Annotated in this window: 56 protein-coding genes (2 of these 56 running past the window's edge); 33 read left to right on the top strand and 23 right to left on the bottom strand. The window is 64.0% G+C overall.

The genetic code is table 11. From position 1 onward, the window contains the following. The 9 genes from rimM to JAB8_RS25835 all read left to right on the top strand — a co-directional run. Positions 1-516, top strand: the 3' portion of a protein-coding gene (gene rimM / locus JAB8_RS25875; protein WP_070221854.1) for a ribosome maturation factor RimM. 42 nt of this gene lie to the left of the window's left edge; only the last 516 of its 558 coding nucleotides appear in the window; its start codon lies beyond the left edge, outside the window; it ends in the stop codon at positions 514-516. A gap of 50 nt (positions 517-566) precedes the next feature. Continuing rightward, on the top strand, positions 567-1,313 hold the full coding sequence (gene trmD / locus JAB8_RS25870; protein WP_070221853.1) for a tRNA (guanosine(37)-N1)-methyltransferase TrmD: 747 nt from the start codon (positions 567-569) through the stop codon (positions 1,311-1,313). Between the two features lie 131 nt (positions 1,314-1,444). Further along, a complete protein-coding gene (gene rplS / locus JAB8_RS25865; RefSeq protein ID WP_010395528.1) occupies positions 1,445-1,828 on the top strand; it encodes a 50S ribosomal protein L19 in 384 nt (127 codons plus the stop codon). 80 nt (positions 1,829-1,908) lie between these two features. Then, positions 1,909-2,568 (top strand): CoA pyrophosphatase, encoded by a 660-nt coding sequence (locus tag JAB8_RS25860; protein ID WP_070221852.1) that lies wholly within the window; start codon positions 1,909-1,911, stop codon positions 2,566-2,568. 97 nt (positions 2,569-2,665) lie between these two features. Then, a complete protein-coding gene (locus tag JAB8_RS25855; RefSeq protein WP_070292174.1) occupies positions 2,666-3,631 on the top strand; it encodes a CobD/CbiB family protein in 966 nt (321 codons plus the stop codon). 224 nt (positions 3,632-3,855) lie between these two features. Beyond that, positions 3,856-4,191, top strand: coding sequence for a DUF3579 domain-containing protein (locus tag JAB8_RS25850; protein WP_070221850.1), 336 nt, complete (start codon positions 3,856-3,858; stop codon positions 4,189-4,191). Between the two features lie 81 nt (positions 4,192-4,272). Next, positions 4,273-4,722, top strand: coding sequence for a CBS domain-containing protein (locus tag JAB8_RS25845; protein ID WP_070221849.1), 450 nt, complete (start codon positions 4,273-4,275; stop codon positions 4,720-4,722). Positions 4,723-4,800: 78 nt separating this feature from the next. Then, entirely contained in the window at positions 4,801-5,619 is an 819-nt protein-coding gene (locus JAB8_RS25840) for an AraC family transcriptional regulator (protein WP_070292172.1), read from the top strand. After that, complete coding sequence (locus JAB8_RS25835; RefSeq protein WP_083287933.1) at positions 5,616-7,079, top strand: carbon-nitrogen hydrolase family protein; 1,464 nt, start codon at positions 5,616-5,618, stop codon at positions 7,077-7,079. The genes JAB8_RS25840 and JAB8_RS25835 overlap by 4 nt, the downstream gene beginning before the upstream one ends. 193 nt (positions 7,080-7,272) lie before the next feature. Here the strand turns inward: JAB8_RS25835 and JAB8_RS25830 are convergent, their stop codons facing one another. After that, positions 7,273-8,013 (bottom strand): GntR family transcriptional regulator, encoded by a 741-nt coding sequence (locus JAB8_RS25830; RefSeq protein WP_070221847.1) that lies wholly within the window; start codon positions 8,011-8,013, stop codon positions 7,273-7,275. A 459-nt stretch (positions 8,014-8,472) separates the two neighbouring features. Between JAB8_RS25830 and JAB8_RS25825 the strand changes: the two genes are divergently transcribed. The 3 genes from JAB8_RS25825 to JAB8_RS25815 all read left to right on the top strand — a co-directional run bounded on the left by JAB8_RS25825 (position 8,473) and on the right by JAB8_RS25815 (position 13,676). Continuing rightward, the gene (locus JAB8_RS25825; protein WP_175445257.1) at positions 8,473-11,130 is read left to right on the top strand and encodes a TonB-dependent receptor; all 2,658 of its coding nucleotides are present in this window, start codon (positions 8,473-8,475) and stop codon (positions 11,128-11,130) included. A gap of 123 nt (positions 11,131-11,253) precedes the next feature. Further along, on the top strand, positions 11,254-12,567 hold the full coding sequence (locus JAB8_RS25820; RefSeq protein ID WP_070292168.1) for a glycoside hydrolase family 18 protein: 1,314 nt from the start codon (positions 11,254-11,256) through the stop codon (positions 12,565-12,567). Beyond that, on the top strand, positions 12,564-13,676 hold the full coding sequence (locus JAB8_RS25815) for a heparan-alpha-glucosaminide N-acetyltransferase domain-containing protein (RefSeq protein ID WP_070292166.1): 1,113 nt from the start codon (positions 12,564-12,566) through the stop codon (positions 13,674-13,676). Before JAB8_RS25820 ends, JAB8_RS25815 begins: the two co-directional genes overlap by 4 nt. Here JAB8_RS25815 and JAB8_RS25810 read toward each other — a convergent pair. From JAB8_RS25810 to JAB8_RS25760, 11 genes are all read right to left on the bottom strand, one after another. Continuing rightward, a complete protein-coding gene (locus JAB8_RS25810) occupies positions 13,673-14,872 on the bottom strand; it encodes a DUF5009 domain-containing protein (RefSeq protein ID WP_175445256.1) in 1,200 nt (399 codons plus the stop codon). The genes JAB8_RS25815 and JAB8_RS25810 overlap by 4 nt on opposite strands. A gap of 83 nt (positions 14,873-14,955) precedes the next feature. Further along, positions 14,956-16,263: a hypothetical protein gene (locus tag JAB8_RS25805; protein ID WP_070292162.1), complete on the bottom strand. Its 1,308-nt coding sequence runs from the start codon at positions 16,261-16,263 to the stop codon at positions 14,956-14,958. A gap of 159 nt (positions 16,264-16,422) precedes the next feature. Continuing rightward, complete coding sequence (ugpC, locus tag JAB8_RS25800; protein ID WP_070292160.1) at positions 16,423-17,556, bottom strand: sn-glycerol-3-phosphate ABC transporter ATP-binding protein UgpC; 1,134 nt, start codon at positions 17,554-17,556, stop codon at positions 16,423-16,425. 14 nt (positions 17,557-17,570) lie between these two features. After that, a complete protein-coding gene (locus JAB8_RS25795) occupies positions 17,571-18,911 on the bottom strand; it encodes an MFS transporter (RefSeq protein WP_070292158.1) in 1,341 nt (446 codons plus the stop codon). A gap of 26 nt (positions 18,912-18,937) precedes the next feature. Beyond that, a complete protein-coding gene (locus JAB8_RS25790; RefSeq protein ID WP_070292204.1) occupies positions 18,938-19,774 on the bottom strand; it encodes a carbohydrate ABC transporter permease in 837 nt (278 codons plus the stop codon). A 13-nt stretch (positions 19,775-19,787) separates the two neighbouring features. Next, complete coding sequence (locus tag JAB8_RS25785) at positions 19,788-20,657, bottom strand: sugar ABC transporter permease (protein WP_070292156.1); 870 nt, start codon at positions 20,655-20,657, stop codon at positions 19,788-19,790. A gap of 7 nt (positions 20,658-20,664) precedes the next feature. After that, positions 20,665-21,921: an extracellular solute-binding protein gene (locus JAB8_RS25780; RefSeq protein WP_070292154.1), complete on the bottom strand. Its 1,257-nt coding sequence runs from the start codon at positions 21,919-21,921 to the stop codon at positions 20,665-20,667. Between the two features lie 88 nt (positions 21,922-22,009). Then, complete coding sequence (locus JAB8_RS25775) at positions 22,010-23,023, bottom strand: SIS domain-containing protein (RefSeq protein WP_070221837.1); 1,014 nt, start codon at positions 23,021-23,023, stop codon at positions 22,010-22,012. Next, positions 23,013-24,125 carry an N-acetylglucosamine-6-phosphate deacetylase gene (gene nagA, locus JAB8_RS25770; protein ID WP_070221836.1) on the bottom strand — a complete coding sequence of 371 codons (1,113 nt, stop codon included), beginning with the start codon at positions 24,123-24,125 and terminating at the stop codon, positions 23,013-23,015. Before nagA ends, JAB8_RS25775 begins: the two co-directional genes overlap by 11 nt. After that, a complete protein-coding gene (locus tag JAB8_RS25765) occupies positions 24,122-24,856 on the bottom strand; it encodes a GntR family transcriptional regulator (RefSeq protein WP_070221876.1) in 735 nt (244 codons plus the stop codon). Before JAB8_RS25765 ends, nagA begins: the two co-directional genes overlap by 4 nt. 2 nt (positions 24,857-24,858) lie before the next feature. Then, complete coding sequence (locus JAB8_RS25760; RefSeq protein WP_070292152.1) at positions 24,859-25,731, bottom strand: BadF/BadG/BcrA/BcrD ATPase family protein; 873 nt, start codon at positions 25,729-25,731, stop codon at positions 24,859-24,861. Between the two features lie 348 nt (positions 25,732-26,079). Between JAB8_RS25760 and JAB8_RS25755 the strand changes: the two genes are divergently transcribed. Then, on the top strand, positions 26,080-26,367 hold the full coding sequence (locus JAB8_RS25755; RefSeq protein WP_034759823.1) for a hypothetical protein: 288 nt from the start codon (positions 26,080-26,082) through the stop codon (positions 26,365-26,367). Between the two features lie 51 nt (positions 26,368-26,418). Here the strand turns inward: JAB8_RS25755 and JAB8_RS25750 are convergent, their stop codons facing one another. Then, on the bottom strand, positions 26,419-26,697 hold the full coding sequence (locus JAB8_RS25750) for a hypothetical protein (RefSeq protein WP_139143189.1): 279 nt from the start codon (positions 26,695-26,697) through the stop codon (positions 26,419-26,421). A gap of 417 nt (positions 26,698-27,114) precedes the next feature. Between JAB8_RS25750 and JAB8_RS25745 the strand changes: the two genes are divergently transcribed. The 8 genes from JAB8_RS25745 to JAB8_RS25710 all read left to right on the top strand — a co-directional run bounded on the left by JAB8_RS25745 (position 27,115) and on the right by JAB8_RS25710 (position 34,676). After that, positions 27,115-27,639, top strand: coding sequence for a hypothetical protein (locus JAB8_RS25745; protein WP_070292148.1), 525 nt, complete (start codon positions 27,115-27,117; stop codon positions 27,637-27,639). 51 nt (positions 27,640-27,690) lie between these two features. After that, on the top strand, positions 27,691-29,322 hold the full coding sequence (locus tag JAB8_RS25740) for an ExeA family protein (protein ID WP_070292146.1): 1,632 nt from the start codon (positions 27,691-27,693) through the stop codon (positions 29,320-29,322). A 2-nt stretch (positions 29,323-29,324) separates the two neighbouring features. Next, positions 29,325-30,023 (top strand): general secretion pathway protein GspB, encoded by a 699-nt coding sequence (locus tag JAB8_RS25735; protein WP_070292144.1) that lies wholly within the window; start codon positions 29,325-29,327, stop codon positions 30,021-30,023. 100 nt (positions 30,024-30,123) lie between these two features. Next, complete coding sequence (locus tag JAB8_RS25730; protein WP_070292142.1) at positions 30,124-31,620, top strand: alkaline phosphatase family protein; 1,497 nt, start codon at positions 30,124-30,126, stop codon at positions 31,618-31,620. A 94-nt stretch (positions 31,621-31,714) separates the two neighbouring features. Further along, on the top strand, positions 31,715-32,239 hold the full coding sequence (mobB, locus tag JAB8_RS25725) for a molybdopterin-guanine dinucleotide biosynthesis protein B (RefSeq protein WP_070292141.1): 525 nt from the start codon (positions 31,715-31,717) through the stop codon (positions 32,237-32,239). Between the two features lie 57 nt (positions 32,240-32,296). Continuing rightward, complete coding sequence (locus tag JAB8_RS25720) at positions 32,297-32,497, top strand: YjfB family protein (protein WP_034781856.1); 201 nt, start codon at positions 32,297-32,299, stop codon at positions 32,495-32,497. A gap of 233 nt (positions 32,498-32,730) precedes the next feature. Next, positions 32,731-33,033, top strand: a complete 303-nt coding sequence (locus tag JAB8_RS25715; protein ID WP_070292140.1) for a DUF2282 domain-containing protein — start codon at positions 32,731-32,733, stop codon at positions 33,031-33,033. A 17-nt stretch (positions 33,034-33,050) separates the two neighbouring features. Further along, a complete protein-coding gene (locus tag JAB8_RS25710; protein WP_070292139.1) occupies positions 33,051-34,676 on the top strand; it encodes a DUF692 family multinuclear iron-containing protein in 1,626 nt (541 codons plus the stop codon). A gap of 4 nt (positions 34,677-34,680) precedes the next feature. On the opposite strand, the gene JAB8_RS25705 is transcribed toward JAB8_RS25710, so the two are convergent. The 3 genes from JAB8_RS25705 to fumC form a co-directional block, all read right to left on the bottom strand. Further along, on the bottom strand, positions 34,681-34,965 hold the full coding sequence (locus JAB8_RS25705; RefSeq protein WP_070221826.1) for a hypothetical protein: 285 nt from the start codon (positions 34,963-34,965) through the stop codon (positions 34,681-34,683). A gap of 125 nt (positions 34,966-35,090) precedes the next feature. Next, complete coding sequence (locus tag JAB8_RS25700; RefSeq protein WP_035825476.1) at positions 35,091-35,312, bottom strand: RNA-binding S4 domain-containing protein; 222 nt, start codon at positions 35,310-35,312, stop codon at positions 35,091-35,093. Positions 35,313-35,407: 95 nt separating this feature from the next. Next, on the bottom strand, positions 35,408-36,802 hold the full coding sequence (fumC, locus tag JAB8_RS25695; protein WP_070292137.1) for a class II fumarate hydratase: 1,395 nt from the start codon (positions 36,800-36,802) through the stop codon (positions 35,408-35,410). Between the two features lie 172 nt (positions 36,803-36,974). Here fumC and JAB8_RS25690 point away from each other — a divergent pair, with 172 nt between their 5' ends. After that, positions 36,975-38,093 carry a hypothetical protein gene (locus JAB8_RS25690; protein ID WP_139143188.1) on the top strand — a complete coding sequence of 373 codons (1,119 nt, stop codon included), beginning with the start codon at positions 36,975-36,977 and terminating at the stop codon, positions 38,091-38,093. A 417-nt stretch (positions 38,094-38,510) separates the two neighbouring features. Here the strand turns inward: JAB8_RS25690 and JAB8_RS25685 are convergent, their stop codons facing one another. Together JAB8_RS25685 and JAB8_RS25680 are read right to left on the bottom strand one after the other, a co-directional pair. Beyond that, positions 38,511-38,762: a flagellar protein FliT gene (locus tag JAB8_RS25685; RefSeq protein WP_306532587.1), complete on the bottom strand. Its 252-nt coding sequence runs from the start codon at positions 38,760-38,762 to the stop codon at positions 38,511-38,513. Positions 38,763-38,983: 221 nt separating this feature from the next. Then, positions 38,984-39,811: an HDOD domain-containing protein gene (locus JAB8_RS25680; RefSeq protein WP_070292133.1), complete on the bottom strand. Its 828-nt coding sequence runs from the start codon at positions 39,809-39,811 to the stop codon at positions 38,984-38,986. Between the two features lie 155 nt (positions 39,812-39,966). Here JAB8_RS25680 and JAB8_RS25675 point away from each other — a divergent pair, with 155 nt between their 5' ends. From JAB8_RS25675 to JAB8_RS25665, 3 genes are all read left to right on the top strand, one after another. Then, the gene (locus tag JAB8_RS25675; protein WP_070292202.1) at positions 39,967-42,036 is read left to right on the top strand and encodes a M13 family metallopeptidase; all 2,070 of its coding nucleotides are present in this window, start codon (positions 39,967-39,969) and stop codon (positions 42,034-42,036) included. A 66-nt stretch (positions 42,037-42,102) separates the two neighbouring features. After that, the gene (locus JAB8_RS25670; RefSeq protein ID WP_070292131.1) at positions 42,103-42,738 is read left to right on the top strand and encodes a class I SAM-dependent methyltransferase; all 636 of its coding nucleotides are present in this window, start codon (positions 42,103-42,105) and stop codon (positions 42,736-42,738) included. Positions 42,739-42,912: 174 nt separating this feature from the next. Next, positions 42,913-43,098 (top strand): CsbD family protein, encoded by a 186-nt coding sequence (locus JAB8_RS25665; RefSeq protein WP_034759763.1) that lies wholly within the window; start codon positions 42,913-42,915, stop codon positions 43,096-43,098. Positions 43,099-43,329: 231 nt separating this feature from the next. Here JAB8_RS25665 and JAB8_RS25660 read toward each other — a convergent pair whose 3' ends face one another. From JAB8_RS25660 to JAB8_RS25650, 3 genes are all read right to left on the bottom strand, one after another. Beyond that, positions 43,330-45,540 carry a S9 family peptidase gene (locus JAB8_RS25660; protein ID WP_070292128.1) on the bottom strand — a complete coding sequence of 737 codons (2,211 nt, stop codon included), beginning with the start codon at positions 45,538-45,540 and terminating at the stop codon, positions 43,330-43,332. 190 nt (positions 45,541-45,730) lie between these two features. Next, on the bottom strand, positions 45,731-46,570 hold the full coding sequence (locus JAB8_RS25655) for a PhzF family phenazine biosynthesis protein (protein ID WP_070292199.1): 840 nt from the start codon (positions 46,568-46,570) through the stop codon (positions 45,731-45,733). Between the two features lie 33 nt (positions 46,571-46,603). Beyond that, a complete protein-coding gene (locus tag JAB8_RS25650; protein ID WP_070292125.1) occupies positions 46,604-47,995 on the bottom strand; it encodes an MATE family efflux transporter in 1,392 nt (463 codons plus the stop codon). Between the two features lie 192 nt (positions 47,996-48,187). Between JAB8_RS25650 and JAB8_RS25645 the strand changes: the two genes are divergently transcribed. The 6 genes from JAB8_RS25645 to JAB8_RS25620 all read left to right on the top strand — a co-directional run bounded on the left by JAB8_RS25645 (position 48,188) and on the right by JAB8_RS25620 (position 53,163). Further along, positions 48,188-48,859, top strand: a complete 672-nt coding sequence (locus tag JAB8_RS25645) for a beta/gamma crystallin family protein (RefSeq protein WP_083287931.1) — start codon at positions 48,188-48,190, stop codon at positions 48,857-48,859. A gap of 178 nt (positions 48,860-49,037) precedes the next feature. Continuing rightward, entirely contained in the window at positions 49,038-49,910 is an 873-nt protein-coding gene (locus JAB8_RS25640) for a beta/gamma crystallin-related protein (protein ID WP_070292123.1), read from the top strand. A 102-nt stretch (positions 49,911-50,012) separates the two neighbouring features. Further along, positions 50,013-51,005 (top strand): beta/gamma crystallin-related protein, encoded by a 993-nt coding sequence (locus tag JAB8_RS25635; RefSeq protein ID WP_070221817.1) that lies wholly within the window; start codon positions 50,013-50,015, stop codon positions 51,003-51,005. A gap of 160 nt (positions 51,006-51,165) precedes the next feature. Further along, positions 51,166-51,831 carry a beta/gamma crystallin-related protein gene (locus tag JAB8_RS25630; RefSeq protein ID WP_070221816.1) on the top strand — a complete coding sequence of 222 codons (666 nt, stop codon included), beginning with the start codon at positions 51,166-51,168 and terminating at the stop codon, positions 51,829-51,831. 96 nt (positions 51,832-51,927) lie between these two features. After that, positions 51,928-52,848: a DnaJ C-terminal domain-containing protein gene (locus JAB8_RS25625; protein ID WP_070292121.1), complete on the top strand. Its 921-nt coding sequence runs from the start codon at positions 51,928-51,930 to the stop codon at positions 52,846-52,848. Positions 52,849-52,851: 3 nt separating this feature from the next. Further along, positions 52,852-53,163: a MerR family transcriptional regulator gene (locus JAB8_RS25620; RefSeq protein ID WP_070292118.1), complete on the top strand. Its 312-nt coding sequence runs from the start codon at positions 52,852-52,854 to the stop codon at positions 53,161-53,163. Between the two features lie 7 nt (positions 53,164-53,170). On the opposite strand, the gene JAB8_RS25615 is transcribed toward JAB8_RS25620, so the two are convergent. Beyond that, positions 53,171-53,398 carry a hypothetical protein gene (locus JAB8_RS25615; RefSeq protein WP_070221813.1) on the bottom strand — a complete coding sequence of 76 codons (228 nt, stop codon included), beginning with the start codon at positions 53,396-53,398 and terminating at the stop codon, positions 53,171-53,173. A gap of 143 nt (positions 53,399-53,541) precedes the next feature. Next, positions 53,542-54,456 (bottom strand): LysR family transcriptional regulator, encoded by a 915-nt coding sequence (locus JAB8_RS25610; protein ID WP_083287166.1) that lies wholly within the window; start codon positions 54,454-54,456, stop codon positions 53,542-53,544. Positions 54,457-54,590: 134 nt separating this feature from the next. Between JAB8_RS25610 and JAB8_RS25605 the strand changes: the two genes are divergently transcribed. After that, positions 54,591-55,196 carry an FMN-dependent NADH-azoreductase gene (locus tag JAB8_RS25605; protein ID WP_070292116.1) on the top strand — a complete coding sequence of 202 codons (606 nt, stop codon included), beginning with the start codon at positions 54,591-54,593 and terminating at the stop codon, positions 55,194-55,196. A gap of 113 nt (positions 55,197-55,309) precedes the next feature. Next, on the top strand, positions 55,310-55,326 hold the 5' portion of the coding sequence (locus JAB8_RS25600; RefSeq protein WP_070292114.1) for a nuclear transport factor 2 family protein. The gene runs 538 nt beyond the window's last position; only the first 17 of its 555 coding nucleotides appear in the window; it begins with the start codon at positions 55,310-55,312; its stop codon lies beyond the right edge, outside the window.

The following is a 55,326-nucleotide window of genomic DNA, read 5'->3' as shown; positions in this document are numbered from 1 at the left end:
CTGGTACAGGTAGGCTATGTCTCCGGTGCTTATGGCATTGCTGGCGGGGTCAGGATCACTCCTTTCTCCGACGATGCGGATGCATTATTAAGCGTCAAAACCTGGTGGTTTGATAAACCGACCTTGCATGATGTTCAAGTCAGGCAAGCGAAGTTACACGGCGGCGACGTCGTGGCCCAGCTGGTGGGTGTGGTCGGGCGGGATGCCGCAGAAGCGCTGAAAGGCGTGTCTGTGCAAATTCCGCGTAGCCATTTCCCGACGCTGTCGGCCGATGAATTTTATTGGTCCGATCTGATCGGACTGACAGTCGAGAATTTGCAAGGCGAGTGCCTCGGCACAGTGCACGACATGATGAGCAATGGTCCGCAGTCGATCTTGCGCGTTACGCCCGTCGCCAGTGCCGATGAGACCGTTGAAAAGGCGCCTGAGCGCCTGATCCCGTTTGTTGGCCAGTTTGTCATTAACGTTGACAAGGCTGCCAGCAAGATCACGGTCGACTGGGGCCTCGATTATTAAACCGCCTGCGCATGACTTTGCGCCGGGCAAACGTTGCAGGATGGTGAACGATGCAATTTGATGTCGTGACCCTGTTCCCGGAAATGTTTGCCGCGCTGACGCAGTCGGGTGTGACCCGGCGCGCCTTCGAGCAGGGGAAATGTGGCTTGTCCTTGTGGAATCCCCGTGATTTCACGACCGACAATCACCGCACCGTGGATGACCGCCCGTATGGCGGCGGCCCCGGCATGGTGATGATGGCCCGTCCCCTCGAAGCGACAATTAATGCCGCCAAGCAACGCCAGGCCGAATTGGGACTGGCGGCGCCCCGCGTGGTGTTCATGTCGCCGCAAGGCCGTCCGCTGACGCACGCGCGCGTCACGCAGTTGAAAGCCGAGCCTGGCCTGGTGATCCTGTGTGGCCGCTATGAAGCCGTGGACCAGCGTTTGCTGGACCGGTGCGTCGACGAAGAGATCAGCATGGGCGACTTCGTCCTGTCGGGCGGTGAATTGCCCGCCATGGCGCTGATGGATGCGGTGATCCGCCTGTTGCCCGGTGTCTTGAACACGGAGGCATCGGCCATCGAGGACAGCTTCGTCAATGGCTTGCTCGATTCGCCGCACTACACGCGGCCGGAAACATACGAAGGCATGGCCGTGCCGCCCGTCTTGATGGGTGGCAATCATGCCGAGATCGTCAAGTGGCGCCGCCAGCGCATGCTGGAAGCGACCGCGACAAAGCGGCCTGACCTGCTGGTCAGTGCACGCGCCGCCGGCTTGCTCAGCAAGACCGACGAAAAATTCTTGGCCAGCCTGTAAGCCGTCTCCGGACGGCCGGCAGGGTGGCCAGTAGTGCCGGGCATGTTGCCCATATTGTGTTACCCATCCTCTACCGGGCGGATACTTGCTATCCACAGTGCGCCGGCATGATGGTTTTCGGAGTGTTAAAAATGGACTTGATTCAACAATTAGAGCAGGAAGAAATTGCTCGTCTGGGTAAAACCATTCCTGAATTCGCACCAGGCGATACCGTTATCGTCAGCGTCAACGTAGTCGAAGGCACGCGCAAGCGCGCCCAGGCTTACGAAGGCGTCGTTATCTCCCGTCGTAACCGTGGCCTGAACTCGAACTTCATCGTTCGCAAGATCTCGTCCGGCGAAGGCGTTGAGCGTACGTTCCAACTGTACTCGCCGCTGATCGCTTCGATCGAAGTGAAACGCCGTGGTGATGTTCGCCGCGCCAAGCTGTACTATCTGCGTGAGCGTTCGGGTAAATCGGCGCGTATCAAAGAAAAATTGCCAAACCGCCGCGTTGTGGCGAAAGCAAGCGCGTAATATCAGCGTCTGCGTTGGGAAAAGGGGTACCGTATTGGTGCCCCTTTTTTTATTTAGAATTGCTAATGGGACAAGCTGCCATGGCCACCATCGCATTTGATCCAAAACAACTCGCCATCGATTCGATCGCCGGCGAGGCGGCGCTGGACGCCGTGCGCCTGACGCCGGACTGGCTGCGCCAGCGCCTGGCCGAACAGCCTGACTGGCAGCCCGAGATCACCCAGGATTTCCTCTCCGCCCGCGCCGTGCCCGTGCGCGCCGCCGTCCTCATTCCCCTGGTGCAGCGGCCGCAGGGCTTGACCATTTTGCTGACCATGCGCACGGACCACCTGAGCAGCCATGCGGGCCAGGTCAGCTTTCCCGGCGGTCGCAGCGAGCCGTTCGATGGCTCGCCCGTGGCCACGGCCTTGCGCGAAACGGAAGAAGAAGTGGGCCTGGCGCGCGAGCACATCGAAGTGCTGGGCTGCCTGCCCGACTACCTGACGGGCACGGGCTACCAGGTCACGCCCGTGGTGGGTCTGGTGACGCCGCCGTTCGAACTGCGCGCCGACCCGTCCGAAGTGGCAGAAATCTTCGAAGTGCCGCTGGCCTTCCTCATGGATGGCCTCAACCATCAGCGCCTGTCGGTGGAATTGCCGGGCGGACGGCGCTCGTTCTACGCCATGCCGTACGAGCGCTTCTACATTTGGGGCGCCACGGCCGGCATGCTGCGCAATCTGTTTCACCTGCTGCGCGCGTAAAATGGCGCCGCGCACGTAATAAGTTTGATTCCAGCACGGCACTGCGCTATCGTAGCGGGCATTGCGGTATTGCTGAAAAAGACAAAAAGGACGTTTGATGACATTTCTCTCCATACTTTGCGCATTGCTGATCGAGCAGCTCAAACCTTTGCGCGCGGACAATCCGATCTACGCCGAAATCAAGAGCCTGGCGATGCGCATGGAGACCTGGTTCAATGCCGGCCACGCCAGCCACGGCCGCATGGGCTGGTTCCTCATGATCGGCGCGCTGATGGTGCCGACGGCGGGCGTGTACTGGATATTGCTCCACTACCAGCTGACCCTGCTGGCCTTTGCCTGGAACGTCCTCATCGTCTACCTGACCCTGGGCTTCCGTCATTACAGCCATTACTTCACCTCGATCCAGCTGGCCCTGAGCGCCGGCGACGAAGCGACCGCGCGCACCTTGCTGGCCGACTGGACCAAGCTCGACACGGTGGGCATGGAAGCGAGCGAGATCGCCCGCATCGCCGTGGAAAAAGCCCTGATCACCACGCACCGCAATGTGTTTGGCGTGTTCTTCTGGTTCCTGATGCCGCTGGGCCCTGCCTGCGCCGTGATGTACCGCGTGGCCGAATACCTGGCGCGCGCCTGGAACGAGCCCGAGCACATGCGCAATGAAGCGTTCGGCCAGTTCGCCGCGCGCGCCTTTTACTGGATCGACTGGATCCCCGTGCGCCTGACGGCCGTGGCGTTTGCCGTGGTCGGCAATTTCGAGGACGCCATCTACGCCTGGCGCAATTTCGCCCAGCGCTGGCAGGACGAGTCCATCGGCATCATCCTGACGGCCGGCGGCGGCGCCATGGGCGTACGCCTGGGCACGCCAGCGGAAACGGCCGCGCGCGTGCTCGTCACGCCCGACATGGCCGTTGACGACAGCGACAGCGAAAGCGAAAGCGATATCCTGCCGGGCGAAGAGCCGGGCGCGCGCGCCTTGCAGAGCACGGTGGGCCTCGTCTGGCGCGCCTTGCTGCTGTGGATGCTGTTGCTGCTGTTGATGTCGGGCGCCGTTTTCCTCGGCTGACGCGGGCGCACATGCGCCATCCATGCGCCTTGCGCGTGGAACAAGGTTAAAATAGGGGCTGGCGCGCAAGGCGTGCCGGCCCCTGTTTGCATCGCCAGGGCAGATGGAGGTAGAACCCAAGTCTTCTATAAGATATAATACTGGCTTACCGCAGCAAACGTAGTTGACTACCAGCCCGGCTTACCCGCCGGGGCCATTCACGCAATCCAGTCCCGACAAGCCACATGGCCGAGTTATCTCAAAAAACAGGGGAACTCTCAGACGAGTTCTTCATCCTTGGTCTCACCAGCAATGGCAAGCAATTCCGACCCAGCGATTGGGCCGAGCGCCTTTGCGGAGTGATGTCCTGTTTCAATCCCGACGGCGGCGGGCGCAATGCGCACCTCCAGTATTCGCCCTACGTGCGCCCGACCGTCGTCAATGGCGTCAAGTCGGTGGTGGTCAACACCAAGCTGCGCGAGATCGAGCCGATGGCGTTTCACTTCGTGCGCGAATTTGCCAAGGATAACGACCTGCAGATCGTCGAAGCCTGCTTCTTGCCGCCCCCAGAAGAAAAGTAAGACCGTTTCAATTGATTTGCCTCAAACCCGCCACGGCGGGCTGGCGTAGCGTGGACACTCTGCCTCAAACGGAGCGGCGACATGCGCATCGGCGACATCTGTACCCTGCATACCATCCATTGCCAGCGTGACACCAGCGTGCAAGACGCCGCGCTGCTGATGCGCCAGCACCACGTGGGCGACCTGATCGTGGCCGAACAGCCGAACGGCGAACGCGTCCCCATCGGCATCCTCACCGACCGCGACATCGTCATTTCCGTCATCGCCCTCGGTCTCGACCCCGCCAGCCTGCTGGTGGGCGACATCATGAGCGCGCAACTGCTCACCGCCAGCGAAGACGAAGACGTCTACGACATCATCGAACGCATGCGCGTCAACGGCATCCGCCGCCTGCCCGTGGTCAACAGCCTGGGCGCGCTTTCCGGCGTCGTCAGCATCGACGACTTGCTGGCCTTCCTGGCCCAGGAGATGGCCGAGCTGGCGCGCATCAGCAGCGGCCAGCTGGTCCACGAAAAGCGCACCAGAAAGTAAGCGCGTATTGCGCAATTCCGGTCAAGCCACGGCTTGCTGAAAATGCTACAGTCGCTGCTCGTTCAACGGGAAGCGTTCATGCACTATCTGGCCAAGGCACTCTGGTATATCGAATCGCATTATGCGGACGATCTCTCGCTCGGCGATATCGCCCACGTGGGCGGCGCTTCGCCATGTCATTTGACGCGCGCGTTCGGCCTGGCCACGGGCCACTCCGTGATGCGCTATGTGCGGGCGCGCCGGCTCAGCGAGGCGGCGCGCGCGCTGGCCCAGGGCGCGCAAGACATCCTCGCCGTCGCGCTGGAGGCCGGCTACAGTTCCCATGAAGCCTTTACGCGGGCCTTCCGCGAACAGTTCCACGTCACGCCGGAAACGGTACGGGCCCAGCGCCACGTCGCCAACCTGGCGCTGGTGGACGCCATCAAAATGGATGTGGCGCCGGGCGTGCCTTTGGCGCCGTCCCGTTTCGAGCAAGGGCCCGCCTTGCTGGTGGCGGGCCTCGTTGAGCGGTATTGCGCGGAATCGTCTGCCGGCATCCCCGCTCTGTGGCAGCGCTTCCTGCCCCATGTGGCGCCCGGCCAGCTCGTGTATGGCCTTTGCTGCAACAATGACGACGCGGGCAATTTCGACTACCTGTGCGCCATGCCGGTGGCCGACTTTTCCCAGGCTCCCGACGGCTGGGCGCGGCTGCGCATCGCGCCGCAGCGCTACGCCGTGTTTCATCACCGCGGCCACATTTCCACCATCCGCGGCACCTGGCATACGGTGTGGAACGAGTGGCTGCCGCAGTCGGGGCTGGAAGTGGCCGACGCGCCCGATTTTGAGCGCTACGACCGGCAATTCGATCCCGCCAGCGGCGTCGGTGGCGTGGAAATCTGGCTCCCCTTGAAAGCATGAGCATGTTCAATACCTTGTCTGCGCCGGCCCTGTTCGCCGGCACCACCACGCTGCGCCGTCGCCTGTCGCAAACCGCCGCCGCGCTGGCGGCGGGCCTGCCCCTGTACTGGGTGCTTGGGCCACAGCCGCTGGGCCCGCTGGCCTGGTGCGCGCCGCTGCCCGTGCTGTGGCTGGCCCTGCGCTCGTCGCGCCGCGACGCGGCCTGGATGACCTTCCTGGCGGCCGTGCTGGGTCTGTCATCCAACTTCAGTTATTTTCGCCTGCTCATGCCCTTGCCGGCCGTGCTGGCCGTGATCACCGTCAAGGCACTGCTGTGGCTGCTGGTAGTGCTGGCCACGCGGCGCCTCGTGCTGCGTTACCGGGCGTCGTGGACGGTGCTGGGGTACCCCGTGCTGTGGGTGGCTATCGATACCCTGATGGCGGCCTTGCTGCCCGATGGTAACTGGGGCAGCCTTGCGTATTCGCAAGCGGACAATGTTGCCATATTGCAGGTAGCGGCCCTGGCCGGCGTGCCTGGCCTGCTGTTTCTGCTGTGCCTGGCGCCGTCCGCGCTGGCCTTGCTGCTGGCCGGCGGACGTGCGTATGCACCAGCGGCGGGGGCAACGTTGCTGCTGCTGGCGGCTGCGTTTGGCGGTGGCGCCTGGCGCGTGCAGGGCGCACCGGCAGCAAGCGGGCCACTGGCGGGACTGGTGGCCATCGACGACTTCATCGGCCCGGCCACGCCGCCGGCACGCGCGCAAGCCGTCTGGGACCAGTACGCGCGCCACGTGGTGCAACTGGCCGGGCAGGGCGCCAGGCTGGTGCTGTTGCCGGAAAAGATAGCCGTGCTGGCGCCCGCGCAGGCGGATGCCGTGCGGCAGCGTTTCCAGGCGCTGGCGCGCGGCACGGGTGCGTGGATTACCCTGGGTATCGGCGTGCAGGATGCTGCCGGCCGGCGCAACCTGGCCTGGCTGTTCGCGCCCGATGGCGCCGCGCCCGTCAGCTATCAAAAACATCACCTGGCGCCGCCCGAGCGCGATTTTCTTGCCGGCAGCGCGTATGCCGTGCAGCCGGTGGCGGGGCAAGCCATGGGCCTGGCCATCTGCAAGGACATGCATTTCGCGCCCCTGGGGCAGGCGTATGGCGCGGCCGGGGTGCAGGCGATGCTGGTGCCGGCCTGGGATTTTCAGCTGGACGGCTGGATGGGCGCGCGCATGACGGTGGTGCGCGGCGTGGAAAACGGTTATGCCGTGCTGCGCGCGGCGCGCGAGGGGGTACTGACGGTCAGCGACGCGTATGGCCGCGTGCTGGCGGAACGGGCCAGCAGCGCCATGCCGGGCAGCACCTTGCTGGCGCCGCTGCCGGCGCACCCGTCCGTCGCCACCTGGGCTGGATGGCTGGGGCCGCTGTTCGGCTGGCTCTGCGTGACACTGGGCGTGATGCTGCTGTGTACGGGATGCCGCGCCATGCCTTCTTCCTGATGGGAAAAGTCAGATTTTGCTGCAATGCGCAAAAACGCATTGCGCAGCCCTTTTTATATTCTCCGTACGCAGGTCACATAATCGCCGCCGATTCATTCGCCATGGCTGTGCATATAATAGGCGTGATGGCGGCATATATATTGCACTGCAATAAATGGTGTTATCTGGTATTCGTGAAATGCGGCGATTGGTATTAATTGGTACTTAATTCAGCCACGAAGTCATACATATCGCCGCGGAAGTAGGAGCGGCAAAATTCCACGGCGCGGCCATCGCGCAAAAAGCCCAGCCTTTCCACCGACAAGCCCGCGTCGCCTTCCTCCGCCTGCAGCAGGCTGGCCTGCTCGCCCGTCAGCAACAGCGCGCTGAGGCGCTGCAGGGCGCGCACGGGCCGGTTGCCCGCCTGTTCCAGCGCGTCGTACATCGACACGTCGACGGCGTCGAGCGCCGGCAGGCAACTGGCGACGATGGTCGCGTATTCCAGGCACATCGGTATTTCGTCCGCATAGCGGATGCGGTGGAAGCGGTACACGGGCGCGCCCGGCGACAGCCGCAGGCGCAAGGCCTCTTCCGGCGTCACGGTGCCCTCTGCGCGCTTGAGCCACACACTGCGCGGCGTGCGTCCGCGCGCCCGCATGTCCTCGGAAAAAGAGGTCAGTTTGGCGAAGTTTTTTTCGATGCGCGTATTGATGAAATTGCCCGAGCCGGGGCGCCGCACCAGCAAGCCTTCGTTGACGAGGCCATCGATGGCCTTGCGCACGGTGATGCGCGACACGGCCAGGTCGCTGGCCAGCTGGCGCTCGGCCGGCAGGGCTTCGTCGGGGCCGAGGATGCGCTTGTCGATCGCTTCGCGCAGCGCGCGCTGCAGTTGCTGGTACAGGGGCAGGCTACTCGTCTGCCCCAGGCCTTGCATGATGTGAGCCAGGGTTGTCATACGCTGAAGGTCTCCGTTACGGCGCGTTGCAGACGCGCTCTGTATCTGTTTTATGTCGCTGGATAATACCAAAAAAGACCGTTATAAAACCAATTTGAATTATCAGGGCGGCAATTTATGCCTGCCCTCGCTGGTATTTATCCCGCTCATACGGGCTACAAATTGATTTCGCTGAAGTGGTCTGTGTGATTCAAACAACGTTATAAAAAAAAAGTTGCAACTGGTAGTGTTCTGGTATTGGATAGTAGTATATTGGCGTTGAATTGGTTTTGTAAGTGGTTGTGCCGAAGGGTCTGCAGCATGCCGCAGTAGTAGGCGGGCTGGAAAGAAGACCTACGTTAAAAATGAAAAGGTTCCAATCCTGGAGCCTAAATCAAGGGGGAGTACATGAAACGCAATTTGACAGCTAGCTCTGCAGCACGCAATTTGACGCCTATCGCCGCTGCTGTGGCTATGTTGATGGCAGGCGCGAGTTTCTCGGCGCATGCGCAGGAAGCCGTGGCCAAAGAGACCAAGCCGGCAGCGACGGCCGATGTCGATGAAGGCCAGACCGTCGTCGTGACGGGTATCCGCGCATCGCTGCAACAATCCTTGAACCAAAAACGCAATTCCGACAGCCTGGTCGAAGTGATCACGGCTGAAGACGTGGGCAAGATGCCTGACAAAAACATCGCCGACTCGCTGCAACGCGTACCAGGCGTCAGCGTTGCCGCTGCGGGCGGCAACGAAGGCAGCTTTGGCGAGAATGACCGCGTGGCACTGCGCGGCACGCCGTTCGGCCTGACCTTGACCACCTTCAATGGCCACTCCGTCAGCAGCGGCGACTGGTTTGCCGACAACATTATCGGCGGCGGCCGCAGCGTCAGCTTTTCGTTGTTTCCCTCCGAACTGATCGGCCGCGTCACCGTGCACAAAGGTTCGCAAGCGAACCTGCTGGAAGGCGGCGCGCAGGGTGTGATCGATATCGAATCGCGCAAACCGCTGGACTTCAAGAAACAGATTACGGGCCAGGTCAGCCTGGGCGCCGTGTACTCGTCCAACTCAGGCAAGAAAGATCCGCAAGTGAGCGGCATGCTGAACTGGAAGAACGATGCCAACACCATGGGTGTGATGGTGCAGGGCTTCTATCAGAAGCGCAAACTGAGCCGCGTCGGCCAGGAAAATGGCGTCTGGTATGACGAAGTCAAGCCGGATTCGGCGGTTGCTGGCGCCTTGCCAGGTTCGGCCGGTGGCCGCGTCAACTACATGGGCGGCACCGCCTGGTTCGAACAGGAACGCACCCGCAAGGGCGGCCTGATCGACGTGCAGATCAAGCCAAGCAGCGCGCTGACCCTGGACTTCACCCTGTTCCATTCCGAACTCGATGCGCCGAACATCAACCATAACTTCATCCAGACCGTGGGCCTGGAAACGGGCAACAAGGGCGGCTACCCTGTTGGCAACGTCAGCGGCATTTACAAGGGGGGCGTCGTCACGAGCCTGCACACCACGATTCCAGCCAATTGCGGCGCCGTCTGCGCAGGTTATTCAAGCGCTGTGCAGGAAGAGTTCAGCCGTCCTGTGGCGGAAAGCAAGTCCGACTTCTTTAACATCGATGCCAAATACCGCGTCAACGACCGCCTGACCTTCTCGGGTAAAGTCGGCACGACCAAGGGCGTGGGCAATACGGAAAGCGGCGCGCTCGGCGTTTGGATGCCTTGGACGGGCGGCGGCTACACCCAGAACGGCGCCAGCCACGGTGTGATTTACGATACGCCGGGTGCTGATAAATTCTCGATCGGTGGCCGTCAGGCAACGCCTTACACCTACGGTTCGCACGTTACCGCGAACGACAAGGAAACCTACGGCCAGATCGACGGTATTCTGAAACTGGACTTGCCAGCGATCTCGTCGGTGGAATTCGGCGCCCGCGTTGCAGAGCACAAGCGTGACCTGACACAGATCGGTATCGTTGCCAAGCCATCGCTGGGCGTCACCGCGAATCTGCCGATGAGCGGCCTGACCTCGTTCCCAAGCAACTTCAACGACCTGGGCGTGAACGGCGCCGGTTACTGGACGTTCTCGCAAGCGAGCGTCAACAAGTGGCTCAAGGATAACGCCACGTACCAAGGCAACCTGCGCCAGTCCGAGTTCAACATCAAGGAACCGACCCAGTCGGTGTATGCGATGGCGAATTTCGGCACGGAAGGCTTGTCGGGTAACTTCGGCGTGCGCTATGTGCACACCAAGGAAGACGTCAACCGCTACGAGCTGAACCCGGCTGCCCAGTACGAAATCAAGAACTACACGAATACCTACAATGATTTCCTGCCTAGCGCTAACTTCCGACTCGACGTGACGAAGGATATCATCGGCCGTTTCGGCATCAGCCGCACCATGGCCCGTCCTGAACTGGGCATGATGGCTGGCCTGGATCTGCGCGACAACCAGCTCGACGGGAACGCCGGCAATCCTAACCTGCGTCCTATCCGCTCGAACAACGCCGATATCGGCGTGGAATGGTACTTCGCGCCAAAATCGATGGTCTCGGCTGGCATCTTCTACTCGTCGCTCGATGGTTATGTGACCTACGGCAAAGGTGTGACGACGTTCTACAACCAGTTGCAGAACAAGTTCACCCAGTATGAAGTTGGCACGCCGACCAATACCACGGCGGAAGTCAAGGGCCTGGAACTGTCGTATGTACAAGCATTGCCGGGAGGCTTTGGTGTGAACGCCAACTACACCTATACCGATGGCAAGGAAACGGGCAACGTCAAGGGTTCGCCATGCGGTGATTTCGGCGAATGCACCATGATCGGCACCTCGAAAAATGCGTATAACATTGGCGCATTCTTTGAGAACGACAAGTTCAGCGCACGCCTGACGTATAGCTACCGTTCGGAATTCCTGAACGGTACCTCGCGCCGCAGCGCCGCTTACCAGGCTGGCATCGGCGGCCTGTCCGCATCGATCGCCTACCAGCTGACGGAGAATCTGGCCATCACCCTGGACGGCAAGGACCTCAACAATCCGCTGTCGCGTTCGACCATCAAGACCCCTGGATCGGACGATATGCCAGGCGCGTTCTACAAGAACGGCCGTCAGATCTACCTGGCACTGCAAGGCAAGATGTAAGACGTTTTCATGTAGTGGATGCCTCCCGGCGGACACCCGGGATGGCATGACAATGGCGGAGCGCAGCTGGCTCCGCCATTTTTTTATTGCAAGATGGCTTTTTTATATGGTGGGATACCTCCGATGACATTACACGCAATGCTGGCTTGCTTCGCCTGCGCGCTGCCACTGGCCGCCTCCGCCGCTCCCGCCGCGCCGAACTTGGCGCCGGAAGTGGTAGCTTATTATCCTGGCTGGAAATCGGCCGATTTTCCCGTTAACGAGCACAATATTCGCGCCGGTAATGTCAGCCTGATCCAGTACGCGTTCGCCGACATTTGCTGGGATGGCGAACACGGCAACCCCGCGCCCGAGGGCGGCGGCGTGAGCGCCTGCCTCGATGCGCAGGGCCAGCCGTCCCGGCCGGCCAACGGCAGCATCGTGCTGCCGGCACCGCAAGCCGATGCCGACAACTTGCGCAAGCTCAATGCGCTCAAGCAAAGTCATCCACGGCTGCGCGTCCTGCTGTCGGTGGGCGGCTGGATCTGGTCGAACCGCTTTTCGGACGTGGCCGCCACGCCGGCCGCGCGCCAGGCGTTTATCGCTTCCGCGCTGGAGCTGGTGCGCCGGCATGGCCTTGATGGCGTCGATATCGACTGGGAACATCCGGCCACGGGAGGCATTCCCTGTATCGAAGGCAGGGTCTGCCACCGCAGCGGCGACAAGGAAAACTATGTGCGCCTGGCCAGCGAACTGCGCAGCGCGTTCGACCAGGCGGGCAAGCTGGCTGCCGGCCGCCATTACCTGATCACCATCGCCGCCGGTGCGCATGCCAGCCTGACCGACGACAGCGATGCCGCGTCCGGCTGGATGGCCCGCCTCGCGGCGCAGCTGGACTGGATCAACCTGATGACGTATGACTACCGCGGCGTGTGGGATGCCGAGAGTGGCCAGCTGGCGCCTCTGTACGCGGACCCGGCGGATCCGCAGCGCGACAAGGCCCTGTATGCGGACGCTACCGTGACGCGCTTCCTGCGCGCCGGCGTGCCTGCAAGCAAACTTGTCCTGGGCGTGCCTTTCTATGGCTATGGCTGGAAGCAGTGCGCCGCCGGTCCCCGGGGCGATGGCCTGTACCAGCTTTGCCAGGGCGCGGCCAGCGGCAATGCCGGTACGCCGACCTTCACGTACCGGCATCTGCTCGAGCACGGCTACCTGGCCGATGGCAAGGGCGCGCGGGGCTTCCAGCGCCATTGGAATGCGGCGTCGCAAGTACCGTATCTGTACAACCGTGACAGCGGCGTCTTCATCAGCTATGAAGATGCGCAGTCGGTGTCCCATAAAGTACGCTATATCCGCGACAAGGGCTTGCGCGGTGGCATGTTCTGGGAATTGAGCGGCGACGCGCAGCATGCGCTGGGCACGGCCCTGGCACCTGTCCTGCAGGGGGCGCAGCCATGAGCCAACGCTACCTCGCCCTCGACGTCCTGCGCGGCTTGACCGTCGCCCTGATGATCGTCGTCAATACGCCTGGCGACTGGGGCGCCGTGTATGCGCCTTTCCTGCATGCCGAATGGCATGGATTTACCCTCACGGACCTGGTCTTTCCCAGCTTTTTGTTTGTCGTCGGCAATGCGTTGGCGTTTGCGCTGGGCAAGTATGAACACCTGGGACACGGCGCCGTGCTGGCCCGGCTGTGCAAGCGCAGCGCGCTGATCTTCTTGCTCGGCTTTTTGCTGTACTGGTTTCCCTTCTTCAAGATCGACGATGCGGGCCAGTTCGCCTGGTCGCCGTTGTCGCACACGCGTATTCCCGGTGTGCTGCAGCGTATCGCCGTGTGCTATCTGGCCGCCGCCCTGATCCTCCATTACGGGAAGACGCGCGGCGCGCTCGTCTTCAGCGCCTGCGCCTTGCTCGGCTACTGGGCCATCCTGGCCTGTTTTGGCGACTACAGCCTGCACGGCAATGCGCCGGCCAAGCTCGACCTGTTCCTGCTGGGCGACAGCCATTTGTACCACGGCGAAGGCATCGCCTTCGACCCGGAAGGTATCCTCGGCACCTTGCCGTCCATCGTCAATGTGATTGCCGGCTACCTGGCGGGCAGCTTCGTGCGCCAGGCGGCGCCGGCGCAATGGCGTTCCAGCCTGGTTCGGCTGGCCGTGGCCGGCGTCATGTGCGTGGCCGTGGCCCTGTGCTGGAACGAAGTTTTGCCTATCAACAAGAAGCTGTGGACCAGCTCTTATGTGATGCTCGGCATCGGCCTGGACTTGCTGCTGCTGGCGCTGCTGATGTTCATCATTGACGTGCGCAAGATCACGGGCTGGACGTATTTTTTTGAGGTCTTCGGCAAGAACACCCTGTTCATCTACCTGGTGTCGGAAGTGCTGGTGATCATCGCGTTTACCGTGCGCATCGGCGGCGGCAACCTGTACCAGTGGCTGTACCAGCACTGGTTTACGGGCTGGGCGCCGGCGCGCGTGGGCTCGCTGCTGTTTGCCGTCAGCTTCATGCTGCTGTGCTGGCTGATTGCCTACGCCATGGACAAGCGCAAGATCTACATCAAGGTCTAAAATTTTAATTTCAGCCCGTAACGCGTGGCCAGGGCAGTGAAGAACAGCATCAGGGCGGTGACGGCGGCGGCATTCCACAGGCCGGCCGCGCCGCCCGTTGCCCAATACGGCCACCAGAAAGACGGCAGGTGCAGCACGGCCGCTAGCTGCTGCCACAGGTCGGGCACGATGTAGGCGAACAGGGCATTGGTGCCGGCCGGCACGAGCACCACGGCCCAGGCGCGCCAGCGCCACACGTCGATGACGATATAAAACACGAGGAACAAGGCCAGGATGAGAGCGCTGCACACGAGCGTGTAGGATTCCGTCGCCGCGATCTTGTTGATGTGGTGATACGGCCGCAGCAGCAGGCCGGCAGCGAACAGTCCCAGCGCGAACCACGCCATGAAGCGGATGCGCTGCCCATGGCGCAGGGCCGCGCCGCGCAGGAACAGCTGGCCCACCACGGTGCCGGCCAGTACATTGGCGGCCGTCGAACCGAGCACCTGCGGCACGTTGACGAAGGCGTTGACGCCTGCCGGCAGGAAATCGAGGCTGCCCGCCATGCCGCCCATGTACAGCATGAGCAGCAGGGCGAACATGCCCATCAGGGCCGTGCCGCTGCCCCGGCACCCCAGGTACAGCAGGCTGCACAGCAGGTAGGACCAGCCTATCATGCCGAGGATGCCCCACCAGGACGGCTGCAGCCAGGTGCTGGAAAATTCGCTGTTCAGCTCTCCGCGGAACGTCGCCAGCAGGAACAGCATCAGCGCGCCGCCCACGGCCAGCTCCAGCTTGCCCGCGCCCTGGCGCCACAGCAGCATCATGGCCACGTAAAACAGCAGGAAATACAGGGCGTGCGGCAGCGGCGCCGCCTGCGCATCGTAGCGGTAGGCATTCGCCAGCACCACGCCGGCCAGCATCAGGCTGGCGGAGCGCCACAGCAGGCGTCCCAGCAGGGTGGGCGTGACGTGGCCGCAATGGCGCTGCAAGGCCAGCGGTATGGCCATGCCGACCATGAACAGGAAGCCGGGAAAGACCAGGTCGGGCAAGGTGATGCCGTCGGCGCGAGGACCCGCATGCTCGAGCCACCAGGCGATGCCGGGCATGCCGGCCAGATAGTTGACCCAGATCATGACGACGATCACGCAGCCGCGGAACGCGTCCAGGCTGGTCAATCGTTCAGGTGCAGGTGCGGGAGCGGTGGCTGGCGGCATGGGTGTGAATGAAAAAAGGTCGAAAAAAAAGCAGCCCCGGCGTGAGCCGGGAACTGCCTTGCGCATGCTGGCGGGAACGGGAATTACTGTGCCGCTGCTGCCGGTGCCGCCGTTGCCGTGGCAGGACGGTTCAGCCACAGGATCCAGTAGCGTGCCAGGTCGCCCACGCCGTCGCCGCCCTTGACCGTTTCCAGGACCTTGATGGCGTCATCTTTCTTGCCAGCCATGGCGTAGGAATAACCGAGGCGCAGCTTGGCGTCTTCAGGACGCTTCAGGCCGCCCTTGGCGATGCCTTTCTGGATCAGGTCGATACCTTTGTCGAACTGGTCCATCGTCACGAAGGCGTAGCCGAGGTTGATCAAGCCCGTGCCATCCTTGCTCTTCATGGCCGACGCTTCGCCGCTGGCGATGTTCTTCGCATCGTCGGCGGCAGCCTTGTTGGCCTGGTCGCGCAGTTTCTTGTGCTTGGCGGCATTCGCGCCCGTGCCCAGTACGCCTTTGGCAAAGCCCGCGTCCAGCACTTTTTTCGCTTCCGTCGGGAAGGCGTTCTGCAGAGCGATTTCAGCCATGTCGCTGTAATCTTGCGGCGGCATGGTGCCCACGGCCTTGAATTGCAGGCGCAGCACGTCGAGCGCGAAGCGGTCGGAATAGCCGGCCTTGCCTTGCGTGCGGCTCAGCAGATCGCTCCAGTAGTCATCCGACGGGTAGTAGCGCACCAGGTTTTCCATGGCGACCAGGTAGGTGGCCGGGTCCTTGCTTTTCGAACCCGTGTTGGCCAGCAATTGCAATTCTTCGATGGTCGGCGTTTTGCCCGCTTGCTGCTTGGCCGTCAGGTCGGCCATCAGTTCCTGTTTCGCGCGCGCGAAATCATTGCTGAAGTAGTAGGCGCGGATGATGTACGGGCGCATGGTGGTCACGTCGCCTGTTTCCGTTTGGTAACGGGTGAACCACTTGATGGCGTTCGGATAATCCTTGGCGTTGTAGTGGTAGTTGGCCAGCGCCTGGATGAAGTCGCCCTGGGCTTTCTTGTCCAGTTTGCCCGATTCGATGACCGCTTCCAGCGCCGTCATGGCCATCGGTGCATTGTTGGTGGTCGAGGCCAGCGCCACGCGCAGGCGGTTCAGCACGAACGTTTCATACGGCGTCAGGGCGGGAATGGCGGCAGCCTGGTCGATGCGGCTTTGTACGTCGGCGTAGTTTTTCGCATCCATCGATGCCTTCACGGCAACCGGATCGAGCAGCTTGAACACTTCAGGACGTACCGAATCGGCCGGCGCGGCAGCGGCAGCAGCGGCTGGCTTGGCATCCTGCGCGTGCGACAGGGCTGGCAGGACATTGAGGCCGATGGCGGCCAGGAGCAAGCTAAGACGGGCAAGACGGAATTGGGACATGGGTTATCCTTCAATCAATAACAAAAATACGCTCCGGTACTGGTTGCCGCAACAGGGTGCGGCGGCATTTGCCGGGGGCAGGGAATCTAAAAAAACACGTATTCTGCCATCCTGACCGCACAAGTCAAAGGGCGGCAGCATGGTAAACAACGGCTATTGTCACATAAACGGCTGGGCTGGAGCGCCAAACGTGCGCGCCAGGGCTTGCCCTTTGGCATCGAACAGCAGGCAGCGCTGCGGCGGCAGATGCAGGCGCATGGCGTCGCCCGCCTGGCGCAAGCCTTCCTCGGCCGGCAGCTTGACGGCCAGCATCTCGGTCACGCCCCGCATGCTGGCGTAAACGATGGCCACGTCGCCCAGGTATTCGACATGGCTGACGGTGGCGTCGACGACGTTGTTGTTCGCCGTTGCCCCATCCTGCAGGCTGACATGCTCGGCCCGCACGCCCAGGGTCAGCTGGTTGCCCGGCGCCACAGCGTCACCTTGCGCCTCGATGTCGATCACGGCGCCGCCAGGCAGGCGCACTGCCACCGAGCCGGGGCCGCAGGCGACGGCCTCGCAGGCGATGAAGTTCATCTTCGGCGCGCCGAGGAAGCCGGCGACGAACAGGTTGCCGGGATTGTTATACAACTCGTGCGGACTGCCCACCTGCTCGATGCGCCCGCCGTTGAAGACGACGATGCGCTCGCCCAGGGTCATGGCTTCGACCTGGTCGTGCGTGACGTAGATCATGGTCGTCTTCAATTCCTGGTGCAGGCGCGAAATTTCCACGCGCATCTGCACGCGCAGCGAGGCATCGAGGTTCGACAGCGGTTCGTCGAACAGGAAGACCTTGGGCTTGCGCACGATGGCGCGGCCGATGGCCACGCGCTGGCGCTGGCCGCCCGACAGGTCCTTCGGCTTGCGTTTCAACAGTGGCGTGATCTGCAGGATGTCGGCCGCGCGCTCGACGGCGGCGCGCACCTCGGCCTTTTTATGTCCGGCCAGGGAGAGGGCGAAGGCCATGTTCTCGTACACCGTCATGTGCGGATACAGGGCGTAGCTCTGGAACACCATGGCCAGGCCCCGCTCGGCCGGCGCGATATCGTTGGCCAGCTGGCCGCCGATATGCAGCTCGCCGTCCGTGATGTCTTCCAGCCCGGCGATCATGCGCAGCAGGGTCGATTTGCCGCAGCCGGACGGCCCCACGAAGACGACGAATTCACCGTCGCGGATATCGAGGTCGATGCCGTGGATGACGGGGTGCTTGTCGTCGTACAGCTTGACGATATTCTTTAAAGCGATGTGTGCCATGGGTTGTGCGATTCCTAGCTGGCGCTGGCCGGCGCGGACGTGGCGCCGGCGTCAGACGGGTCGGAGGTATCCTTCGGGCCGATGCGCATGAAGCGCGACAGGATCAATACGGGCACGGCCGACACCAGCACCCACAGGAAAAAGGTCTTGTAGCCAAGCGCCGTCTGGATATCGCCGCTGATCATCTTGAACAGCACGAAGCCCAGCTGCATCACGCCGGTGGCGAACGCATAGTGGGCCGTCTGGTACTTGCCGACAGAAACCACCTGCATCATGAACAGGATCAGGCCGACGAAGCCGAAGCCATAGCCGAACATCTCCACGCTGAGCGCGGCCGTGATCAGGGTCAGGTCGGTCGGCATGCTGTGGCTCAGGTAGTAGAAAACCAGGTTCGGCAAGTTCATGGCCAGGATCAGGAAAAACATGGCGCGCTTGAGGCCCAGCCACGACGTGAAGTAGCCGCCGCCTATGCTGCCCAGCAAAAAGGCCACGGTGCCGGCCGTGCCGTACACGGCGCCCACTTCCGTCGTCGACAGGCCCAGGCCGCCAAGCTCGCGCGCTTCGCGCAGGAACAGCGGGCCGATGGTCTGCACTTGCGCCTCGCCCGCGCGGAACAGGATGATGAAGGCGATCATGCCCCAGATGCCGGGTTTTTTCAGGAAGTCCACCAGCACGTCCCACAGGGTGCGGCTGATGCCGGCCACGCTCTTGTCGGCCACGGCCGCGTTGCGCACCTGCGGCAGCGCCCACAGGTGGTAGGCGGCCAGCGACAGCATCATGGCGCCGATGATCAGGAAGATGACCGACCATGCCGGCTGGATGCCGATCTTTTTCTCCAGGTAGCCGGCCAGGATCACCAGGCCGCCCAGCGAGATGAATTTGCCCGCGTTGAAGAAGGCGCCTTGCCAGCCCGCGTAGGCCGCCTGCTGCTTGTCCGACAGGCTGGCGATGTACAGGCCGTCGCAGACGATGTCGTGCGTGGACGATGCCAGCGCGGCGACGAACAGCACGGCGACGCAGGCGGCAAACCACAGCGGCGTCTGCAGGGCCAGCGCGATCAGGCCCAGGCTCAGGCCGCCGAGGAACTGGAACAGCACCACCATGGTCTTCTTGCTCGACGCCAGTTCCAGGAAGGGGCTCCACAGCGACTTGAAGACCCAGGCAAAGCCGATCAGGCCAGTCCAGCGGGCGATCTGGTCGTTCGGCACGCCCATGCTCTTGAACATCAGGCCGGCCACCAGGGCCACGGCGTAGAACGGCAAGCCCTGGGCGAAGTACAAGGTGGGCACCCAGCTGATCGGGCTGCGTACTTTTTTGTTGATGTTGATGTTGGTGCTGATGCGCGTGTCGTGCATGGAGGCTTCCTTATCGAGAGACGTTTTCATTTGACTGCGCCGTCCATGCCGCGCATGAAGAAGCGTTGGGTAAACAGGAAGGCGAGCAGGGTCGGCACGATGGTGATCAATGTGCCGGCCGCGATCACGCGCGTGCTGCTGCCGAAGGTGCCGCGCAAATACAGCACGCCCACCGACAGGGGGAATTCATCGGGCTTGCTCATGACGATGGAAGGCCAGATGTACTCGTTCCACGATTCGACGGCCGTCAGGATGCCGACGGTGGCCAGCCATGGCGTAATCAGGGGCAGCATGATGCGGCTGAAGATGACCCACTCGGACGCGCCATCGACCCTCGCCGCGTCGATCAGGTCTTGCGGCACTTCCTCGAACGCCTGCTTGAGCAGCAAGATGGCCACGGCCGTCACCACGTTGGGCAGGATCACGCCCGTGTAGGTGTCGACCAGGCTCATTTGCGTGATGGTGATGAAGTTGACGAGGAAGTTCACCTCGGACGGCAGCACCAGGGTGGCCAGGATCAGGCCGAACACGAGTTTGCGGCCACGGAATTTCAGGCGCGCCAGCGGATACGCGGCCAGGGAACACAGCAGCAGTTTCCAGAACACGGTAAACACGGCGATCAGCACGGAGTTCTTGAAGAACGACCAGATGGGAATCGCGTTGAACACTTCGATGAAGTTCTCGAACGACGGCGCCTGCGGCCAGAAGGTGGGCGGGAAGGCGAAGATATTGCCTTGCGTGGAAATGGCCGTCACGAGGGTCCACCAGAACGGGAAGACGCAGACGATGGCGATCGCGCACAGCACGGCATAGTGGCCCAGTATGTGCAGGCGCTTTTTCAGGTGGCGGGAACGGGTTGTCATGGTCATTGCCCTGTCAGCGGTGCTTCGGTTTCAGATAGCGCAGGCACAGCAGGGCGATGGCGATGCAAAACAGCGAGACGACGAAGCTGGCCGCCAGCGCGCGCGGCAGCTTCAAGTGCTTGAGGCCCTGGTCATACGCGTAATACAGCGCCGTGAAGGTGGAATTCATCGGGCCGCCCTGGGTCAGCACGTCGACTTCCTGGTACGCCTTCAAGGCCGCCAGCACGGACAGGATGGAGCACAGCATGATGGTCGGGCGCAGCATCGGCACCGTGATCTTCCAGAAGCGCTGCCAGCGGTTGGCGCCGTCGAGCATGGCCGCTTCCTGCATGTCCGACGGAATCGATTGCAGGGCCGCGAGGTACATCACCATGTACCAGCCCAGGCCCCGCCACAGGGTGACGAACATCACGGCAAACAGGGCCAGACTGTCGTTCGACAGCCAGCCCACGGGCGCGTTCACCAGTTTCAACGTCATCATCACGTAATTGAGCGCGCCCTGTTCGTGGAACATGAAGCCCCACATGATGCCGACCACGGACACGGTCGTCACCACGGGCACGTAGAAGGCGGCGCGGAATAAACGGATGCCGGGCAGGCGGTTGTTCACCAGCACGGCCAGCGTGATGGCGCCCACCTGCACGAAGGGCACCATCAGCAAAAACATCAGCGAATTCTTCAGGCCCGAGACGAACATCTCGTTGTTGAAGATGTAGCGGAAGTTGTCGAGGCCGACGAAGCGCGTCTCGCGTATCAGGCTGTAGTCGGTGAAGGCCAGCACGGAGCCGTAGCCGACGGGCCAGAAGGAAAAGGCGGCCAGCAGCAGCAGGGCCGGGGCGAGGAACAGCCAGGCTTGCACGGTATGGCGGTGGGCGAGTTTCATGGTGTCCTCAGTGGCGCGGCAGGGTGGCCAGCTTGCGGTTCCAGATGGCGACGGCCTGGTCCAGCGCCTGCTTCACGTCCTGCTTGCCCGTCACGCCCGCCTCGACGGCCTTCACCAGCGAGCGGCGCAGTTCGTCGTAGTCGTCGATGCCGGCCACGTACAGCGTGCGCGAGTGGCCCATCGACAGGGCGCCGGCGGCCACGGCCTTTTCGGCCGCGCCCGCATTTTTCGGCGTGGACAGAAAAAACGGGTCGGCCGCCGCCTTGACGGTGGTGGGGAAGACGCTGGCCTGGCGCGCGAAGGCCAGCTGGTTTTCGTCGTTCGTCAGGAAGCGCGCGAACTTGCCCACCGAGGGCAGCTGGCGCGCCGGCACGCCTTTCGGGATGGCGAAGTGCACGAGCCAGCCGCCATCGGCGATGCCGGTGGGGCCCAGCGGCGCAGGCGCCACGTCGGTGATGGCGTAGATGTCTTTCGCGTCGCCGCGGATGCGCTGCATGGCCGTGGGCGGCGCCAGCAGCATGCCCAGGCGGCCGCCCTTGTAGGCGTCGATCACGGCGGGGAAATTGTCTTCGGCGAACAGGCTTTCCTTCAGCAGGCCGCCGACCTTGTAGGTGTCGGCCAGTTTCTGCACCAGCGTCACATGCTGCGGCGAATTGAAGACGGCGCGGTTGTCGGTGATGACGGCCAGGCCCTGCTGCATGAACAGGCCGTCGATCTTCGAGAGGGCGGGGGCGATGCCGGCCTTGCCCGTGCGTTGCGCGATCTGGCGCGCGAACGCCAGTTGTTCATCGAGGCTGGCGGGGCCGCGCGTGAGCCCGGCCTGCTTGAAAATGGCGGTATTGAAGGCGATCACCGCGACATTGCTGTACATGGGAAAACCGTAGGTGCGGCCCTTGAAGCGCAAGTCGTCCAGGGCGCTGGGAATGTAGCTGGCGCGCGCAGGCGCGATCAGGCCATCGACTTGTGTGAGCAAGCCGTCGCGCGCAAATTCGTCGGCCCAGGGCACGTTCAGGCTGACCAGGGCGGGCGGCGTGCCGGCCACGATGCGCGTGACCAGCTTGGTCTGGATGACGTCCCACGGGAAGTCGATCCATTCGATTTTGACACCGGGATTCTGCGCCTCATAGCGCGCCACCACCGCATTGAAATACGGCGTGAACTTGGGCTTCATGCTGAAGGTCCAGAATTCGATTTTCTCGGCAGCCCATGCCTGCGGCGCGAGCAGGCCCGCGCAGGCAAACACTGCCAACAGTCTCTTGATCATTATTATTATCCCTGCCAGTGGCCCCGCAAGTGCCGGGGTCGGACCCTCAGGGTCCGACCCCAGTCTTCGCTTTCGGGTTGGGTATTGCTTAGTTTGTTTTTGTTACTTTGCTCAAGTGGCGCGGCGCATCCGGGTCCATGCCGCGCGCGGCCGACAGTTTTGCCGCCATCACATAGAAGGACTGGATGGCGACGATCGGGTCGAGATCGGGCGTGGCCGCCACGGGCAGGGTCAGGTCGCGTTCGGCCACGTCGGCGGGTGCCGCCAGCAGGACCTTGGCGCCGCGGCCGCGCATTTCAGTGGCCAGCTGCAGCAGGCCGGCCTGGGTCGGGCCGCGCGTGGCGAAAATCAGCAGCGGGTAGCCGTCTTCGATCAGGGCCATCGGGCCGTGCTTGATTTCGGCGCCGCTGAAGGCTTCGGCCTGCAGGGCCGAGGTTTCCTTGAATTTCAGGGCCGACTCCAGCGCCACGGGGAAGCTGATGCCGCGTCCGACGACCATGATGTTGCGGGCCGGCGCCAGCACGTCGATGGCGGGCGACCAGTCGACGCGGGTCGCTTCGAGCAGCGCTTCGGGCAGCGCTTCCAGCCCTCCCAGCAGCTCAGGGTCGTTCTGCCACTGGGCCACCATGCGCGCACCGGCGACCAGGCTGGTGATGAAGCTCTTGGTGGCGGCGACGCTCTGTTCCTTGCCGGCGCGCAGGGGCATGGCCCATTCGGCGGCGTGCGCCAGCGGCGAATCGATGTCGTTGACGAGGGCCACGGTGGTGGCGCCGCCATCGCGGAAGTAGCGGATCGGTTCGACCACGTCCGGGCTCTGGCCCGATTGCGAGATCGAGATGGCCAGTGTATCGCGCGTCACCAGCGGCGATTTGTTCAGCGTGACCAGCGACATCGGCAGGGATGCCACGACGCGGCCCAGGCGCGCCATGATCAGGTAGGCGACGTAGTTGCAGGCGTGGTCGGAGCTGCCGCGCGCGATGGTCAGCGCGGTCGAGAACGAGGTGCTCCTCAATTTGCGGCCCAGTTCCGCGTAGCGTTCCGTGTCGCTGGCCAGTTGCAGGGCGACGCATTCGGCGGCGGAAACGGCTTCTTTAAGCATCATTGAGGTCACAGATTTCTCCTTCTATATACACAGCTTTGAGTTTGAGATCGCGATCGAGTACCACCAGATCGGCGTAAGTGCCGGGGGCCAGCCGGCCGCGTTCTTCCAGGCCCAGGTAATCGGCGGCGTTGGTCGACACGCGCTTGGACGCGTCGGCCAGGTCCAGTCCCAGTCCCACCAGGTTGCGCAGCGCCTGGTCCAGGGTCAGGGTGCTGCCCGCCAGCGTGCCGTCGGGCAGGCGCACGCCGCCCATGCATTTCTGCACGGCGTGGCGGCCCAGCATGTATTCGCCGTCCGGCATGCCGGTGGCGGCGGTCGAATCGGTGACGCAGTACAGGCGCGGGATGGCGCGCAGGGCCACCTTGATGGCGCCCGGATGCACGTGCAGCAGGTCGGGGATCAGTTCCGCGTATTCGGCGTGCGCCAGGGCGGCGCCGACCATGCCCGGCTCGCGGTGATGCAAGCCGCTCATGGCGTTGAACAGGTGCGTAAAACCCATGGCGCCGTGTTCCAGCGCGGCCACGCCGTCTTCATAGGAACCCAGCGTGTGGCCGATCTGCACGCGCACGCCGGCGTCGGCCAGGGCGCGCACCAGCTCCAGGTGGCCGGCGATTTCCGGCGCCACGGTGATGACGCGCAGCTTGGCCAGGGTTTGCAGGCGCTCGATTTCCGCCAGCGTGGCGGCGCGCGCGTAGTTCGGCTGCGCCCCGAGCTTGCCGGAATTGATGTACGGGCCTTCCAGGTGGGCGCCCAGCACGCGCGCCGTGTTCGGGCGGCGGTGCCTGGCGGCGATGCCGATGGCCGTCAAGGCCATGTCGATGTCTTCCGGCGGCGCCGTCATGGTGGTCGCCAGCAGGCTGGTGGTGCCGTGGCGCGCATGGATGGCCGCGATGGTGTAGACGGCTTCGCCGCCTTCCATGATGTCCTTGCCGGCGCCGCCGTGCACGTGCAGGTCGATGAAGCCGGGCAGAATATAGTCGTCGCTGTTGCCCGACGGGTGGACGGAATCGCCGGTGATGCTGTCGACTTTTTCGCCGAAGGCGATGGCGCCGTGGATCCAGCCGCCGGGGGTAAGGATATTGCCTTTGATAGTGCTGCTCATCTGCGCGACTCCGCTACGAATTCATAATAATCACTGCGGCAATACGAGTGGGTCAGTTCCACCGCTGCGCCGTTGTCGAGATAACTGACACGGGTGATGTGCAGCATGGCTTCACCCGTCTTGATATTGGCCAGCTTGGCCTGTTCCGCCGTGGCGTTGACGGCGCGGATATGCTGCAGCGCGCGCATCGGGATGGTGCCGCGCGACTCCAGGTAGCCGTACAGCGAATCGGTCACCTGCTGCGGGTCCGGCATGTACAGCGCGGGGATGGTGGTCGTCTCGATCGCCATCACCACTTCGTCGGCCGTGCGCAGGCGGCGCAGGCGCGCCACCGGCATGTGCGGCGACAGTCCCAGCGACAGCAGTTCCAGCGGCGCGGCCGAGCCGATGTCGCGCTGCAGCCAGCGCGAGCCGGCCGTGAAGCCCCGCTGGCGCAATTCTTCCGAAAAGCTCGTCAGGCGCGACAGCGGCTGTTCCAGCTTGGGCGTGATGTAGGTGCCCGAGCCGCGCTTGCGCGTCAGCATGCCCCGGTCGCACAGCATGTCGATGGCCTTGCGCGCCGTCACGCGCGAAATTTCGAGGAGCTCCGACAGCACGCGCTCGGAAGGCAAGGCCTGGTTGGCGCGCCAGTCGCCGCTGGCGATGCCGTCCGACAGCATGTTCGCCAGCTGCATATAGAGCGGCGTGTCGCTGGCGGGATTCGGTTTGAAGGCGGACAGTTTGGCCAGCATGGTCATTGCTCCTGCAAGTGCTTGCGTATCAGGCGCAGACCGCCCGCGGCCGAGTCGCCCTGTGCCGGCACGACCAGTTGCAACAGTTCCGCCGGCAGGTAGCTCGACAAGGGCGCCGCCAGGCCGCCGCACAGTGCCACGGGCAAGGCGCCGGCCGGATCGAGCGCCCTGGCGATGAGGGCGATCTGCTGGCCCGCGTCGGTCAGGATGCTGCGCGCCACGGCATTGCTGGCCGCGTGTTCGAGCACCAGCCGCGCCAGTTGCGCGAAATTGGTCTGGCTGGCGGCGGCCAGCCACACTTGCATGGCGTCGCGCTGGCCGCCGCAGGCGTCGATGACGGCCGTGGCGAAGGCGCTACCGGGCACGCGGCCGTCGACCACTTGCTGCGCATGGTTGATGGCGCGCATGCCGATCCAGGCGCCGCCCGCTTCGTCGCCGGAAGGGAATCCCCAGCCGCCCACTTCATGGCGGCTGCCGTCCGCGTGCAGCACTTCGCCCACGCTGCCTGTGCCGATGGCAACGATGGCGCCCGGCTGGCCCGCATGCGCGCCCAGCAGTGTGGTCAGGGCATCCGATTCGAGTGCGACTGCGGCATAGCCGGGATTGTGTTCGACGAAGCTGGCGGCCCACTGCTTGTTGTGCACGCCGGCCAGGCCCAGGCCGATGGCCATGCGCTGCAAGGAGGGTTGTTCCAGGCCGGCCGTGCGGAAGGCCAGGGTGACGGCATGCGCCACGGAGGTCCACGCCCGTTCGATGCCCAGTCCCAGGCCGGATGGGCCGCTTTGACCCTGTGCCAGTTCCTGGCCGTCGAGGCGCGCCAGGCGTACGCGGGTACCGCTTCCCCCGCCGTCGACGCCGATTATGTATTCGATCATGTTGTGCAGTCCCGCATTTGGTTGAGTGCGCCTGTCTCGGTTCTTTTATTTGTCGGGCGGCGAAAAAGCTGAAGGCACTATATTGTCGCCCCGATGGCTTGTCAACAGGTATTTAAGTGGTATTAACAAATGCGTTGCGCGATGACGCGCCATGCCCGAGGGTGTGATTGCAAGCGATTGTTAATAAAGGAGTTTTTGTGTTTCGTGAATGGTATTGAAATTGGCCTTGTTTAATGCCAATTTTTTCCAACTGGTCTGTTGTTGGCGATGCGGTATTGCTTGCATGCATGCTTGGCAAGGGGCGCCATGAAGAGTAAAGTCCGGCTTTTACACCTGAGTTGGAAGAGCATGATGAACGACAAGGCAGCAAAGAGCGAGTACTGGGACGACTGGCAGCAAGAGGCGCTGGCCGCCGGTGTGTCGGCGCCGCTGGCCGCGCTGGGCATGGAAATGATGCGCACGCACCGCAAGAACCGCTGGCCGAAGGATTTCCTGGGCCGCGAAAGCGATGGCCCGGTCATGATCGAAATGTGCCTGGAAGATGAGGCGGAAACGGAATTGTTCTTTATCGAGAACCTGTATCCCTACGATGCGGCGCTGATCGAAAAGACGCGCCGCCGTCTGTGCCTGCACTGATCGTACGCTGACGTGTGAGTGGAACGGCCGCCTTGCGCGGCCGTTTTCACGTCAGTTACTGAATTTTTCGCTGCTGGTGGTGGCTCTGGCGCGCATGCGCAGGCTCAGCAGCACGATGGTGACCAGCAGCAGCGAATGTGTGCCCGGTTCATGCGAAGCGGGGGCGTGCAGGCTGGCGTCTTGCGACTGGAAACTGGCCAGGCGCGTGGCCAGGGTGGCGGGTGCCACCTGGTAGCTGGCCTTCTGAACCGGCGCCGTGCCCGCCGCATGCGTGCTTCCAGCGGTCCAGAGCGACAGGGCCGCGCCCAGCAAGATCATTGTTCTCATCATATTCTTTATTTCCGCCGAGGGCTGTCAATCGATTACACATGGTCCCGCCGTATGCCGGCCCATGTCCTGTCCCCAGTTTGTATGCTTTCCGGCGTTGCTTATAGTGCACCGGAATGATATCTATTTATAAATTTCGTGTATTAAAACATAATAAAACAAAAATGCAAACGTCTTTTTGCAAATAAGTGCATGCGCTGCCTGTGCTTGCCGGGTGCGGTCTGTCTATTGCATAGGGGAAATGACGTGGCATTTTCATGGGGGAGTGTCATAATGGCCCAGGCATTTCCGCCCAGGCATGGAGTAGATGATGAGCAAGGCACAGGACAGCAAGAAAGAAGCCAAGAAAGAACCGGCCAAGACCATGAAGGAAAAGAAGGAAGCCAAGAAGGTCAAGAAAGAAGAGCGCAAGCGCTGATCATGCGCGTGCGCCGTTCATTGACGCGCCCGTGGCGTGCGCCGGCCCTGCTGGCGGCGTTCGCCCTGCTGGCCGTTGGCCTGCCCGTGTCCGGCGTGCTGGCGCAGCAAAAGCCGGCGCCGTCCACGTTCGGGCAGGTGGTGGGCAATGCCGTGCTGTGCATCGACCAGATCGACAACAAAGCTTTTTATGCGTATTTGCTGACGGCCTTCGGCCCCGCCTACAAGCATGAAGGGGGCGCCTACTGGTTCCGCACGGACGCCACCTTGTGGGGCGCGCCGATTACCGACGTGATCGTCAGCGACGACACCAGTCCCCTCGTCTTCATGGGCGTGGTGGCGGACGCGGCGCCGGAAAAGCTGGAGCCGGCCATCCGCGGCGCCTCGGGCCTGCGCTTCAATAAACTCGACAATTCTGCCTTTCCTGTCCGTGGTTCAATGCCTGGCAGTAAAATCGTCTACTTCCGTAGCAAGGCGAAAGTCTATTGCGCCAAATACAAGCCGTTGCCGCCCGCCCGCACCCGCTGAGGGTCTCGGCTTGCCGCCGCGCATTTTGATCGTTTCATCCGCAGGGTCTCCATGTACACGCATTATTTCCAGCTCAAGCAATCGCCGTTTTCGATCGCGCCCGATCCGCGCTACCTGTTCATGAGCGAACGCCACCGCGAAGCGCTGGCGCATTTGCTGTATGGCGTGGGCAGCGGCGGCGGCTTCGTGCTGCTGACGGGCGAAATCGGCGCCGGCAAGACGACCGTGTGCCGCTGCTTCATGGAGCAGATTCCGGAAAACTGCCAGCTCGCGTATATTTTCAATCCGAAGCTGTCCGTCGAGGAATTGCTGCTGTCGATCTGCGAGGAATTCCGCATCGCCGTGGCGCCCGGCGTGGCCAGCGTGAAAGGCTATGTCGACGCCATCAATGCGCACCTGCTGGCCAGCCATGCGCAGGGCAAGAACAATGTGCTGATCATCGATGAAGCGCAAAACCTGTCCGCCGCCGTGCTGGAGCAGTTGCGTTTGCTGACCAATCTGGAGACGAGCGAGCGCAAGCTGCTGCAGATCATCCTGATCGGCCAGCCGGAATTGCGCGCCATGCTGGCCCGGCCAGAGCTGGAGCAGCTGGCGCAGCGCGTGATCGCCCGTTATCACCTCGGTTCGCTGACGGAGGACGAGACGGCCAGCTATGTCCGCCACCGCCTGGCCGTGGCGGGCAGCACTGCGCAGACGCCGTTCGCGCCCCGTTTGATGGCGCCCATCCATGCCTTGAGCAAGGGGGTGCCGCGCCGCATCAACCTGCTGTGCGACCGCGCGCTGCTGGGCGCTTACGTGGAAAACCAGCCGCAGGTGACGCGCCAGATATTGCGCCGTGCCGCCGAGGAAGTGTTTGCGGAAGAGGGCAAGCCGGCTGCCGGACGGGGCTTGCGCTGGCCGCACGTGGCCGGCGGCGTGCTGGCCGGGGCCGTGGTCACGGCCGCGCTGGCCTGGCATTTCATGCCACGCACGCCTGCCACAGTGGCCGTGGCGAAAGCACCCGTCGCGGTGGCGCCGGCGGTGCCCGCTGCCGCACCTGTTCCCGCGCCCGCGACCGCCAGCGTGCCGGACCGCAACGCCGTGCTGCGCCACCTGGCCAGCCTGTGGGGCGAGCAATTGCCGGCCGGCGACGCCTGCCAGGCGGGCGCCCGCGCCGGCCTGCGCTGCCTGCACAGCCGGGGCGGCATCGCCGAGCTGCGCGTGCTGGACCGTCCCGCCATGCTGGCCTTGCGCGATGCGGGTGGGACGGAACAGCTGGCGTTGTTGACGCGTCTGCAGGATGATACCGCCACCTTGATGCTTGATGGCAAACAGCAAAGCCTGCCGCTGGCCCAGCTCGCGCAGCGCAGCGATGGCAGTTTCACGACCTTCTGGCGCGCTCCGCGCAGCTGGCGCGACGAAGTCCCGCTGGGCGCGCGCGGCGCCGACGTGGATTGGCTGGCGCAGCGGCTGGCGCAACAGCGGGGCTTGCCGGCGCCGGCCGCCAATCTGCCGCTCGATGCCGAGATGCAAAGCCAGCTGCGCGCTTTCCAGCAAAGCCAGAGCCTGCGGGCCGATGGCCTGGCGGGCCCGAAAACATATATACGCCTGATGCAGCTGGGTGACAATGCGGAGCCGCGCCTGAGCAGCGCGGCTCCTGCCGTGGCGGCGCCCGCTGCGACGGCGATGGTGGCGGGGAAATAAAGATGTCCTACATACTTGAAGCACTGAAAAAATCGCAGGCCGAGCGCCAACTGGGCGAGTTGCCCTCGATCCACGCACCGCAAGTGCAGCTGCACGATGCGGCCGCGTCCGGCGCTGGGCGGCGCGCGCCCGTCTGGCTGGCGCTGGGCGGCGTGACGGTGGCCGTGGCCGCCGCCCTGCTGTTCTGGCAGCCCTGGCAGGCAGGCACGGCTGCACCTGCGGCCGCTCCTGCCGTGCTGGCCCAGGCTGTGCCCGCGCCGCTGCCAGCAATCGTCCCGCCGGCAGTCCCTGTACCTGTCCCTGTATCCGCGCCGGCCCCCGTCACGCAAGTCACGCCCGTGCCGCCAGCGGCCACGGCCGCGCCCGTGCACCATGCCAGGCCTGTGGCGGAACCGAAGCAGGAAACGCCAGGCCAGACGCTTCCCGTCGTCCCGGCTCCGGCTCCGGCCGTGCCCCCGCCGGCAGCCGAAGATGCCGTGCCCGGCATGCGCGACCTGCCCGAGCCGATACAGCGGCAAATCCCCCCGGTCGCCATCGGCGGCTATATCTATTCGAAGAATCCGGCGGACCGCCTGTTGCTGATTGACAAGGTCCTGCGCCACGAAGGCGAGGAACTGGCGCCCGGCCTGGTGCTGGAAAAATTGCAGCCGAAAGCGGCCATCTTCAGTTTCAAGGGCTACCGCTACCGCGTGCCGTATTGAGTTGTTGTGCATCAAGGCCGGGGCCCCATAGCTGAACCATACTGGCCTGGCCTGGTCGAACCAGGGTCGCTGCGACCGTGTGCGCGGCCGGGGAGTTCCGATGATTGCTGCCGCAGCTGGTGAGGGTGCTTTTGATGCGCATGGCCTGGGTAACCTGGCGCGCATCGACCATATCGTCGTGCTGATGATGGAAAACCGTTCCTTTGACCACATGCTCGGCTACCTGAGCCTGGAAGGCGGGCGCGCCGATATCGATGGCTTGCAGGCCAGCCATGCCAACGTGCATGCGGGTGTCCGCTATCCCGTGCACCATTTGCGGCGCACGGCCTTTGGCCCGCAGCAAGACCCGTCGCATACGGGCACGTCGGTGGCGCAGCAATTGCAAAATAATAATGGCGGCTTTGTCGACGACTATGCGCAAACGCATCCGGGCGACCCCGACATCGACCTGGTAATGGGCTATTACAATGGGGCCGACTTGCCCATGTACGATTTTCTGGCGCAGCAGTTCTGCGTTTGCGACCGCTGCTACAGCTCCGTTCCTGGCGCCACCTGGCCCAACCGCCTGTATGCGATCAGCGGCAAGGCGGCCGGCAGCCGCGACAGCAAGCGCGTGCCCCTGTACACGAACAAATCCTTCGTGCGCCACCTGGACCGCGCCCAGGTCAGCTGGAAATTTTATTCCGCCTGGAAGCCCTGGAGCCTGGCGCTGACGGACGACCATTACCGTTCGTCCGAGCTGTACGAACCGTTCGGATCGAGCGCGCGCCGCTATGGCTTCATCGGCGATGCGCTGGCGGGCGCCTTGCCCTCGGTCAGCTGGATCGATCCGCATTTCTTTGAAAACGACGACCACCCGCCGGCCGACATCCGCGCCGGCCAGGCGCTGGTGGCGCAGGTCTACCAGGCCCTGTCGCGCGGCCCCGCCTGGGCGCGCACCTTGCTGATCCTCAGTTATGACGAGCACGGCGGCTTTTTCGACCATGTGCCGCCTGGCGCCGCCATCGACGACGACCCTGCGTTTCGCCAGTACGGCGTACGCGTGCCCATGCTGCTGGTGTCGCCGCTGATCGCGCCGGGCAGCGTCAGCCACGAGGTATACGATCACACGTCGATCATCAAAACCATCCTGCAGCGTTTTTGCCGCGCCGCCGATGGCAGCTTGCCCCAGATGGGCGCGCGCGTGGCGGCCGCCAGCGGCCTGGGTGCCGTGCTGACCCTGGCGCAAGGCCGCGTGGCGCCCGCCTTGCCCGCCGCCGTCGTGGCGCAGCGCGCCGCCTGGGAAGCCGATGTGCGGGCGCAGGATTTCGCCCCGCCGCCGCCCGCTTGCCAGCCTGATGGCGAGCTGGCCTCCGCTGTCGCCGTCCCCTTCCAGTCCGATGCCGAGGCGGGCGCGATCGCCGCCCACCGGCAATTGGCGCGCACGGCCAGGAATGCACATGCGCTAAATGGCAAAGCAGCGGGCAAAACAGCGGGCAAAGCTGCGGGTAAAACGGCGGGCGCGGCAGCGCCGAAGTCGTCGGGCCGGCGCCGTCGGCAGGGCGGCAAGCCGGCGCCTCTTGCCGCTGGGAATGGCGAAAAACCTGGAGTCGCGTGACTTGGGTGAAGAGCTGGACGATGCGCCGGGTCTGCGTCGGCGGTCGCGCCCGTGGGGCTGCGTATAATCATTCCTTCTCAATCAAGGAGTGACCATGCACGATGCGATGCCCCCACACCCGGTACTCGGTGTGATCGGCCGTTCCGGCAGCGGCAAGACGACCCTGCTGGAATTTGTGGTGAAGGAACTGGCGGCGCGCGGCTTGCGCGTCAACCTGGTCAAGCACAGCCACCATGACCTGGCGCTGGAACCGCCGCAAAAGGACAGCGCCCGCCTGCGCATGGCGGGGGCGGCGGAGGTGCTGGTGGCGTCGCCGTATCGGTTTGCCATCGTGCATGAGCTGCGCGGGGCTCCCGAGCCGAGCCTGGCGCAGCAATTGGCCCGCATGGGGCCGGCAGACCTGACCCTGGTCGAGGGTTTCAAGACGGACCCCATTCCCAAGCTGGAAGTGTTCCGTCCGGAAGTAGGGCAGGCGCCCCTGTATCCGCATGACCCGCATGTGATCGCCGTCGCCTCCGACAGTCCGGCGCCGGCCGACTTGCGCGAGGGCGTGCAATGGCTGGACTTGAATGCCCGCGAGCACGTGCTGGCCTGGTTGCTGCACAGGCTGGAAAAATAAGCTAAAGGTTTGCCGGCGGCATCCGTTAACAAGAGTAGAACCTCATTGGAGAAACGTATGGACGTCGGAAGCATTGCTCAACTGTCAACCACGATGGCGGAGACAGGCACGCGGCAAGCCGTTGGCTTGACTGTCCTGAAAAAAGCCCAGGATATCCAAAGCTCGACCGCCACCGCCTTGCTGGCAGCGTTGCCGCCGGTACAGTCGGCGCCGAGTCTGCCGGCTCATCTCGGTAACCGCATCAACACGACAGCCTGAGCGCGGTCCCGCGGCGCCAGTCCGGCGCTCGCCATAGATACGCCCACACCACCGTCATCGACGGTGGCGCGTGGGCGTTTTTGTCTGTCGTTTCGCCATCCTTTTCGCCTTCCTCCCGTCTCCGTTCGCCATGACCTGGCCGATTCAGTAGAATGACGTCCATCACCTCGCGTTGTCCATCGTGCAGCCCGGGGCGTGCCCACTTTACTTTGACCCATGCAAGAGGAATCCCCATGAACAAACGTCAAGCTCTCATCGCCGCCGCCCTCGCGGGCCTCTGTGCCGGTACTTCCATCAATGCGGCCGCTCACGATGGCCCCGCCCCAGGCGACAAGGAAAAATGCTATGGCGTGGCCAAGGCCGGGCAGAACGATTGCGCTTCGTCCGACGGCGCGCATTCCTGCGCGGGCCAGGCGGAGGCGGACAACTTGCCCACAGAATGGGCGTATGTTGCCAAGGGGACGTGCGAACAGGCGGGCGGTTCCGTCAAGCCCATCAAGGCCGGCAAGACGGCAAAGCCGGCCACGCAGCCGTAAGCGTCCGCCGCCTGCCCATGCCGCCGCCCATTCAGGCGCTTGCCGGCGTCGGCCTGCGCGCCGCGCACTACCGCGACTTTCTGGCGCGCCGGCCCAAGGTCGGCTGGCTGGAAGTGCACACTGAAAATTATCTGCAGCCGTCGGGCTGGGATAACCATGTGCTGCAGACTCTGCGTCAGGATTACCCCATCAGCCTGCATGGGGTGGGCCTCGGCCTGGGATCCGCGCGCGGCTTTTCCGAGAGTCATTTGCAGCGCGTGCGCGCCGTGGTCGAGCGTATCGAACCTTCCCTCGTGTCGGAACACCTGAGCTGGGGCGCCGTGGCGCAGCAGCAACTCAACGATCTGTTGCCGCTGGCCTTGAATGGCGCCGCCCTCGATTTGCTGTGTGCAAGAGTGGGGAGGGTGCAGGATGTGCTGAAAAGGCCGATCTTGCTGGAGAATGTCTCCACTTGCCTGCGTTTTGCCGACGATGCCATGAGCGAGGCGCAATTCCTGGCGGAACTGGCGCGCCGCAGCGGTTGCGGGCTGCTGCTCGATATCAATAATCTGTATGTGAACCAGTGCAATCACGGCGAAGATGCCTTGGCGGCCATGCAGTCCATCGCGCCGGGCAGCGTGGGCGAACTGCACCTGGGCGGCCATCTGCTGACGCCGCACGCCGTGATCGACCACCATGGCGCCGCCGTGGCCGATCCCGTCTGGGAGCTATATGCGGCCGCCTTGCAGCGCTTTGGCGCCATTCCCACCCTCGTCGAATGGGACACGGATTTGCCGCCGCTCGATATCCTGCTGGGCGAAGCGGACAAGGCGCAAGCCATGCTGGCGCGCCATGCGCCGCAAACGCCATCATGGCAGGCAGCGTCGCCGCCGTCCCCGCCGCTACCCGCGTCGCTTGACGCGCTGGCCGCTGGCCAGCAGGCATTTGCCATAGCCTTGCTCGATACCGGGGCAACATTGCCATCGTTCGCAGGCGAGGCGGTACCGCAGCGTTTCGCGCTGTACCGCGGCAACTTGAGCGCCACCTGGCGCCGTACCCTGGGCCACGCCTATCCCGTCGTGCTGGCGCTGGTGGGCGAGGATTTCTTTGGCGGCCTGGCGCGCGCGTATGGCCGGCAGATGCCATCCGATAGCGCAGATTTGAACCAGTTTGGCGCCCGTTTCGCCGATTTTCTGACGGCTTTCCCGCCTGTGGCCGCATTGCCCTCCCTGCCGGACATGGCGCGCCTGGAATGGGCCTTGCACCTGGCCCATTACGCGGCCGATGCGCAAGCGCTGGCGCCTGAGTCGCTGGCTGCGCTGCATCCCGATCAGCTGGAAGCGCGGCGTTTTACCTTGCATCCCGCTTGCACCTTGCTCGTGTCCGACTGGCAGGTGGCGGCCTTGTGGCAGGCGCATCAGGAGGAAGACGGTTCGGGGATGTTTCCGCAAGATCTGCAGGTGGCGAGCTGGGCGCTGGTCTGCCGGCCGCGCTGGAAAGCGCAGTTGCTGGTGCTCGATGCGGCTGCGCATGCCGCCTTGCAAGCCCTGCAGCAGGGGCAAACGTTCGGCGCCGCGCTCGATGCGGCGTTCGAGCTGGACCCGGCCTTCGACCTGACCGCGCACCTGCGCCAGTGGCTGGCGCATGCGGTCCTGGCAGCGTGACGGTTTATTCGAAGGCGCGCAGCAGTCGCGCTTCGCCCGTCTGATCGCGGTACAGGGCATTCGCGGCCAGGGTGGCATCCATCATGCGCGTGACTTGCTCTTCTTCAAAGCGGGCCAGTTCGGCCGTGGCCGCGACGAGGGCCAGTTGCAGCCTGGCGCGCGCGCTCTGGTACAGGCTACTGGTATATTTGTCTGTGTTACGCAGTAATTCTTCCGCGTTTTCTATTACCTGGCGCAAGTCGCCGATCAGGCGTTCCTGGCTGCGCGTACCTTGTTCGGGATGGTCCATGGCGCTTCCCTTCTGCAATCGATATTTATCTGACAATAACGACGTGTCGCAGCTTGACTTGGGCAGCCGGGCTGGCGGGCATGCTGGCTGGACGCATGGGGCCGCTTTCGCGCCCCATGCCGGGGTCAGACAGGAGCGACGACCGTGATACGGATATCGCCCACGCTGACGACCTGGCCGGCGCGGATCTTGGCGGTCTTGCGCAATTCCTTCTTGCCATCGACCTTTACCACGCCGCTATCGACCATGACCTTGCCTGCGCCACCGCTGTCGCACAAGCCGACCAGCTTGAGCAGCTGGTTCAGCTCGACGAACTCGGATGTTAAATCAAAGCTTACTTTTTGCATTGTATCCCTTATTGCAATGATGTGTTTTCAACACTTGATGACGACCTCAACTAATCCATAGTTTACCTGAAGCCGCCAGCAATGCAGGGTGTAAGTCAGCTTTTGTTGGGCCGCGTCATCTCCAGCGGCACGATCCATGCGCCGAATTGCTCTTCCGTCACAAAGCCCAGGGCCAGCGCCGCTTCCTTCAAGGTCGTGCCTTCGTGCTGGGCCTGCTTGGCGATTTGCGCCGCCTTGTCATAGCCGATGTGCGGCGCCAGCGCCGTGACCAGCATCAAGGAGCGTTCCATCAGTTCGGCGATGCGTGCGCGGTTCGGCGCGATGCCGTGGGCGCAATGCTCGTCGAAGCTGCGCATGCCGTCGCCGAGCAGGCGCGCGCTTTGCAGGAAGTTGTGTGCAATCAAGGGCTTGAAGACGTTCAACTCGAAATTGCCCGAGGCGCCGCCCACCGTGATGGCCACATCGTTGCCGAAGACCTGGCAGCACAGCATGGTCAGCGCTTCGCACTGGGTGGGATTGACCTTGCCCGGCATGATGGAGCTGCCCGGCTCGTTTTCGGGGATCGTGATTTCGCCGAGGCCGGAGCGGGGGCCGGACGCCATCCAGCGCACGTCGTTGGCGATTTTCATCAAGGCCGTGGCCAGGGTTTTGAAAGCGCCATGGGCGGCGACCAAGGCATCGTGGGCGGCCAGGGCGGCAAACTTGTTGCTGGCCGTTTCGAACGGCTGGCCCGTCAGGCGCGCCAGTTCGGCGGCGATGCGGCCGGCAAATTCCTCGTGGGCATTCAATCCCGTGCCCACGGCCGTGCCGCCGGCGGCCAGCTGCAGCAGCGGCGGCAACGCTGCCGTAATGATGTGCTCGGCAAAGTCCAGCTGCGCCACGTAGCCGGAAAATTCCTGGCCCAGGGTCAGCGGCGTCGCGTCCTGCAAATGCGTGCGGCCGATCTTGACGATGTCGGCAAACTCCGTGGCTTTCGCGTCCAGGGTGGCGCGCAGCTGGCGCAGCGGCGGCAAGACCGTGTTGGCGACGGCCAGCGCGGCCGCCACATGGATGGCGGTGGGGAAAATGTCGTTCGAGGACTGGCCCAGGTTGACGTCGTCGTTCGGGTGCAGCAGGCGCTCGGCGCCGCGCAAGCCGCCGATCAGCTCGGAGCCGCGGTTGGCCAGCACCTCGTTCATGTTCATATTGCTTTGCGTGCCGGACCCCGTTTGCCAGACGGCCAGCGGGAATTCTGCGTCATGCTTGCCGGCCAACACTTCGTCGGCCGCCTGCGTGATGGCGATGGCTTTCTTGCCATCCAGTAATCCCAGGTCCAGGTTGACGTGGGCGGCCGCGCGCTTGACGGTGGCCAGGGCGGCGATCAGTTCGGGCGGCATCTTTTCCGTGGAGATATGGAAATGCTCGAGCGAGCGCTGCGTTTGCGCTCCCCACAGCCGGTCGGCGGGTACGTCGATCGGGCCGAAACTGTCGCGTTCGATTCTGCTACTCATGGCATCCCTTTCATCGATGGAGGTGGATCGAGTGTACTCCAGACGTCAAAAAGGCACAGGATGATGCTGTATTGCATCATTTTTGCCCTGGCCCATCTATATTTTTGCGATTTCCTGCCGTTAAAGACAGGCGAGCCCCCATTATTTATCCTGTTATCAAAGCGATCAGTCCATGCAGAGCAGCATCCTTCCCCGTTGGTCTTTGATCGCGTGCGCCGCCGCCAGCCTGGCCTTGCCGCCCGTCATGGCGGCCGAACTGGGCGACATGGCCGTCCTGTCGCACGTGGGCCAGCCTTTGCTGGCCGAGCTCGAACTGACGGCCCTGGCGCCCGAGGAGGCCAATGGCGTGACCGTGCGCCTGGCTTCGCCCGATGTGTACCGCGGTGGCGGCATCGGCATGGATCCTGCCCTGCAAACCTTGACGATCAGTCCGTTTGAGCGCGGTGGACGCCATTATGTGCGCGTGGCCACGCGGCAAGCGATCCAGGCGGGGCATGTGCACCTGTATTTATTGCTGGGCAATGGCAGTGGCGCCGTCGTGCGCCTGGGCACCTTGTGGCTGACGCCGGCGCCGCCCGCCGCCGTACCCGCCAGTGCGCCAGTCCGGCCAGCTATTCCGTTGCCCGCGCCGGTCTCCACGCCTGTGCCGTTGCCACGCGCCGTATCCGTCGCGCCGTCGCCCGACGCCGCCGCGCTGGCGGCCCGCGCGCGGGCCGAGGGCCTCGTGCGTCCGGCGCGCGTGTTCGTGCCGCCGCCCGCCGCACCCAAACTGGCCGCCCCCGCGCTGCCGCGCCGCGCCGCAGCGCCCGTGGCCGCCTGCGCGCCGCAGGCGGAGACGGGGCAGGCGGCAGCGTGCGTGGGGCTGGACGAGAAAAATACGGCCCTGACTGAAAAGCTGGGCGAACTGGAAGGCAAGATCGGCGTCTTGCAAAAGGCGCTGGCCCTGCCTGCAGCCGCCGTGCCGCCCGCCGCCGCGCCGGCCGTGGCGGAAGCGCCCCATGCGAAACCGAAACCCCTGCACGCGGCGCCGGCTGCCGACAAGGAAAAGAAATCGGGCGGCATGCTGTGGCTCGGTATCGGCACCCTGGTCTTCCTGCTGCTGACGGCGCTCATCGTGTACATCGTGCGCAAGCGCAGGCAAGCGGCGGGTCCGGGCGCACCGTCGAAATACTGGGTCTTGCTGCGCAAGCCGTTCGGCCGCAGGAAGAAGGATGTGCCCGTCTTGACGGAAGCGGTGGAAGAAGGGGCGGCGGCCGAACCGGAAGCGGAACCGGAGCCGTTCTCGCGTTAATGCGGCCGCAAGGCCGCCCACAATTTGATATAAAAAAAGATATTGAAAAAATACATGGAAACGCTTGCCAAGCACGTTGCCTGTTTCTTAAAGATGGTGCTATGATGAATTCAGTGGACTTGCTCTACGACAAAACAGCCCCAGCCTGGCGCAGTCACCAACGATAGTGTGGCGCGGCAAACCAGGTGTAGCGTTGCATAAACGCCTGGGTCTGGAAGCGGTTCGCGATGCCGACGATGTGCTCGCGAACGCCGGATGCAACCGGCAGCGAGGCGACGCCAGGAGATACCTGGGGCTCGCCTTCCAAATTCCCCCGCCTTGCCTTTTTGAGCGCCGCAGATGGCGCTCCCTCGCATGGCGGCAGACGTAAAAAAAGCACCCGCGGGTGCTTTTGTCGTTTCTGGCGCGGCAAGCTTCTTACATGCGGGCGCGCGAACCTGGCATGGCGTTCGACAGCTGGGTCATCCACGGTTCCGTGATGGCGCGGATTTCGCGGTCATTGGCCAGGATTTGCTTGAGCAAGTCGATCTTGCGCAGGCGCGAGGCGCCGGCCAGGGCAGGCGCCTTGCCCGTCATGGTCGCGCTGGCGGCGCTGGCGCACTGGTTTTCCAGGGTATCCAAGCCATCCCAGTCGCTCGAACGTGCGGCCACGACCATTTGATTGGTCATTCCTGCAATATTTTCATACATCGAGAGAACGTCGTTGGAGGTCATGAGCACACCCGTAACTAGTGAATGGATTACCGCTTGTCTAGATTAACGGCGGGTCCAACGGGAACTTGAGGGTGTTTTTGAAAAAAGTGAAAATAATTTGGATGTTTTTTTGCGGGCAGCCGGCATGCCCGCAAACCCGCATGCCTGCTCGGTTGGCGATGCGGGCAACGGCCAGCTTACTTGACGAGTTCTTCCAGGCCCGCGCTCAGTTCGGCAAGCGGCGGCATCCTGTCGACCAGCACGGAGGGCGGCAAACCGAGCGCTTCGGCTACCGCGTTGGGATAGCAGGCGATGATTTCTTCATTGCTCAGCTGGTTTTCATCGATGCGCGCGCGCCAGGCGGCCAGGTGGATGATGGCGGCCAGGCGGTTCAACGGCGCCTTGGCCAGCGGAGCGGGGAAGGCGGCGATGGCCTCGGCAAAGGCGGGAGGAAACTTCCAGCGGCGCGCCAGTTCGGCGCCCACCTGCGCATAATCGTAGCCCAGCGACACCCGCTCCGCGTCGAGCCGGCGCGCGTCGAGCGGCGGGGCGATCTTGTCGAGCTGCATGGCTTGCTCGGGCATGGCGGCATGGATCACCAGTTGTCCGATCGCATGCATCATGCCGATGGTGAAAGCCAGATCCTGGTTGTCGCCCGTCTGCTTCGCGATCCAGCGGGCAGATACGGCGCTGTGCAGGCTGTAGCGCCAGAATTGCGGCAAATTCAGGCCCGGCACGGCCTTGAAACCGCTGACGAGGCCCGAGCTGATGACGAGGGTGCGCACGGTCACAAAACCGAGCATCAGCACGGCGTCTTCCACCGTGCCGATGCTGCGCGACACATGGTAATAGGCCGAGTTGGCCAGCCGCAGCAGCTTGGCGCTCAAGGCCGGGTCCGCTCCCAGCTTGCGCGCGATGTCTTCGGTGGCGATGGCGGGGTTGTCGAAACTGCGCACCAGTTCATCGACGATCTTCGGGGCGGCAGGCAGGGCGTGGGGATGCTGGAACAGCGCTTCCAGTTGCATGGCAATCTCCTTGGCGTTCGTGCGGTACGGGATGCGGTCGTGCCACTATATGCCGATTTTTTGTCCGCATGCAAAAAAGTTAGGGGATGCTTTTTCGCCCCAAAAAGGCAGGATTTTCAGGTTATGATTTTGGCTATTACATCGAAAGGATCGCCATGCACGGTTTGCGTTTTTCCTGGTCCCGGACGCCAGTCCAGGCCGCCATCATCCTCGCCCTGGCCGGCGTTTCGCTGACCGGCTTGCCCGCCCGGGCGCATGGCCAGCAAGGGGCCGCCAGCGCCGCCGCCCCCGCTGCCGCGAAGGCCTTGCCCGGCGACGATTTCTACGATTACGTGAATGGCGACTGGCTGCGCAGCACGGAAATTCCCGCCGACCGCAGCAGCTGGGGCTCGTTCGCCATCCTCGCCAACGCCACCAACGAGCGCATCATCGGCCTCGTCGAAGGTCTGGCGGCGGCGCCGCAGGCGGATGCATCGGCGCGCCAGGTCAGCGATTTTTACCGTTCCTGGATGGATGAAGCGGCTATCGAAGCGAAAGGCTGGGCGCCGATCAAGCCGCTGCTCAAGAAGATCGACGGCATACGCGACCGGGCAGGGCTGGCCCGCGCGCTGGGCGAGAGCCTGCGCGCCGACGTCGACCCGCTCAACGCCACCAATTTTTATACGGAAAACCTGTTCGGCCTGTGGGTCGCGCAAGACTTGAACGACACCACGCGCAATGTGGCCTATCTGCTGCAGGGCGGGCTGGGCTTGCCCGACCGCGCGTTCTACCAGAGCGACAGCGCGCGCATGCAGGGCTTGCGCGCGGGCTACCAGGCGCATATTGCCGCCATGCTCAAGCAGGCCGGCTACCGCGATGCGCCGGCCCGCGCCGCGCGCGTGTTTGCGCTGGAACAGCAAATTGCCGCAAGTCACGCCAGCCGCGAGGATTCGGCCGATGTCGCCAAGGGCAATAATGCCTGGCGCGCCGCCGACTTCGCCAGCAAGGCGCCTGGCCTGGACTGGAAAGCCTTCTTCGAAGCGGCAGGGCTGGGCCGGCAGAACGATTTCATCGTCTGGCATCCGACGGCCATGACGGGCAGCGCCGCGCTGGTGGCGAGCGTGCCGCTGGCCACGTGGAAAGATTTCCTCGCCTTCCACGCGGTCAACCATTTCAGCACGATCTTGCCGAAGGCGGCCGCCGACCAGCGCTTCGCCTTCTATGGCAGCGCCCTGAGCGGCACGCCGCAGCAGTCGCTGCGCAGCAAGCGGGCGCTGGCCGCGACGAATGCGGCCCTGAGCGACGCCGTCGGCAAGCTGTACGTGGAACGCTATTTCCCGCCGGAATCGAAAGCCCGCGTGCAAGATATGGTGACGAATATCGTCGCCGCCTTCTCGCGCCGCATCGACAAGCTGGACTGGATGGCGCCGGCCACCAAGGCGCAGGCGCAGGAAAAACTCAAGACCTTGTATGTGGGCGTGGGCTACCCCGAACAGTGGGAAAGCTATGCGGGCTTGCGCGTGGTGCGCGGCGATGCGCTGGGCAATGTGCAGCGGGCGGAACAGTTTCATTACCAGCAGGAACTGGCCAAGCTGGGCCAGTCGCCCGACCGCAAGGCCTGGGCCATGCCGGCGCAGCTGGTCAACGCCGTCAACCTGCCGCTGCAAAATGCGCTCAATTTCCCCGCCGCCATCCTCCAGCCGCCATTCTTTGACCCGCAAGCATCCGATGCGGCCAACTATGGCGGCATCGGCGCCACCATCGGCCACGAAATCAGCCACAGCTTCGACGATCAGGGCGCGCAGTTCGACGCCCAGGGCAAGCTGCGCGACTGGTGGACGCCGGCCGACCTGGCGCATTTCCAGGCGGCATCCAAGCAATTGGTGGAACAGTTCGCCGCCTACAAACCGTTCCCCGACCTGGCCGTGAATGGCCAGCTGACCCTGAGCGAAAACCTGGCCGACCTGGCCGGCGTGGCCGCCGCTTATGACGCGTTCACCCTGTCGCAGCAGGACAAGCCGGCGCAGGCGGGGGCGGACCGCGAATTCTTCATCGGCTACGGCGTCAGCTGGCGCAGCAAGGCGCGCGAAGCGGCGGCGCGCCAGCAAATCCTCACGGATGGCCATGCGCCGGCGCAATACCGCGCCGCCACCGTGCGCAACCTCGACGCCTGGTATCCAGCCTTCGACGTCAAGCCGGGGCAGCAGCTGTACCTGGCGCCGGAACAGCGCGTGCGCGTCTGGTAGGCATAAGGGGTGCCGGCGCGCAGCGCGCCGGCACCGTAAAATGGCGTGATTACTGATTGGAGCGCCATGAAGCCGACCCCACCGCAAGATCCCATCCACGCCATCACGGGCCGCACCCTGGCCCACTACGACGCCAGCGCCGAGCAGTTTTTCGAAGGCACGCGCGATCACGACGTCAGCCAGAATATCGCCGCGCTGCTGAACGCCATCGGCAAGCCCGCGCCGCTGGCCATCCTCGACCTCGGCTGCGGCCCCGGCCGCGACCTGATGGCGTTCACGGCCCTGGGGCACCACGCGACGGGCGTCGACGGCTGCCCCCGTTTCGTCGGGATGGCGCGCGCCTACAGCGGCTGCACCGTGTGGCAGCAGGATTTCGTCGACCTCGACCTGCCCGCCGCACACTTCGACGGCGTGTTCGCCAATGCCGTGCTGTTCCACGTGCCCAGCGCCGCCTTGCCCGGCGTGCTGCGCGCTTTGTACGCGTGCCTGAAACCGGGCGGCGTGCTGTTCAGCTCGAACCCGCGCGGGCAGAACGAGGAAGGCTGGAATGGCGCGCGCTACGGCAGCTACCATGACGAAGCGAGCTGGGCCGCCTACGTGCAGGCGGCCGGTTTTACCCTGGTCGAGCAATACTACCGTCCGCCGGGCTTGCCGCGTGAACAGCAGCCGTGGCTGGCCACCGTGTGGCGCAAGCCAGACTGATGGACGCATTTTGTATGAATTTGGGCATGTGTTAGGAACCGTACATAGTTTTTGCGGCCTCGGGCGTACTATGGATACATCGACACGCAGCAAGCAGTTTGCAACGGCGTGTGAGCCGCAGTACCGGCCCTTTGGGCTGGACAACAGATGTACCAACTACAGTGAGGATTTATCATGAACAAAGATCAAGTCGAAGGTAAACTGAAGGAAGTCGGCGGTAAAATCCAGGAAGCAGCTGGCAAAGTCGTCGGCAGCGAAGAACAGCAAGCCAAGGGCCTGGCAAACCAGGTCGAAGGCAAAGTGCAGAAGAAAGTTGGCGACGTCAAGGATGCAGTCGAAACCGTCACCCGCAAACCGTAATGGCAGACATCTGACAAGACCTACTGCGCGTCGCGACTTGCGGCCTGCGATGCTCACTGCCTCGGCGGCCCCGTGCACAGCACAGTTCCGCTTCTCGGCCACGTGGCTTCCGCTCGCTACGGTCCTGTCAGATGTCGTTACTGTGCTTGATCGTATTCAGTACAGTACAAAATAAAAAACCGCCGCCTGTCGCAAGACAGGCGGCGGTTTTTTATTTGATGCAGCGCAAGCTTACTGTGCTGGCTGCATCAGGTTCTGCTTGAAGAACAGCTCGATTTTCTTGTACACGTGGCGCTGGCCCGCGCGCGACGAGATGCCGTGCTTGGCACCTGGATACGTCATCAGGTCGAACTGCACGCCGCGGTTGACCAGCGCGTCGATCAGTCGCGTGCTGTTGCTGAACAAGACGTTGTCGTCGGCCATGCCGTGCACCAGCAGCAGCGGCGACTTCAGGCCGTCGAGGTGGGCGAACACGGTGCTGGCCTTGTAGCCGTCCACGTTTTCCTTCGGCATGCCGAGGAATTGTTCCGTGTAGTGGGTGTCGTACAGCGACCAGTCGGTCACGGGCGCCACCGACACGCCCATGGCGATCTTGTCGGACGCGGCCGACAGCAAACGCAGGGTCATGAAGCCGCCGTAGCTCCAGCCGAACACGCCGATGCGTTTAGGATCGACGAAGCTTTGCTTGCCCAGCCAGTCGATGCCCACCAGCTGGTCCGCCACTTCGGCCGCGCCCAGCTTGTGATAGATGGCGTCCGTGAAGGCGCGCTCGCGGCGCGACGAGCCCCGGTTATCGAGGCGGAAGACGACAAAGCCCTGCTGCGCCATGTACTGGTCGAAGTTGTTGCCCCAGCGGCGCGCCACGTGCTGCGAGTGCGGGCCGCCATACGTTGACAGGTAGACGGGGTAGCGTTTGCCCGCATCGAAGTTCGATGGCTTGACGATCGAATAGTGCAGGGTCTGGCCATCGTTGGCCTTCAGGGTGCCGTACTGCGTCGGCAGGTGGTCGGCCTTGTACTTGAAGTACGGGTGGCTGGCGTTCAGCGCGTTTTCTTCCAGCCAGCCCACCATGGCGCCGTCCGGGCGGCGGATGCTCACCTGCGGCGGCGTGGCCGGGTCGGAATACGTGTCGACGAAGACTTCGCCATTGCGCGAGAACGTCGTGTCGTGCCAGCCGTCCGCTTTCGTCACGCGCTGCGGCTTGTCGGCCGTGCTGCCGTCGAGGGCCAGGGCGTAGGTCTGCTTGTCGATCACGGCGTCGCGGTTCGACGACACGAACACTTTACCCGTCTTCTGGTTCACGGCCAGCACGCTGTCGATGCCCCACTCGCCGGAAGTGACGGGGTGCAGCAGCTTGCCGCTCATGTCGTACAGGTACAGATGGTTGCGGCCCGTGCGCTCGGACGACCACAGGAAGGTGCCGTTCGACAGGAAGCGCAGGTCGTCATGGATGCTGACCCAGGTTGCCGACGTTTCCGTCAGCAGGGTGCGCTGCGCCAGGGTGGCCGCGTCGACGGCGACCAGGTCCAGGGTCTTCTGGTCGCGCGACTGGCGCTGGTAGACGAGCGATTTGCTGTCCGCGCTCCAGTCGGCGCGCACCAGGTAGATGTCCGGGTTCGTGCCCAGGTCCACCTGGCGCTGCACGCCCGTTTCCGGCGAGACGATCAGCAGTTGCACCAGCACGTTCGGGTCGCCCGCGGCCGGGTAGCGCTGTTCCACGACATCGGTGCGGTCGGCGAAGATTTCAAAGCGGCGCACGACGGGCACGGGCGCTTCGTCATAGCGCTTATACGCGATGGCGGAATCGTCGGGTGCCCAGTAGTAGCCGGTGCGCTGGCCCATTTCTTCCTGCGCCACGAATTCGGCTTCGCCGTTGCGGATCGTGCCCTTGCCGTCGGTGGTCAGCTGGCGTTCCTTGTCCGTCTTGAGGTCGATCACATGGATGTTTTGATCGCGCACAAACGACACGTAGCGGCCTTTCGGCGAGATTTTCGGATCGAGCACATTGCCCTTGGCGACCAGGCGCGCCTTGTCCGGATGGGCCGCGTCGACCAGGTAGAGATTGCCGGCCAGCGGCACCAGCAGCTGCTTGCCATCGGGCGACCAGCTGTAGCTGAGAATGCCGTTCAGGCTGGCCGTGCGCTCGCGTTCGCGGCGCGCCTGCTCTTCGGGCGAAATCGTTTCATTCGGCACCAGTGCCTTCGAGTCGACCAGGCGGTGCGTGCTCTTGTCCTTGAGCTTGAATTCCCACAGGTCGAGCTGGAACTGGTTGTCGGCGCGGCCGCGCAGGAAGGTGACGCGCTCGCCGTCGGGCGAGACCTTCAGGTTGCGCACGCCGGGGCCGGCCAGCGCCGGATCGGCGTGGATGCGTTCCAAGGTCAGCTTTTCAGCCGATGCGGGAACGCTGGCCATCGCGGCCAGAAAACAAAGAATAAAACGCATGGATGTCTCGGTAGTTGGAAGAAGAAGGGCACTGCATGTACAGGTGAGCTTGAGCGTTGCCTAAGCGTAAGACGATACCAGAGCGTGCCTGTTTATGCGATAGCGCCAGCCACGGAATAAACCGTTGCTGGCCGTATTTACTTCGTCAAAAATGTCCAGCAGCCGCCCATTCCATGGCGCTTTGCCCCGTTCAGGCCAATATCGTGCCTTCGATTACCGTCAGGCATGCGCCGCCTATCCAGGCGTGACCAGCGCGGAAACTGATGGACACGCGGCCGTCGCGCTGCAGGCACGTGCCCTGGCGGACCGTGTAGTCGCTGCCCGCCAGCAGGTGCGCGATGCAGGCGTTGGCGCTGCCCGTGACGGGGTCTTCCACCAGCGCGCCGTGTTCGCTGAGCAGCGCGCGCACTTCGTAGTCGGCCGGCCCGCCGGCGGCATGCGGGCCATACAGCGCCAGGCCGTCGGCGCCGGCGGCGGCCAGCAATGGCGTCAGCGCGGCGACGTCGGCGCGCACGGCCAGGCAGGCCGCGGCGCTGGCCAGCGGCACGCACAGCCAGCGGATGCCCATGTCGGCGACGGTGCCGCCGGCGGCCGGTTCTCCGCCCAGCGCCGTTTGCAGCAGCGGCAGCAGCTCCGGGGCGAGCGCGCGCGTGCTGCAGGGCGGTGCCTGGAACGCCAGCACGCCGCCGGCGCTCCATTCTATCTGTACCAGGCCGACGCCGCATTCCTGCACGATGCGCGCCCCCTTGGGCTGCATGCCCGCATCAAGCAGGGCGTGCGCCGTGCCCAGCGTCGGGTGGCCGGCGAACGGGAATTCCATCTCGGGCGAAAAAATCCGCACGCGGTAATCGGCGGCCGGGTCGCGCGGCGCCAGCACGAAGGTGGTTTCCGACAGGCCCGTCCAGCGCGCGATGGCCTGCATCTGCGCGGCGTCGAGGCCATTCGCGTCGAGCACCACGGCCAGCGGATTGCCGAGGAATGGCACGCTGCTGAAGACATCGACTTGCCTGAAGGGGCGTTGTTGCGGCATGGGGTGCTCCTTGTGCATGGGGTGCTCCTTGTATCAGGCTGCGCGCAGGCGCTGCAGCGACAGGCGGTTCAAGTACCAGGTCAGCAGCACGGCGGCCACCGTCAGGCCCGTGACCAGACCGATCCAGAAGCCGGCGGCGGCCATCGGTTCGGCCGGCGACCAGATGAAGCCTTGCGGCGCCAGGCCCAGCACATAGCCGATCGGCAGCGAGAAGCCCCAGAAGGCCAGTAGCTGGATCAGCATCGGCTGGCGCGTTACCTTGTAGCCGCGGATGGCGCAGGAAGTGGCCACCTGCGTCGCGTCGGACAGCTGGAACAGGGCGGCGAACAGCAGCAGCTGCGCGCACAGTTCCTGCACTTGCGGGTCGGACGTGTAGGCTTGCGCGATCTGGTGGCGGAAGACGGTGATCAGGGTGGCCGAGACGATGGCCGCCGTCAGCGACATGGCCACGCCCACCCACGAAATGAAGCGCGCGCGGCGCAGATTGGCTTCGCCCACGGCATGGCCCACGCGCGTGACCAGCGCGATGCCGAAGGTGAGCGGCACCATGAAGACGACGGACGAGAAATTGAGGGCGATCTGGTGCGCCGACACCTGGATCACGCCGAAGCGCGCCACCAGCAGGCTGATGATGCCAAAGGCGCTCACTTCGGCAAAATACGTGACGCCGATGGGCAGGCCCAGGCGCAGCATGGGGCCGATGGACGCCATCTGCGGCCACTCCCAGTGCGTGAACGGATAGGTGGCGTGGTAGGCGGGCGCGATCCGGATCCACGCCAGCATGGCCAGCAGCATCATCCATACGCAGCAGGTGGTGGCCACGGCGCAGCCCACGCCGCCCAGTTTCGGCATGCCCCAGTGGCCGTAGATCAGCAGGTAGTTGACGAAAATATTCAGCGCCAGCGCGGCCAGCGCGATGACCATCACGGGCTTGGTCTGGTTGATGCTGGTGCTGTAGCCGTACAGCGCGCGGTAGGCGGCAAACGGCGGCAGCGCGCAGCTGATGATGTGCACGAACAGCTTGGCCTTGGACGCCACGGCCGGTTCCAGCATCAGGTGGTCGAACACCAGCGCCGCCATGTTCGTCAGCAGGCAAGCGACCAGGCCGACCAGCAGCGCCTTCCACAGCGCCTGGCGCACGATGTGCGGCACGCGGTCGTGGCGCGCCGCGCCGATTTCATGCGCCACCAGGGTATTGATCGCCATCATGATGCCGCTCACGGTCACCAGTACGATGGACCAGATGGCCGCACCCAGCGACACGGCCGCCAGTTCCTCGGGATTCGTATGTCCCGTCATCGCCACGTCGGCCGCGCCCATGCCGACGGTGGCCAGCTGGCCGATCAGGATGGGCCAGGCCAGCTTCCACAGCGACGAGACTTCATTGCGGATGGAGGGCAGGGTGAACGAGGTAGTGTGTGGCATGGGCGGCAAGCTTGACTAAACACAAGATTCTACCGGCATTCGCCGTGCTTGTCCGCCGGGGCGCCCCGGCGGCCGGACCGGCACGGTAATCATTTGTTACAGCTAAGTGGGCCAGTCGCGGATAGACTGCGCGCTCTATTTGGCAAAATGACCAAATAGTCAACCGCAGTACCCTGACTATGGAGCAAGACCATGCTGAGACATACCCTGAACTGCGCCCTGTTGCTGGGCGCCGCCATGACGGCCGAACTGGCCGGCGCCGGCGAACTGACCCTGTATTCGCGCGACGATTATCACGGCCGCTCACAGACCGTGCGCGACGCCGTCGCCGACCTGGAAGATCTGCGTTTCAACGACACGACGCAAAGCATCCGCGTGCGCTCGGGCCGCTGGGAAGCGTGCGAGGACGCCGATTTCCGCGGCGCCTGCTTCCTGCTCGAGACGGGCGAGTATCCGTCGCTGGATGGCCAGGCCAACAAGATCACGTCGCTGCGCGAAGTGCGCGGCGGCTGGGACGGCCATCGGGGCCGCGACCGTGACGGTGAGCGCGACCGGGGACGCGACTGGGACGGCCGCCGTGACCGCGAGCGCGGCCATTTGCCCGGGCGCTCGCTGGGCGGCGAGCTGACCTTTTATACGCGCGACGATTTCGCCGGCCGCAGCTTGAGCGTGAGCAACGCTTCCGCCGATTTGCGCGAGCGCGATTTTAATGACACGGTGCAAAGCGTGCGCGTGCGCTCCGGCTATTGGGAAGTGTGCGAAGACGTGGGCTTCCGTGGCCGCTGCCGCACCTTGGCGCCGGGCGAGTACGCGAGCCTTGAACGCATGAGCAACCGCATCTCGTCGGTGCGCGAAGTGCGCTGACGCGGGGCAGGCAGTACGCGAAGTGGCAATAACAGGCCCGCAGGGGCCTGTTATTGCTTTTGGTAACAATTTATTGTGCTTTTCGCATACTTTGTTACACCGTTTTTTCTGTGGATGGCTACACTGACATCAGTTGTCATGTCGATCACTTACCTTTGCCGCCACCGGAGACCGCCCCATGAATCGCCCGTTCGCCTTTGCTCTGCTGTGTGCCAGTTCGCTGTTTGTCCACCTCGCGGCGCAGGCCGGCGAGATCCGCCTGTACACCGATGACAATTTCAAGGGGCGCGTAGTCGTCTTGCGCGATACGACGGACGACTTGTCGCGCGTTAATTTCAATGACACCGTCTCGAGCATCCAGGTCGATTCGGGCAGTTGGGAAGTGTGCACGCATGCCGATTTCAAGGGCGATTGCAAGACGCTGGAACGGGGCGACTACCACTCGATGCCGGGCATGAACGATAAAATCTCGTCTGTGCGGGAAACCGGCGCCGGGCAGGGCAGCGGCAGCGGCGGTGGACGCCGCGCGGCGCTGGAGTTGTTCGCCGACGGCGGCCAGCGCGGCGCGTCGGCCGGCGTGAACTCGGACCGCGACGACCTGGTCGACATCAGCTTCAACGACCGCGCCAGCAGCGCGCGTGTCGAATATGGCTACTGGCAGTTGTGCAGCGATTCCAACTACCGTGGCAGCTGCCGCGTGTTTGGGCCTGGCAGCCATGATGACCTGGGCAGCCTGAGTGGACGCGTGTCGTCGGCGCGCCTGGTCGATCCGCGCGAAGAGAATCGTCCGCAAAATGACGAGGGCCTGGTGGTGCTGTATGGCCGCGCGTTCCTGAAGGGGCCTGGGCTGCAGGTGAACCGCGACGTCAGCGACCTGGTACGCCTGAACTTCAACGACCAGGCTGCATCCCTCGCCATCAATGAAGGCACCTGGGAAGTTTGCACGGACTCGCAGTTCAACGGTAGCTGCGAGCGCATGGGGCCGGGCAAGTATGAAGTGCTGAACACGACGCTCGACAAGCGTATTTCCTCGCTGCGCCGGCTGTACTGAACGCATGACCGGGCCTTCCGCATGGCCTTGTATTTGTTACACTAGCATCCTGGCGCAACCGCCAGGCAAATCATCACCAAAGAATGAAGAATGGAGTTAATCATGACGGGCCCTTTCAAACACACGCTGGCATGCGCGGCGACCTTGCTGCTCTCGCTGGGGGCCCATGCGGCCGCCCATGCAGGCGATATCACCTTGTTCGAAGACGTTGATCTGCGTGGCCGCGCAGTGAACCTGCGCGAGACGACGGACGATTTGTCGCGCTTTGGGTTCAACGATAAAGTGTCGAGCATCCTGGTGCGTTCGGGCACGTGGGATGTGTGTACCGATGCCGGTTTTCGCGGCAATTGCCGTACCCTGGGACCGGGCGAATACCGTTCGATGCCGGGCATGAACGACGCCATCAGTTCGGTGCGCGAGTCGGGGCGCGGCGATGGCAACAATCCGGGACGTCCGGGACGCGATCCCGACCGGGGCCATGGCGGCTATGGCCGTGGCGGCACCCTGGAAGTGTATTCGGGCGCGGGCCAGAATGGCGGCTCGGCGCGCCTGAACCGCGACACGGACGATTTCGTCAATATCGGTTTCAACGACCGCACCACCAGCATCGTCGTCTATAACGGCTACTGGCAGCTGTGCAGCGATTCGAACTACAACGGCGTGTGCCGCATCTTCGGCCCTGGCCGCCACGACGACCTGGGACGCGGCCTCGATGGGCGCGTCTCGTCGGCGCGCATGGTCGACGAGCGCGAGGCGCGCCGCCAGCAGCAGTACGATAATCAGTACCAGCGGCCGCAGTACGACCAGCCCCAGTATCCGCAATACCAGCAGCCGCAGTACCAGCAGCGCGGCGCCGTCCTGCTGTTCCCCGAAGCGGGCATGCGCGGCGAACCGCTGGCGCTGGACCGCAATGCGGAAGACCTGGTGCGCTACAACTTCAACGACCGCGCCTCGTCCATCGTCGTCAACGAGGGCCAGTGGGAAGTGTGCAGCGATTCGAACTTCCATGGCCGCTGCGAAGTGATCGGGCCGGGCGAATATGGCCGCCTGAACAGCATGGAAAACCAGATTTCCTCGCTGCGCCGCGTACGCTGATCCCGTCCTGACGTCGTGCTGACAGACCGCCTGCCGGGTTGATCCCGCCAGGCGGTTTTTACATTCGCTGCCGTGCGCTGACATTTGCTTGCCCTTTGTTACACTCGCCGCCTGCCGCCTGGTCTACACTGGCGAAAATGTCATCAGTATTGGAGTTGTCATGGTTCGATCTTTCCGGCCCGCGCTGTTGTGCGCCGCCACCTTCCTCGCCCCCCTTGCCGCATCCGCGGGCGAAATCACCCTGTTCGAAGATGCCGGTTTCCGCGGCCGCCCCGTGACCCTGCGTTCCGACACGGGCGACCTGTCGCGCATGGGCTTTAACGACAAGACCTCGAGCATCATCGTGCGCTCGGGCACCTGGGAAGTGTGCAAGGACGCCAATTACCGTGGCAATTGCCGTACCTTCGGACCTGGCCGCTACGGCAGCATGCCGGGCATGAACGACGCCGTTTCCTCCGTGCGCGAAGTGGGCCGTCCTGGCCATGGCGGCGGCGACCACCGGCCTTACCCGCCGCGTCCCGAGCGTCCTCACCCCGGCTATCCCGGCCACGGCGGCGGCCACCGTCCCGACATGAATGGCGCCGTGCTGCTGTTCCCCGACGCGGGCATGCGCGGCCGGCCCGTACGCCTGGACCGCGAAGTGCGCGACTTGAGCCGCTATGGCTTCAATGACCGCGCCGAATCGGTCGTCGTCAACTACGGCCGCTGGGAATTCTGCGTCGATGCCAACTTCCGCGGCCGCTGCGTGGTGATGGGACCGGGCAGCTATGGCCGCCTGCACGGTGGCCTCGACCGCCGCATTTCCTCGGTGCGCCGCGTGCGCTGATCCCGCTGCCGGGCGGCGTTGTATCGTGCACACGCTGCCCAGCGACTAATTCGTGTACTCTTCCATCAGGCAGTTCAACCATGGGGAGCAGGCACGGTGGAATACAAGGACTACTACAAGGAACTGGGCGTCGAAAAGACGGCGTCCGAGGCCGAGATCAAGAAGGCGTACCGCAAGCTGGTACGCAAATACCATCCCGACGTGAGCAAGGAACCGGACGCCGACAAGCGCACCAAGGCCCTCAACGAGGCCTACGGCGTGCTGGGCGACGCGGAAAAGCGCGCCGCCTACGATGAACTGGGCCGTAACCAGGGCGCGCAGGGCCAGCCCTTCCGGCCGCCGCCGGACTGGGGTTCGGGCTACGAATCATCGGGCACCGACGACAGCGACTTCTTTGCCGACCTGTTCGCCCACGTGGGCGGGCGCCGCCGCGCCGGCGGCAGTTTCCAGATGCAGGGCGAAGACAGCCACGCCGCCATCACCATCGACCTGCAGGACAGCTACCAGGGCGCCAAGCGCCACATCGTCATGCGCGTGCCCGAAGCGGATGCGCAGGGCCACGTGGTGACGCGCGAGCGCACCCTGGAAGTGACGATACCGAAAGGCGTCACGGAAGGGCAGCAGCTGCGCATGAAGGGGCAGGGCAATCCCGGCAGCGGCGGCGCGCCCGCCGGCGACTTGTACCTGGAAATCCGCTTCCGGCCCGACGCGCGCTACAAGGTGGAAGGGCGCGACGTGTTCGAGACGGTGCCCGTCACGCCGTGGGAGGCAGCGCTGGGCGGCGAGATCGACGTGCCTACGCCATCGGGCACCGTGACCGTCACCGTGCCGCCCAATTCGCAGACGGGGCGCAAGCTGCGCCTGAAGGGGCGCGGCATTCCCGCCGCCCAGCCGGGCGACCTGTATCTGCTGCTGGAAGTGGTGCTGCCGCCGGCGAACGATGACAAGGCGCGCGAACTGTATGCAACCATGGCGCGCGAGATGGCTTTCAATCCGCGCCAGAAGCTGGGAGGATAAATCATGACAAACAAGGTAATTGGCGAATTGCTGGAAGACCGTGCCCTGAGCCTGGAAGAACTGGCGCGCGCCTGCGCGGTGGAACCGGATTGGGTGGTGCAGCATGTGCAGACCGGCGTGCTGCTGCAGGACGGCCCGCCGGCTGGCCAGCTGACGGCCTGGCGCTTCACCAGCCTGGATCTGGTGCGCGCGCGCCGCCTGCACGAAATCGAATCCGTGTTCGACGCGAACGCGGACCTGGCCGCGCTGGTGGTCGATCTATCGGAAGAAGTGGCGCGCCTGCGCCGCCGCCTGCACGTGCTGGGCGTCGAGTAGCTTTTATTTACTCAGGCTCGCCGTGCCGCTGCACGGTGATCCTGCCGATATAAAACTGCCCATCGACGACGACCCGGTGCGGGATGCCGGCCACGTCGAAGCCGGGGCCGCCGTCTTCCATCCACTCCTGGGCCAGCGAGTCGAACTGCTGCGGCGTCATGCGCAGCATCTGCGCCGTGATGACGAAGCGCGCGCCTGGTTTTTGCTTGTTGACGAAGTCGTCGATACCGGCCATGTGAATCTCTTCAAGGTTGTGTCTGAAATCGGGGTCAGACCCCCGGACACGTTGGCACTGAGCTTTGCGTTGGCGGTGTTGAGGGTCTGACCCCAGTAGTTGTTTAGGGCTTGCCCCCGCATGATACCCGTCCGCGCGTTCTTCTAGAAGCCCTGCACCAGCAACGGCAACTGCTCCGCAAACCGCTCCGTCAGCCACTTGCCCGCCTGGCCCGGCGGCGTGTCGGCGCGCTGGATCAGGTAAATCGGATAATTCTCGCCATTGTCGACGGCCAGCGGCAGGTGCACCAGCCGTCCTTCCGTCAAATCCTCGCGCACCATCGCTTCGGGCATGTTGCCCCAGCCCAGGCCCGCGCGCAGCAGCGCGTGTTTTGAGCCCAGGTCGCCCAGGCGCCAGTTGCGCAATCCCAGCACGCCGAAATCCTGGCCCTCCGTCAGCACGCTGCGATCGCTGAGCACCAGCTGCACGTGTTCGCGCGCCACGCTGGAAGGAATCGGGCCGGCCAGCTGCGCCAGCGCGTGGCTGGGCGCAGCCACGGGAATCAGGCGCACGTGGCCGACGGCCAGGCGCTCGAAGACGCTGGCCGTGGCCGTCATCCAGCCGCCAAGGCCGATGTGGCAGCTGCCATCCATCACCAGCTGCGCCACGGCGCCCATGGCTTCGATGCGCAGGCGCAGGGCGACGGTGGGGAACTGTGCCTGGAACGCCTCGAGCACGCGCACCAGCACGCAGGTGGGGAACATCACGTCGACCACCACCGATACTTCCGCCTCCAGCCCGCCGGCCAGCGCCTTGGCGCGCGCGCGCATGCCGTCGACCTTCAGGGCCACGGCGCGCGCGTCGGCCAGCAGGGCGCGGCCCGCGTCCGTCAGCGTGGGCTTGCGCTTGCCGCGGTCGAGCAGCACCACATTCAGTTGTTCTTCCAGGTTGGCGATGGTGTAGCTGATCACCGACTGCGTGCGGTGCAGCTGGCGCGCCGCGTGGGCGAAACCGCCCGCGTCGATGACGGCGACGAACACGCGCAACTGGTCGAGCGAAGGCTGGCCTGGTTCTCTCATGATGATTCCTTATCTAAAAATTCGATGCTAATCATTGATATTTACATGGTTTTCTCGATGGTAAACCTGAACTATGCTGTATGCAAGGGCTGCGATACGGCCCATCCCGTCACCCGTTTTCCCAGGAGCACTTCATGAGCAAGGTCTTGTACATCAATAGCAGCGTGCGCAACAGCGGTTCCCTGTCGCGTCAATTGTCCGGCGAATTCGTCGCGAAATTGGCCGCGCAAGGCGCCAGTGTCGTCGAGCGCGACCTGTCCGCGCAACCGGTGCCGCACCTGACGGAAGAGGTGATGGGCGCCTTCTTCACGCCGGCCGACCAGCGCAGCGCCCAGGCGGCAGCGGCCGTGCAATTGTCCGATACCCTCGTCGACGAATTGCTGGCCGCCGACGTGCTGGTGCTGGCCGCGCCCATGTACAACTTTTCCGTGCCATCGACCCTGAAGGCGTGGATCGACCACGTGGCGCGCGCGGGCCGCACTTTCCAGTACACGGCAACGGGCCCCGTCGGCCTGGCCACGGGCAAGAAAGCATATATTTTTACGGCCAGCGGCGGCGTCTACAGCGAAGGCCCGGGCGCCGCGTATGACTACCTGAGCACCTATCTGCGCACGGCGCTGGGCTTCATCGGCATCACCGACATCGAGTTCGTGCAAGCGGAAGGCGTGGCCATGGGCGAGGATGCCGTCGCCAGCGCGCTCGCCAAGGGCCGCGCCTCGATCGCAGCGCTGGCTGCCTGAGTCTACTCCGCCGTAGTTCCAAAGAGGGATTGCCAATCTGCCATGGTTGACATAAGCTTGCCGGCGGCACGCCCCGTGCCAGGCCGGCGAGCCGTTCGCCATGAAAGTCCCTCATGCACAAGTTGGCAAG

Origin of the sequence: Janthinobacterium sp. HH106 (genome assembly GCF_001758725.1) — a bacterium.
In the GTDB taxonomy this organism is placed as follows: domain Bacteria; phylum Pseudomonadota; class Gammaproteobacteria; order Burkholderiales; family Burkholderiaceae_D; genus Janthinobacterium.
This window is presented reverse-complemented; position numbering and strand designations above follow the sequence as displayed.

What these genes read in the sequence shown, in the direction of transcription:
- trmD (WP_070221853.1), top strand. Translation starts at nt 567, where the DNA reads ATGCAATTTGATGTCGTGACCCTGTTCCCGGAAATGTTTGCCGCGCTG.
- rplS (WP_010395528.1), top strand. Translation starts at nt 1,445, where the DNA reads ATGGACTTGATTCAACAATTAGAGCAGGAAGAAATTGCTCGTCTGGGT.
- JAB8_RS25860 (WP_070221852.1), top strand. Translation starts at nt 1,909, where the DNA reads ATGGCCACCATCGCATTTGATCCAAAACAACTCGCCATCGATTCGATC.
- JAB8_RS25855 (WP_070292174.1), top strand. Translation starts at nt 2,666, where the DNA reads ATGACATTTCTCTCCATACTTTGCGCATTGCTGATCGAGCAGCTCAAA.
- JAB8_RS25850 (WP_070221850.1), top strand. Translation starts at nt 3,856, where the DNA reads ATGGCCGAGTTATCTCAAAAAACAGGGGAACTCTCAGACGAGTTCTTC.
- JAB8_RS25845 (WP_070221849.1), top strand. Translation starts at nt 4,273, where the DNA reads ATGCGCATCGGCGACATCTGTACCCTGCATACCATCCATTGCCAGCGT.
- JAB8_RS25840 (WP_070292172.1), top strand. Translation starts at nt 4,801, where the DNA reads ATGCACTATCTGGCCAAGGCACTCTGGTATATCGAATCGCATTATGCG.
- JAB8_RS25835 (WP_083287933.1), top strand. Translation starts at nt 5,616, where the DNA reads ATGAGCATGTTCAATACCTTGTCTGCGCCGGCCCTGTTCGCCGGCACC.
- JAB8_RS25830 (WP_070221847.1), bottom strand. Translation starts at nt 8,013, where the DNA reads ATGACAACCCTGGCTCACATCATGCAAGGCCTGGGGCAGACGAGTAGC.
- JAB8_RS25825 (WP_175445257.1), top strand. Translation starts at nt 8,473, where the DNA reads ATGGCAGGCGCGAGTTTCTCGGCGCATGCGCAGGAAGCCGTGGCCAAA.
- JAB8_RS25820 (WP_070292168.1), top strand. Translation starts at nt 11,254, where the DNA reads ATGACATTACACGCAATGCTGGCTTGCTTCGCCTGCGCGCTGCCACTG.
- JAB8_RS25815 (WP_070292166.1), top strand. Translation starts at nt 12,564, where the DNA reads ATGAGCCAACGCTACCTCGCCCTCGACGTCCTGCGCGGCTTGACCGTC.
- JAB8_RS25810 (WP_175445256.1), bottom strand. Translation starts at nt 14,872, where the DNA reads ATGCCGCCAGCCACCGCTCCCGCACCTGCACCTGAACGATTGACCAGC.
- JAB8_RS25805 (WP_070292162.1), bottom strand. Translation starts at nt 16,263, where the DNA reads ATGTCCCAATTCCGTCTTGCCCGTCTTAGCTTGCTCCTGGCCGCCATC.
- ugpC (WP_070292160.1), bottom strand. Translation starts at nt 17,556, where the DNA reads ATGGCACACATCGCTTTAAAGAATATCGTCAAGCTGTACGACGACAAG.
- JAB8_RS25795 (WP_070292158.1), bottom strand. Translation starts at nt 18,911, where the DNA reads ATGCACGACACGCGCATCAGCACCAACATCAACATCAACAAAAAAGTA.
- JAB8_RS25790 (WP_070292204.1), bottom strand. Translation starts at nt 19,774, where the DNA reads ATGACAACCCGTTCCCGCCACCTGAAAAAGCGCCTGCACATACTGGGC.
- JAB8_RS25785 (WP_070292156.1), bottom strand. Translation starts at nt 20,657, where the DNA reads ATGAAACTCGCCCACCGCCATACCGTGCAAGCCTGGCTGTTCCTCGCC.
- JAB8_RS25780 (WP_070292154.1), bottom strand. Translation starts at nt 21,921, where the DNA reads ATGATCAAGAGACTGTTGGCAGTGTTTGCCTGCGCGGGCCTGCTCGCG.
- JAB8_RS25775 (WP_070221837.1), bottom strand. Translation starts at nt 23,023, where the DNA reads ATGATGCTTAAAGAAGCCGTTTCCGCCGCCGAATGCGTCGCCCTGCAA.
- nagA (WP_070221836.1), bottom strand. Translation starts at nt 24,125, where the DNA reads ATGAGCAGCACTATCAAAGGCAATATCCTTACCCCCGGCGGCTGGATC.
- JAB8_RS25765 (WP_070221876.1), bottom strand. Translation starts at nt 24,856, where the DNA reads ATGCTGGCCAAACTGTCCGCCTTCAAACCGAATCCCGCCAGCGACACG.
- JAB8_RS25760 (WP_070292152.1), bottom strand. Translation starts at nt 25,731, where the DNA reads ATGATCGAATACATAATCGGCGTCGACGGCGGGGGAAGCGGTACCCGC.
- JAB8_RS25755 (WP_034759823.1), top strand. Translation starts at nt 26,080, where the DNA reads ATGATGAACGACAAGGCAGCAAAGAGCGAGTACTGGGACGACTGGCAG.
- JAB8_RS25750 (WP_139143189.1), bottom strand. Translation starts at nt 26,697, where the DNA reads ATGATGAGAACAATGATCTTGCTGGGCGCGGCCCTGTCGCTCTGGACC.
- JAB8_RS25745 (WP_070292148.1), top strand. Translation starts at nt 27,115, where the DNA reads ATGCGCGTGCGCCGTTCATTGACGCGCCCGTGGCGTGCGCCGGCCCTG.
- JAB8_RS25740 (WP_070292146.1), top strand. Translation starts at nt 27,691, where the DNA reads ATGTACACGCATTATTTCCAGCTCAAGCAATCGCCGTTTTCGATCGCG.
- JAB8_RS25735 (WP_070292144.1), top strand. Translation starts at nt 29,325, where the DNA reads ATGTCCTACATACTTGAAGCACTGAAAAAATCGCAGGCCGAGCGCCAA.
- JAB8_RS25730 (WP_070292142.1), top strand. Translation starts at nt 30,124, where the DNA reads ATGATTGCTGCCGCAGCTGGTGAGGGTGCTTTTGATGCGCATGGCCTG.
- mobB (WP_070292141.1), top strand. Translation starts at nt 31,715, where the DNA reads ATGCACGATGCGATGCCCCCACACCCGGTACTCGGTGTGATCGGCCGT.
- JAB8_RS25720 (WP_034781856.1), top strand. Translation starts at nt 32,297, where the DNA reads ATGGACGTCGGAAGCATTGCTCAACTGTCAACCACGATGGCGGAGACA.
- JAB8_RS25715 (WP_070292140.1), top strand. Translation starts at nt 32,731, where the DNA reads ATGAACAAACGTCAAGCTCTCATCGCCGCCGCCCTCGCGGGCCTCTGT.
- JAB8_RS25710 (WP_070292139.1), top strand. Translation starts at nt 33,051, where the DNA reads ATGCCGCCGCCCATTCAGGCGCTTGCCGGCGTCGGCCTGCGCGCCGCG.
- JAB8_RS25705 (WP_070221826.1), bottom strand. Translation starts at nt 34,965, where the DNA reads ATGGACCATCCCGAACAAGGTACGCGCAGCCAGGAACGCCTGATCGGC.
- JAB8_RS25700 (WP_035825476.1), bottom strand. Translation starts at nt 35,312, where the DNA reads ATGCAAAAAGTAAGCTTTGATTTAACATCCGAGTTCGTCGAGCTGAAC.
- fumC (WP_070292137.1), bottom strand. Translation starts at nt 36,802, where the DNA reads ATGAGTAGCAGAATCGAACGCGACAGTTTCGGCCCGATCGACGTACCC.
- JAB8_RS25690 (WP_139143188.1), top strand. Translation starts at nt 36,975, where the DNA reads ATGCAGAGCAGCATCCTTCCCCGTTGGTCTTTGATCGCGTGCGCCGCC.
- JAB8_RS25685 (WP_306532587.1), bottom strand. Translation starts at nt 38,762, where the DNA reads ATGACCAATCAAATGGTCGTGGCCGCACGTTCGAGCGACTGGGATGGC.
- JAB8_RS25680 (WP_070292133.1), bottom strand. Translation starts at nt 39,811, where the DNA reads ATGCAACTGGAAGCGCTGTTCCAGCATCCCCACGCCCTGCCTGCCGCC.
- JAB8_RS25675 (WP_070292202.1), top strand. Translation starts at nt 39,967, where the DNA reads ATGCACGGTTTGCGTTTTTCCTGGTCCCGGACGCCAGTCCAGGCCGCC.
- JAB8_RS25670 (WP_070292131.1), top strand. Translation starts at nt 42,103, where the DNA reads ATGAAGCCGACCCCACCGCAAGATCCCATCCACGCCATCACGGGCCGC.
- JAB8_RS25665 (WP_034759763.1), top strand. Translation starts at nt 42,913, where the DNA reads ATGAACAAAGATCAAGTCGAAGGTAAACTGAAGGAAGTCGGCGGTAAA.
- JAB8_RS25660 (WP_070292128.1), bottom strand. Translation starts at nt 45,540, where the DNA reads ATGCGTTTTATTCTTTGTTTTCTGGCCGCGATGGCCAGCGTTCCCGCA.
- JAB8_RS25655 (WP_070292199.1), bottom strand. Translation starts at nt 46,570, where the DNA reads ATGCCGCAACAACGCCCCTTCAGGCAAGTCGATGTCTTCAGCAGCGTG.
- JAB8_RS25650 (WP_070292125.1), bottom strand. Translation starts at nt 47,995, where the DNA reads ATGCCACACACTACCTCGTTCACCCTGCCCTCCATCCGCAATGAAGTC.
- JAB8_RS25645 (WP_083287931.1), top strand. Translation starts at nt 48,188, where the DNA reads ATGCTGAGACATACCCTGAACTGCGCCCTGTTGCTGGGCGCCGCCATG.
- JAB8_RS25640 (WP_070292123.1), top strand. Translation starts at nt 49,038, where the DNA reads ATGAATCGCCCGTTCGCCTTTGCTCTGCTGTGTGCCAGTTCGCTGTTT.
- JAB8_RS25635 (WP_070221817.1), top strand. Translation starts at nt 50,013, where the DNA reads ATGACGGGCCCTTTCAAACACACGCTGGCATGCGCGGCGACCTTGCTG.
- JAB8_RS25630 (WP_070221816.1), top strand. Translation starts at nt 51,166, where the DNA reads ATGGTTCGATCTTTCCGGCCCGCGCTGTTGTGCGCCGCCACCTTCCTC.
- JAB8_RS25620 (WP_070292118.1), top strand. Translation starts at nt 52,852, where the DNA reads ATGACAAACAAGGTAATTGGCGAATTGCTGGAAGACCGTGCCCTGAGC.
- JAB8_RS25615 (WP_070221813.1), bottom strand. Translation starts at nt 53,398, where the DNA reads ATGGCCGGTATCGACGACTTCGTCAACAAGCAAAAACCAGGCGCGCGC.
- JAB8_RS25610 (WP_083287166.1), bottom strand. Translation starts at nt 54,456, where the DNA reads ATGAGAGAACCAGGCCAGCCTTCGCTCGACCAGTTGCGCGTGTTCGTC.
- JAB8_RS25605 (WP_070292116.1), top strand. Translation starts at nt 54,591, where the DNA reads ATGAGCAAGGTCTTGTACATCAATAGCAGCGTGCGCAACAGCGGTTCC.